Source organism: Microbispora sp. CSR-4 (assembly GCF_008033685.1).
Lineage (GTDB): Bacteria > Actinomycetota > Actinomycetes > Streptosporangiales > Streptosporangiaceae > Microbispora.
In genome coordinates this window covers 1-56,063 of the sequence record NZ_VJVX01000030.1, presented here as the reverse complement: position 1 = coordinate 56,063, position 56,063 = coordinate 1, and the positions used below count along the sequence as shown (strand labels likewise).

Here is a 56,063-nt window from a genome sequence, read left to right as displayed (position 1 = left end):
GATCGACGGCATGGCGGGCGTGGGCAAGACCAGCCTGGCCGTGCACGTGGCCCATCGGCTCGTCTCCGCGTTCCCGGACGGCGGGCTCTATCTCGACCTGCAGGGCTTCACCCCGGGACAGGAGCCGCTGGAGCCGCACGCCGCGCTGGGCCGGCTGCTGGGCGCGCTGGACGTCACGCATCCCCCGGCCGGCACCGCCGAACGTGCGGCGCTGTGGCGGTCGGAGCTGTCGCGCCTGCGGGTCCTCGTCGTGCTCGACAACGCGGTCGACGCCGAGCAGGTGCGTCCGCTGCTTCCTGGCGCGGGGAAGTCCGCGGTGCTGGTCACCAGCCGTCACCGGCTGGTCAGCCTGGACGCGGTGCCGCCGGTGTCCCTGGAGCCGCTGGCCGACGACGACGCGGCGCACCTGTTCGGCCGGGCGGCCGGGCTGTCGCTCACCGAAGAGGAGGCGGTCGGCCAGGTGCTGCGCCAGTGCGGCGGGCTCCCGCTGGCGCTGCGGATGGCGGGCGCGCGGCTTCGCCACCGTCCGGGCTGGACGGTGGCCGTGCTGGCCGAACGGCTGCGCGCCACCCCCAGCCGTTTCGACGCGGCGTTCGGCATGTCGCTGCAGCAGCTCGACACGGCTCAGCGCCGGATGTTCCGGCTGCTGGGCGTGCTGCCGGGCACCGATTTCGACGCCTCGGCCGCGGGCGCGCTCGCCGACATGCCGCCCGACCGTGCCGCCGCCGCGCTGGAGGAACTGGTCGACGCCCACCTGGTGCAGGAGCCCTCGCCGGGGCGATATCGGATGCACGATCTGCTCCGGCAGTACGCGGCAGACCTCGCCGCCGAGGAGGAGCCACGGGCCGAAGCCGCGCTGCGCCGGGTGCTGACGCATTATCTGGCGCAGGCCGTCGCCCACGACCGCACGCTGCCCTCACCGCACCGCAAGGACCCCGCGCCGGGAGACCCGGCGAAGGCGATGGCGTGGTTCGACCTCGAATACGTCAACCTGGTGGCCTGCTTCGACACCGCCGTACGGCTGGGCATGGACGAGGTGGTGGCCGAGCTGCCGCAGGCCATGCGGGTCTGGTTCTTCCGCCACCGCGGCACCGACGACCAGGCGCGCCTGCTCGAAGCCGCCGCGGACGCCGCTGGGCGTCTCGGCCGCGATCGGCAGCGGGCCGCGCTGCTCGCGGACCTCGGTTTCGCCCGGGCCGCCGCCGGACGCCTCGGCGAGGCGCTGTCGGCCTACGAGACGGCCGAGCGGTCGGGGCCGGACGACGACACCGCCGCCGCCCTCGCGCTGCGCATCGGTTTCGTACGGCGGGACCTCGGCGACCTCGAAGCGGCGCAGGCGCACTTCCGGCGGGCACACGAGCTGTTCGAGAAGCTCGGGCACCGGATGGGGCAGTCGCAGGCGCTGGCCTTCGACGGATGGGTGACGCTCCACCTCGGGCGGCGCGACGAAGCCGCCGAACTCGCCCGGGCGTCCCTCGCCCTGGCGGACGGGCCCGCGCGGGTCACCGGGCTCGTCACGCTCGGTCTCGCGCTGGCGCCGGACGACCAGGCGGAGTCGCAGCGCAGGCTGCACGAGGCGTTGACGCTGTCCGAGCAGCACAATCTCCAGCACAACCAGGCGTGGTGCCACAACTATCTCGGTGTCGCGCTGCGGATCGCGGGTTCGCTGGAGAAGGCGCTCGACCACCACCGGCGGGCCTTCGAGCTGCTGGAACCGCTGGCCGAGGTGCAACTGGAGATCGACTTCCTGCACACCTACGCCGAGACCTGCCGCGTGGCGGGCCGCCATGACGAGGCGCTGGCGCTGCTCGACCGCACGATCGAGCTCGCGCGTGAGCTGGGCCGGCCGTACGACGAGAAGCTCGCCCGCGCGGCGCGGGAGGCCGTGCGCGCCGCCCGCTGAGCCGTACCGCCGCTTTTCCTGATCATTTCGGGTTCCCGCCAGCCGCCCGGCCGTTAGGTTGGGGGCTCGCGGGAGGAGATGATCATGCCGGGTCGTGGTGCACCCGTTCCTGCCGGACATGGACCGGGCGTGAGACGCCCACGCCTGCCGGCCTGGCTCGCCGTTCCGGCCTGGCTCGCCGCGGTCGCCCTGGCCGCCGTTCCGACATGGGAGCTGCGGCGGGTGGAGAACGGGCCCTTCGTGATCCAGGGGTGCGTCGGCATGCCGGGCGGCGACGAATGGCCGCTGTCCACGCTGCGCGATGACCTGTCGAGGGTGGTGGAAACCGCCGAGAGCTGGGCGGTTCCCGCTCTGGCCGTGCTCCTGGGGCTCCTGGCGTACGTGCGCGACACGGATCGCGCGATCGTCGGCAGGCGCGTCGCGGGGCTTCTCGTCGTGATCGCCGTCGTCGAGCCCCTCACCCCGATGTACGTCGAGCCCGAGGGCTGCTTGCAGACGGTTCCGATACTCAGCGCCGAGTGGTTCCGCAGGGTGCTCGACAGCTGGGGACCGAACCAGCGGTGCCTCCTGCTGGCCGCGGCGCTGGTGTTCGCCGCGTCGCGTACGGCGGCCCGGGAAGAGCCGGCCGTCGGCGGGACGGCGTGGCGTCGTCCGGTGGCGGCTCTGATCGACTACCTGGTCGTCGTCGCTGCTCTCCGCCTGGTCGTGGAACCGGCCTGGTCGTTGGTCGATCCGAGCGTCTGGTTCACCTGGTTCGACCAGGGCCTGCTGGGACGGCTCGGCGACGTGCTGGAGGGCAGCGTGCGGCCCGAAGAGCTGCTCGACCTGCTCATACTGCTCCTCTATGTCTGGGTGCAGCACGCCGTGTGGGGCCGGACGCTCGGCAAGCGGCTGCTGCGCGTACGCGTCGTCGACGTGCGGACGGGTGGACGGCTGGGCGCGGGCAGGGCGGCCCTGCGCACGCTGGCCTTCCCCTTCCTCGCCTTCGTTCCCGACATCGGGCTGGTGCTCCTGCTCGCCGGCGGGCTGGCGGCGTTCCTCGACGCCGACGCCCGGCTCCTCCACGACCGGCTGCTCAGGGCGGCGGTCGTACGTCATCCGTCTCTCACCACCGGCGGTCCGCATGCCCCTGATCTCGCGTAGCGACTGTGAGCTGCACGTCCACGACGGGACCTTCTTCGTCGTGGACGTGTCGTCGTCCTGGGACCCCTTCGAGCCGTCCGACCACCGCGGCCTCGCGCTCTCGGCGGAGGACGACCTCGTGAGCCTCACGCTCGAAGCGTGGGACGACGAGCCGGGGGACCAGCGCGACGCGTGGGCGGATGTCGTCACCGGCGTGTTCCGCTCGGAGACCGGCGAAGTCTGCGCGACGACGCTGTACTCGGACGTGCAGGACGGCTTCCTGCTGCTCGGCGAGCCGGAACGGCTGTGGAACGTACGGGTGTGCACGCGGGCCGATGACGACGCGGATCCGCGGGAGCGGTTCCTGGTCCGGTTCTGGCCGCGGGAGCCGTCGACATAGATCCAGATCTTCCCTGCGCAGGGTCGGCAGAGAACAAGTCCGGCCAACTGTTGGCACGGCCGCACGTGTCGTGCCGCTCCTCTCGTCCCCGCCGCACGAATCTTCCGTGCGGTGCCGGCGCCGGTCGTACGGCCTGGTGAATCGCCACGACGAGAGGACGTTGATCGATGAGGCGCATCCGCAGGATGTGTTATCCCATCGCCGCCCTGGTGGCGGCGGCTGTCCCGCTGACGCTGTCCGACGCGGTCCTCGCCGGAGCCGCGCCCGTACGCACCGAGGCCGCGGCCACGGTGACGCCGCGGGCGGCGGCGCCGAACCCCGCGTCGTGCCCCGAGCAGGTGGCGTTGGTCAACGGCGGGTTCGAGAGGCCCGTCGTCACCGGGACATGGGCTTCGCTGCCGGACGCCTCGCAGAGCGGTCCCAACGCGGGGCCGGGCTGGCGGACGACCGCCACCGACCACAGGATCGAGATCTGGAGCCCCCGGATGAACGTTCCGGCGGCGGAGGGCGCGCAGTTCGCGGAGCTCAACGCCAACCAGGTCTCGACCCTCTACCAGGACCGCCCGACGACCCCCGGGCAGAAGCTCTACTGGCGGCTGTCCCACCGCGGGCGTCTCGGCACCGACGCCGGGGTGCCGAAGAAGATGTCGTCGAGGAAGTTGCCGATCCCGGCTGCTGGACGGGGCCCGAGGGAGCGCCGATGTCCAGCGCCATCTGGTCCGTCACCGAGGTCAACCCGGCCGTCGACCTGAGCGTGGTCAAGTCCGCGGACCGGACCGAGGTCACCGTGGGCGAGACCGTCACCTATCGGGTCACGGTCGCCAACGCCGGGCCCAACGACGCCACCGGCGTCGCCGTCAAGGACGTCCTGCCCGCCAACCTCGCCTTCCTGTCGTCCACGCCGTCGACCGGCACGTACGCCGGGGGCACGTGGGCGGTGGGAACGCTGGCCAGTGGCGCGACGGCCACGCTGGTCGTCCGCGCGAAGGCCACCGCGGTCGCGGAGACGGTCAACACCGCCACCGTCGGCGGCGAGGAGCTCGACCTCGATCCGGCCAACGACAGCGACTCCGTGAAGGTGTGCGTCCAGCGCGAACCGTTCTGCCCGTTCTGCAACTTTCCAGGGAGCAGGCGGAACGCCGGGTAACGAGCCGCTCGGGACTACCGTTGTGTCGCCGGAGACGCGCCACGACGGAGAGGACCGACATGGCAGGCACTCTTCTGGACGAGCTGTACGAGGCCGAGCGGCGGCTGCAGAAGGCGCAGCTCCTCGGTGACGTGGAGGAGCTCGACCGGCTGCTCGACGAGCGGCTCGTCTTCACGGGACCGCCGGACGGCCGCCTGCACACGGAGGCCAAACAGCTCGATCTCCACAACCACCGCTCGCGTACGCAGGTGATGACGAAGGTGGCCGAGGAGGACCTCACCGTCGTCGTCTCGGGGACGACCGGGGTCACGTGCTTCCTCGGCACGCTCGAAGGCACCTTCGCCGGCGAGCCCTTCGCCGGACGGCTGCGCTACACGCGCACCTGGGTGCACACCGGCGAGTACGGCTGGCGCGTGCTGGCGGCCCACGCCGGCGAGGCGTGACACCGGGTCGCGACGTCGCGAGGCCCCTCCGGACCATCGTCCGGAGGGGCCTTCGCACGTGTGCGGCCGGAAATCCGCGAGCAGCGGATCGGCGGGGGTGCGCGTTCACACTGCATGGATCGTGAATCCCTATGGCCGACGGCGCTCGCTCCGCCCGCACCGCCTCCCCGGGCCGATCTGGCGGGCCTGTATCGCGAGCACCGGGTCGGCCTGGTGCGGCTCGCGGTGCTGCTCGCGCTGGCCCGGCTGCCCCGGCGCCAGCGGGAGGCGCTGGTGCTGCGCTGCTACCTCGACCTGGCGGACGCCGAGATCGCCCTGGTCATGGGGGTGGGGCAGAGCACGGACGGCGTTCGAGAACTTCCGCAGAAGCGAGGCGGACCCCGCGCTGCCGGCGGCGACCAGGGTCGAGGACATGCCGGAGTCCTTCCGCCTGAAACTCGTCCTCGGCGCCGACCCCCAGGCCGTGTTGAGTGCGGCGATCGATCTGCCCGGGGTGTCCAATGCCGTGGACGAAGGGTGTCTGAGGGACGACCCGGACGACTCCAGGCGCTGTGACGTCTTCGACGAATGACGCTGGGCGCACGTGCGGAAGGGGCACGGGCGGGAACCGCTCGTGCCCCTCGTGGCCCGACTGGATGTCAGGGCTTGGCTTCCCGGCTCAGTCAGTCGCATTCCTCGCTGCTGCCGCTGGAGGAGGACTGGTGCATCATGGGCCGGCTGTAGCTGGTGACCTGCCGCGACTCGGTGACGTACTTGGTCTCGGTGACCGGGCGCTGGTAGGTCATCATGCGCGTGTAGCTGACCGGACGGCTCTCGGTGACCCAGTGCGTGGATTTCACCTCGTGGGTCTCCGGCACCATCCGGGTGTAGCTGACCGGACGGCTTTCGGTGACGAAGCGCGTCTGCGTGACCGGGTGCTGGAAGGTCTCCTGGCGGGTCACCGGGCGCGTCTCGGTGACGAACTTCGTCTCGGTGACGGGCCGCTGGAAGGTCTCCTGGTGGGTGACCGCGCGGCGCTCGGTGACGTACTTCACCACGGGACGCTGATAGGTGACGTACCGCGTCACAGGACGTGACTCGGTGACGTACCGCGTCTGGGTGACCGGACGCTGGAAGGTCTCCTGGTGGATGACCGGCCGGGTCTCGGTGACCATGCGCGTGTAGGTCACGGGACGCTGATAGGTGATCTGGCGCGTCTCGGTGACCGGGCGCATCCGGGTGACCGTACGCGTCTCGGTGACCGGGCGCTGGTAGGTGACGTGCCGGGTGAACGTGACCGGACGGCTCTCAGTCACCATCCGCGTCTGCGTGACCGGGCGCTGGTACGTGATCGTCCGCGTGTAGCTGATCGGACGGCTGGACGACTGCTCGCTGAGCGACGACTGGCTCAGTGACGACTCGCGCAGCGACGACTGGCCCAGTGACGACTCGTTCAGCGAGGACCGCGAGCGCTGATGGCCGAGGTCGCTCTCCGACTGGGTGCTGCCGCTCGACTCCTCGCCCGACGAACCTTCCTCTTCCTGGGCGCTCTCCCGCCCGTACCCGCTCTCCTCCTGGTACGCGCGTCCGCTCTCCCGGGCCGCCTCCTCCGACTGCTCGCCGAGGTCGGTGCTCGGCTCGTCGGCCCGCGGCGCGCTCAGCGCGGCGGCGAGGCCGGTGGGGTGGGCGGTGGTGGCGGCCGATGCGATGGCCGGCCAGAGCGTGACTGCGGACAGGACTGCCGGACCCAGCAGTAATGAGAATCGAGTGCCGTGCATAGAGATACTCCTCTCCGATCAGCGATCGGGTCGTATCTCAATCGTTGGCACACGCCTCCGGAGCCCGTCCAGGCGAGTTGACCCCTCCCGGGCCGACCGCTGCGGAATTCCATGTGCGCCCTTGGACGTGGCTGTCGGCTACGACGCGATGACCAGGCCGCGCTTTGCCCGCGCATTTCGCCGGCAATATGCTTCGACTAATTGCCGAGACGTTTACGGAATCGGCATTGTGTGTTTTCCGCGAATTACGCAGCTCAGCGGTGGGCGATGACGGCGTATCGCTCGTCGTGGACGGGCTTTCCCCACAGAACCGGGTCGGTCAGCGGTTCCACCGCCACACTCGACGCGTACGGCCGGAGCACCTCGACGAGTGGTTCGGCGCTCACCCCGCCGAGCCAGGGCAGAGAGTGGGCGCCCGGCACGTACGGCGGGCCGTCTCCGGAGGCCTGCCAGTTGCCCTCGATGAGGATCAGCCGGCCGTGTGGGCGCAGCAGGCCCATCCAGGTCTGCAACGCGTGCTCCGGCGCGGGCAGGGTCCACAGCAGGTGCCGGGCCAGGACGACGTCGAAGGAGGTGCCGGCGTCGGCCGGCGGGTCGCTCGCGTCGCCGGTGAGGACGGGTGCGGTGAAGCCCGCGGCGGCCAGCTTGCCCCGGGCCGTCTCGGCCATCCTGGGGGACAGGTCGACGCCCACCGGCCGATGCCCCTGCTCGGCCAGCAGCAGCGTCAGCGACCCGGTGCCGCAACCCAGGTCGAGGACGTCGGTGGGAGGCCGCGGCATCCAGGACCGCAGCCGTCCCGCCCAGGCCGCGCGGACCCGGAGGTCGCGCAGCCCGTGGTCGGCCTCGTCGTCGAAGGTGTCTGCCTCCGCGTCCCAGTAGGAGGCGATCGACTGCGGATCCAAATCAGGCACGGACGCATCTTGTCACCCTCAGCCGACAAAAGTGGATGCAAAGGGGTAAGGAGGTTGATATCCGCAGGGCTCAGGCGTCCTGCGGCGGTGAACCGTTCACCGCCGAGAAGACTCCGCAGAGACATCGGAAGACCCCGTAGACGCCAGGACCCCGGCAGGAGGATCTCCTGCCGGGGTCCCGCACGTGTGGTGCCGGTGCCGGGTCGCCTCTCGGCGAAAGGCACAACGCGGCTCCAGCCGAACGGTAGTCCGCGAAGGCAAATTAGGTGAGGCCCGGGGACACCTGCACACCGGCCACGCTTCATCCAACCACGTGTCCGGAGTTGTTGTTCCCGGGCCACGCCATCTTTTTCCGACTCCGTCTCCGAAGCCCATGCTCAACCCCGGAGGAAGTGGGTCATCCCTGCACGTAGACGCGGCGGAGCTTCCGGTCCGGAAAAGGGTGTCGCCCGGCCTCGTCGGGCTCCGAGATCCTCCCTCGTGTGGAACGCGTGCTTCTGACCGGGGCGGGCGGCGTGCCGGTCATGCTCCACCACGGCCGGCCCTGGGTGGTGGAGGTCTTCCGCCATCCCGCCCGCACGCCCTCCGGCCTCGGCACGCGCATGCCGGCCGCCGTACGGGAGAGGGCGGCGGCCGACGGCCGGGCCTGGCCGTGTCTGAGGGCGACCCGGCCGGGCGCGTGTACGAACGGCTCTGTTTCACCCCGGTCGGCGGCTCGATGACCGTCGTGGTCCCCGGCTCCTGTCACAGGGACGAGACGAACTCCTTGACCTCACGCTCGTAACGCCCGGGGTCCGCGTTCCAGGAGCCGGTGTGCCCGCCTCCGCTGGTCCGTACGAGCCTGACGATGTCGGAGCGGGCCTCGGCGAACCGCAGCGCCGGACCGGTCGGCACGGTCGCGTCGTCGTCGTCCACGAAGACCAGCGTGGGGATCGTGAACTCGCGGGCGTGCCGCAGGTGGTCGATGTCGTCGAAGGACACGCCGGTGCGTCGTTCGATGACCCATTCGCCCACCGATACGAGGAAGCCGGGCACGCCCATCTGCTCGGCCCCGAGGGCGATCGGCGCCCGCCAGTCGATGACCGGGCTGTCGAGGATCATGGCCTTGATCGGCTCGCCGGGCAGGTTGCGCACGGTCATCGGCACGATGCCCCCGCCCATCGACCAGCCGTACAGGACGATGCCGGTCGCGCCCTGCTTCCTGGCGTACGTGATGGCCGCCGCGACGTCCTGCCATTCGGTGGCGCCAAGGTGGAGCTTGCCGTCCTCGCTCGCCGGGGCGTTCTCGTCGTTGCGGTAGGTGATGCCCAGCACCGGCATCCCCAGGCTGTGGAAGACCGGCAGCACGCGCAGAGCCTCCGCCGGGCCGCCGTTGCGGCCGTGTACGGCGATCACCCAGGTCGTGGAGGTGCCCTCGGTCCGCCAGCCGGGGAAGTCGCCGAGCGGCGAGGGGATCTTCACGTCCGTGTACGGCACGCCGGCGGCGGCCGGGGTCCCGTGGCCCCACAGCCAGCGGTCGAAGTAGGCCCGCACGCCGGGACGCAGCTCGCCGCGCACGACCTCGGCGACCTTCCTGGTCACCGTGCCGGCCCCGCTCGTGACCACCTGGCCCAGCAGCGCGTTGCCGTCCGCCCAGGTCAGGCCGTATGTGCCGGGGGCGGCCGTGTCGGAGCCGCCCTTGATGGTGACCTGGTCGCCGTCGACGGCCGTCACCTCCAGGGGATAGCCGGAGGTGTGGACGGGGTCGATGACCAGGCCGGAGTAGTACCAGCCCGCGCCGCCGACGGCGGCCACGGCGAGCACCACGACGACGGCGAGCGTCCACAGCAGGCGGCGCCGCCACCGTCTCGTCCTGTGCATGCCCGCAATCTACTGGGCCTTTTACGGTTGTTTAAGGGCGCACAGCGCGCTAAGTGCGGATGACACCTTTTGTGCGCATGAGGAACTCGCCGAGGTAGCCGTCGTGCGGCACCCACGGCGGCATCAGATAGGTGGGGGTGTCCCCCAGGTAGACGTTCCTGATCGACGGATCCTCCACCAACCGGTCGACCAGCCCCTCGTCATCCGTGATCGCGGTCAGCACGAGCGTGTTCCTGAGCGGCTCGACGCCGTCCGCCCGGCTCCAGGGCGCGAACCACACGCAGGGGAACGCCAGCTCGATGCCCGTCTGGGGCGCATCTGGCCGGTTCACCCGGAAGACGGCCGGCCGCAGCGCCGCGCTGCCGTCGCCCAGGTCGTCCACCACGCCGTCGCCGCCGAGCACGGGCGTCGCGCCGTTCACGTGGTCGAGCAGGTATTTCTCGATCGCGTGCGCGTCCGCGACCGGCTGGACGGGCAGCACCGCGCCGTCGTCCTCCGGCGGCAGGCTCGGGATCGCCGCGAGCCGTTCCGCGACGGCCTCGGCCACCGGTGCGGGATCGCCCTCCACGAAGACGGCGGTCGCGTTCACGCAGGCCGTCCCGCCGAAGGCGCTGACCGACTCCACGATCGTCCCCAGATGGGACTCCCAGTCGCGTCCGGTGAGCAGGATCTTGGACCGTCCCGGGCCCTGCGGCAGCACCCTGACGTCGTTGCCGTACTTGTTCACGACCTCCTCGCCGCCGTACACCATGGCGAGGTCGGCGTCGCGGATGACGTCGTCGGCCACCGCGTAGTCGGTCGGCAGGAGCACCACCTGGTCGTCGCCGAACCCCGACTCGCGCAGCGCCGTGATCAGGCGGTGCGGGGTGAACGGCTCGCGCCGCGACGGCCGCACCGCGACCCGGTAGCCCAGCGCCAGGGCCTCCAGCCACAGCGTGTGCACGCCCGGGTGGTTGCCCGCGGCGTGTACGGCGAAGACGTCGCCGCGCCGGGTCCAGACCGCGTGGCCGTTGCGGGTGAGCGGGTCGCGCCAGTCGTCCACCGCGCCCTGCGGACGGGCGTACCGGGTGGTGCGGTACGCCTCGGCGGCGCGCCGCCCGATGCCCTCGGTCGCCGAACGGACCACGGTGATCGGCATCCCGGAGACGCGGCTGACGATGTGCTGGTATCTCTCCGCCGGGATGCCGTCCACCACGCCGGTCGCGAAGAGCCGTCCCGCGCGGGCGAGGGCCGCCGCCCGATCGTGGGCAGGCAGGGTGCGCGCCTCGCGCAGGGCCGCCATCGTCCGCTGCACGAACAGCCGCGGCACCAGGCTCAGCTCGGCGACCGGCGTCCCGGTCAGCTCGGTGATCGTCAACCGGCTGCGGCTGTGATAGGCCCCGCCCGCTCCAAGCGCGTCGAGCCGGATCAGCTCGTCCATCAGTACACCCCCTCGATGACCTGCTCGTTCTCGAAGGTGGGGAGCGGGCCGACGTCGGCGACGGAGTCGCCCAGCTGCCCCGGCGGCGCCGCCACGCGGGTGGCCAGGTCGCGTTCGAGGTTGTTGGGCAGCAGGAAGCTCTTGCTGACGTGGTGCATCACCACCTGGCCGCGGTCGCCGTAGCGGACGGACGCGCCGCTCTCCTGATCGATCACGGAAAACGTGATGTAGGGGGAGAAGGCGTCGAAGATGACGATGTCCTGCTCCGGCGGCACGATGCGCTCGCCCAGCCCGCCGAGGATCATCGTGCTGCCGTACGTGCCGTACAGCTTGACGTCCGGGAAGACCTCCGTGCGGAGCAGATAGTGGGTGTCGGGATCCATGTGCGCGCCACCCCAGCCGATCACGTCGATCTTCGCGTTGATCAGGTCGATGAGCGCGTTCCTGCGGGCCAGCCGGGTCAGCAGCGGCGGCGTGGTCACCAGGACCCGCACGTCCTGGGTCTCCAGGATGTGGGCGCACTGGTCGACCAGGTGCTCGGCGTAGCGCTCGGCCTCGTCGGCGCGGCCCTCGGCGATGCATCTCTTGACCCATCGGGGGTCCATGTCGACGGTGAAGGGGACGCCGCCCCGCCGCGCGGCCTGCCAGCGGACCAGCTCGCCGAAGACGTGCGGCCCGGTCGGCACGAGCGCCAGCCAGTGGCCGCTCTCGGGATAACCCTTCACCTGCAGATCCTTCTCGGTGTGGTGCATCAGCCGTTCCATCCAGTCGCGCAGCAGCACCACGCGCTTGGGCGGCCCGGTCGTGCCGCCGCTCTCGTACACGCCGATGACGTCCGCGTCCGGGCCGTACCCCCGGGGGATCAGGTCCTCCACCCGGACGCCGCGCAGCTCGTTGGCCACGTTGGGAAAGCGGCGCAGGTCCTCGAAGGTGCGCACGTCCTCGCGCGGGTCGAAGCCGAGCGTCTTCGCCCGTTCCAGCCAGTACGGCGAGCCGGTCTCGGGGCTGAAGTGCCATCGCATGGCGGCCTCGATGAACTCCGGGCCCTCCGGCACCTGGTCGAGCGGGCAGTCGAGGATCGGATTCGTTGACATATCCGGCCCCTTTGACTCGGAAATCCCCTGAAAAGCCAGGCTATTTCCGGACGATTCGCCACCAGGTCAAGGAACCCCGGCACTGCGGAAAAGACCGGGCGCCGGGCCACCAGGGGTGCGCCTCGCCCGCGTGCCGCCACTCAGCTCGAAGCCGCCGCCGAGGAATTGGGATGCCGATCGTGAACCCGGCAAGTAGCCTGCGCCAGGAGCGAGAAGGGAACGCCGCTGTGGGACACGTCGAGGTCGGGCATCTGACACATGTGCTGCCGGACGGCAGGACGCTCCTGAACGACGTGTCGTTCCGTGTGGGGGAGGGCGTCAAGGCGGCCCTGGTCGGGCCGAACGGCGCGGGCAAGACGACCCTGCTGCGGATGATCGCGGGCGATCTCCAGCCGGTCGAGGGCACGGTGGCCCATTCGGGCGGGCTCGGCGTGATGCGGCAGTTCGTCGGCAACATCCGGGACGGCCGCACGGTGCAGGACCTGCTGCTCAGCGTCGCGCCGCAACGGGTCAGGACGGCGGCCGAACGGCTCGACGCCGCCGAGCTGGCGATGATGGAGCGGGACGACGAGAAGACCCAGATGCGGTACGCCCAGGCGATCACCGACTACACCGACGCCGGGGGCTACGACATCGAGGTGCTCTGGGACGCCTGCGCGATGGCCGCCCTCGGCACGCCGTACGACAGGGTGAAGTATCGCGAGGTCGCCACGCTGTCGGGCGGTGAGCAGAAGAGGCTGGTGCTGGAGGCCCTGCTGCGCGGGCCCGACCAGGTGCTGCTGCTCGACGAGCCCGACAACTACCTCGACGTGCCGGGCAAGGTGTGGCTGGAGACGGCGCTGCGCGAGACGCCCAAGACCGTGCTGCTGGTCTCCCACGACCGGCAGCTGCTCGCCAACGCCGCCGACCGGATCGTCACGGTCGAGTCCGGCAACGTCTGGATCCACGGCGGCGGCTTCGCGACGTACGCCGAGGCGCGGCGGGAGCGCAACGAGCGGCTCGACGAGCTGCGCAGGCGCTGGGACGAGGAGCACGCCAAGCTCAAGCGCCTGGTGGTCATGCTCAAGCAGAAGGCCACATACAACGACGGCATGGCCCCGGCCTACCACGCCGCGCAGACCCGGCTGCGCCGGTTCGAGGAGGCGGGGCCGCCGGAGCTCGCGCCGAAGGACCAGGTCATCAGCATGCGGCTGCGCGGCGGCCGTACGGGCAAACGAGCCGTGATCTGCGAGAGCCTGGAGCTGACCGGGCTGATGAAGCCCTTCGACCTGGAGGTCTGGTACGGCGAGCGGGTCGCCGTGCTGGGCTCGAACGGCTCGGGCAAGTCGCACTTCCTGCGGCTGCTGGCCGGGGAGGACGTGCGCCACACCGGCACGGTCAGGCTCGGCGCGCGGGTCGTCCCCGGGCACTTCGCCCAGACCCACGCCCGGCCCGAGCTGCTCGGCCGTACGCCCTGCGAGATCGTCATGACCGAGCACGCCCGGCTGAAGAACGAGGCGATGAAGGCCCTGGCCCGCTACGAGCTCGCCGGGCGGGTCGCCGAGCAGCGGTTCGAGACGCTGTCGGGCGGTCAGCAGGCCCGCCTGCAGATCCTGCTGCTCGAACTGTCGGGAGCGACGCTGCTGCTGCTCGACGAGCCGACCGACAACCTCGACCTCGCCAGCGCCGAGGCCCTGCAACAGGGCCTGGACGCTTTCGAGGGCACGGTGCTGGCGGTGACGCACGACCGCTGGTTCGCGGCCGATTTCGACCGCTATATGGTCTTCGGCTCCGACGGGCGGGTGTACGAGTCGCCCGAGCCGGTCTGGGACGAGACGCGCGTGGTCCGCCCCCGATAGCCGAGCCGGAGAAGGTCAGGCGCCGGAGAAGATCAGGCGCCGGAGAAGATCAGGCGCCGGAGAAGGTCAGGCGCAGAAGAAGATCAGACAGGGTGCAGCAGGTCCGCCAGCCCGATGCGGGTGAGGAAACGGGCGCGGACGCGGTCGGCGACCTCGCTCACCTCGGCCGACCCGTCGTCCACCGGATCCACGTGCACCCGGAAGGGCCGCGTGCCGTGCGGGGTGTCCACGACCTGGACGACGGCGTCGGCGACCAGTGAGGCGTCGGCGCCGGGCGGCTGCAGCGCGGCCAGCCGCTCGCCCACCTGCTCCATGAGCGCGCCGTACCGCTCGTCGTAGGCCGCGATCACCGCCTGCTCGGCCGGGTGTCCGGCGTTGGCGAAGTGGTTGGTGCCCGAGGTGAACGCGCCGGGGACGACGATCGTGGTCTCGATGCCGAAGCGGGCCAGCTCGGCCGCGTACGACACCGCCAAGGCGTCGGCCGCGGCCTTGGCGGCGAAGTACGGCGCGAGGTAGGGCGGGGTGCCGCCCCTGGTGGAGCTGGAGCCGATCCACAGCAGCAGGCCGTGCCCCCGCTCGCGCATGTGCGGCAGGACCGCCCGGTTGAGCCGCTGGCTGCCCAGCACGTTCGTGTCGTAGACGGCGGCGAGCTCCTCGGGGGTGAACGCCTCGGTGGGGCCGAGCACCATGTGGCCGGCGTTGTGGACGACCACGTCGATGGCGCCCGCCTCGGCCAGGACGGTCGCGACCGCGGCGTCCACCGACTCCTGCGAGAGCACGTCCAGCTCGACCGTACGGAGGTCGACGCCGTGCTCCTTGGCGAATTCGGCCGCCTCGGCGACGCGAGGGGCGTTGCGCCCGGTGGTGGCGCGCATGGCGGCGTACACGGTGTGCCCGGCGCGGGCCAGGGCGCGCGCGGACAGCGCGCCGAAGCCGGAGCTCGCACCGGTGATCAGAATGGTCTTGCTCATCGGTGTTCCTTGGAGTCAGGCGAACACGAGTCAGGCGAACGTGATGACGCGGCGGCCGCCGCCGGACCCGCTGCCCATGGCGTCGAGAGCCTCCGGGGCTCCGTCGAGGCCGATCGGCGTGACCGCGGGCAGGATGCCGTGCCGGGCGGAGAAGGCCAGCGTGTCGCGCAGATCGTGGGGCGATCCGGACGGGGACGCCATGACGTGCAGCCGGTTGAGCACCATCGGCTGGGCGCTGAGGGTGAGCGGCGTGTTGTCGTAGCCGCAGAGCACCAGCGTGCCGTCCGGGGCGAGCCCGGTGAGGACGGCGGAGGCGGCCTCGTTGGAGGGGGCGGCGTTCAGGATGACGTCCGCGCCGCCGCCCCACGCCTTGAGTGCGGCGGCGGGGTCGGTGTCGCGGCTCGCCACGTACGTCTCCGCGCCGAGCTCCTTGGCGGCCGCCTCGCCCTCGGCCGAGCGGCCGATCACGGCGACCCGGGCGCCCATCGCGACGGCGTACCGGACGGCGAGGGCGCCGATGCCGCCGGCGCCGATGACCGCCACCCGGGAGTTCGCCGTGGCACCGGCCCGGCGCAGGCCGTTGAACGCGGTGAGGCCCGCGCACATCAGCGGCGCCGCGGCCACCGGGTCGAGCCCGGCCGGGAGCGGGGTCACATATCCGCTCTTGAACAGGCCGTATTCGGCGTAGCCGCCGTCGTTCGTGATGCCGGTGATGCGCTTGGCCGGGCAGAGGATCTGGTCGCCGGACACGCAGTAGTCACAGTGACCACAGGAGTCGTACAGGAACTGGGCCCCGACCGCGTCGCCCACGGACAGTCCGGTGACGCCGCTGCCGAGCGCCGCGACCGTGCCGGTGATCTCGTGGCCGGGAACGACCGGGAAGCGGGCGAACGGGTAGTGCCGGCGAAGCAGGTTGAGGTCGGTGAAACACAGGCCGCAGGCGGTGACCCTGATCAGGACCTCGCCCGGGCCCGGCTCCGGGATCTCACGTTCGACCAGGGACAACGGGGCGCCGGCCCCGGTGGCGAGTGCTGCACGCATGGTTTCCTCCGTCTGTCGCGGCCGACGCCCCCGCGCCGCCTTGACCAGCGTGCTGTGCCTGCTCCGGGACAGCCAGGGGTGCTCAACCCCAGCCTCGACACGACCCCGGCTTCCCCCGGCCTCGACCCCGGCCTCGACCACTGGCCTCAATCCGAGCCTCGGCCCCAGCCTCAATCCCGGCCTCTGACCAGCCCGAACGCCGGCCCGGGCGTGTCGCGCCAGACGTCGGCGGGGTCGAGCTCGTGCAGCCTCGGCACGACACCGGCGTCGTCGGGGACGAACCAGAGCAGCCGCTGGGCGGCGTCGGCGGTGACGATGCTGTTGCACGTCACCTTGAGGGTCCCGAGCACCGGATTCACCACGCGCTTGTACTCCTCGTGGCGCACCTTGACCTCGTGCGCCCGCCACAGCCCGGCGAACTCCTCGCTGACGTCCAGCAGGTGGCCGACCAGCGCGCGGCTGACGGCGTCCGCCGGGCCACGACGCGCGACCGCGGCGCGCAGATCGGAGACGAGCAGCCGGGAGTGGTAGTCGTGGTCGTCCGCGGGATAGAGGTCGCGGGTGGCCGGGTCGGTGAACCAGTGATAGAGGAAGCTGGCCCTGATCCCGGTCGGCCCCGCCTGCGGGCCGACGAGGACCTGCGCGGCGTGGTTCTGCACTACCACCTCGTGGATGTCGGTGATCACCATGGCGGGGGTGTCGTCGAGCCGCATCATGAGCTGCTGTAGCGCCGCCTGCATCTGCACGGGCTCCGCCCCGAACGGCGCCGGATGGCCCGTCAGGTGGAACAGGTGGGCGGTCTCGTCCGGGGCCAGGCGCAGCGCGCGGGCCAGGGCGCACAGGACCGGCTCGGACGGGGTCTGGCCGCGCCCCTGCTCCAGCTCGGTGTAGTAGTCGGCGGACAGGCTCGCCAGCTCCGCCACCTCGTCCCTGCGCAGGCCGGGCACCCGTCGCCGGCTGCCGCCCGGCAGGCCGACGGCCTCCGGACGAAGCCGGTCTCTGCGCGACCTCAGGAACGACCCCAGCTCCCCGAGATCCACCGTGTCCTCCTCCCTCCGGTATGTCCCCGTCTCCATACTTCCGCCTTCCGGGAAAAGAGGCATGGCCGGGCGAGACAGGCGTGGTCCGCCCGCGATAGACGGCCGGTAAAGATAGCGGCGGGAGTGCGCGTGTCCCGGAGGTGGCGTCCCATTCAGCGGTTATGACGGCTAAGTGACGCGACGTTGCCACATGACCGTCGCACTCGCCCTCGCCGCGCTGGCGATGGCGTCGTGCGCGAGGGAAGACAAGCAGGAGGGCCCCCAGCCACTGGCCCTCAAGGAGCAGGTGTCCTCGATCGTACGCTCGGGGGCCGGATATGCGGTGACCTGGGCGGGGGTGCTGAGCAACCCCAACCGCTGGCACTTCGGGGAGAACGCCGTCGCCGTGATCACGGCCGTGGACGCCGCCGGCAAGGAGGTCGTCCACCTGGAGCAGCCGCTGGACGCCGTGCCGCCCGGCCGCCCGCTGGCCTTCAGCGGTCAGGCCCCGAGCTCCGCCCGGCCGGTCCGCGTGAAGATCGACTATCGCCCCGCCTCGTGGCGGTCCATCCCGCGCGCCCCGTCGGCGTTCCTCAAGTTCCCGATCTCGGACGTCCGCACCGACAAGCTGACGAACGGGTCCTATCTCGTCACCGGCTACGTGGTGAACCCGTTCCGCAAGCCCGCCGCCGCCCTCGCCGTCACGGCCCTGCTGCGTGACGCGGCGGGCAAGCTCGTCGGCGGGGCCACGTCCTACGTGGACGACGTGCGGCCGGGGGGCAAGCGCAGGTTCGTCATCACCGTGGATGGCGTGCGCGGAACGGCCGGCGCGACCGACGTGCAGGCCACGACCTGGGGCTCGACCGCCAAGACATACGAGGACCTGGCGCAGGCGGGAGCCGTCTCGCTGCACACGATCCCGCCGACGACGGAGCCGTTCGACAAGGACCGTGGATATCCGCCGCCCAACGACCGGCGCCAGTGAGCGGCCCACTGACGATCTTGACAGGACGGGCGGGTTACCGTAGCGGGATGGCCACCCCGAGGATCGTGCTGTTCGGAGCCACCGGCTTCACCGGCAGGCTCACCGCCGAGGCGCTCGCCGCGCGCGGGGCCAGGCCGCTGCTGGCCGGCCGGGACCAGACGCGGCTCGCCGCCCTCGCCGACGCGCTGGGTGGGGGACTGCCCATCGCGATCGCCGACGTGGGCCGCCCCGAGTCCGTACGCAGGATCGTCAGCCCGGGTGACGTGCTGATCTCGACCGTCGGCCCGTTCGTCCGGTGGGGGGAGGCCGCGGTCGCCGCCGCGACCGAGGCGGGCGCGGTCTACCTCGACACCGCCGGAGAGCCCACGTTCGTCAAGCGGATCTTCCAGCGGTACGGCCCCGCCGCGGCGGCCCGGGGCGCGGCCCTGGTCACCGCCTTCGGGTACGACTACGTGCCCGGCAACCTCGCCGCGTCCCTGGCCCTGCGCAAGGCCGGATCGGGAGCCGTCCGCGTGGACGTCGGCTACTTCGTGGAGGGCAGCGGCACGGCGCGGCGTGCCAGCGCCGGCACGCGCGCCTCCGCGCTGGGAATGGTCCTCGAACCGATGTACGGCTTCCGCGAGGGCCGGATCGTCCCCGAGTATGGCCGCACCCGCAAGTTCCTGGTGGACGGCCGCGTGCGGCACGGCCTGGCCATCGGGGCCTCCGAGCACTTCACGCTGCCGCCCGCCCATCCCGGCCTGCGCGAGGTGAACGTCTATCTCGGCTGGCTGGGTGGGCTCACCAGGGTCGCGGGCGTGCTGGCCAAGGCCACGCCCGTCATCGCCGCGCTGCCGGGGGTCCGGCGGGCGACCGACGCGCTGGCCGATCGGGTGCTCCGTACGGGCGGGAGCGCGGCGCCTGCGGCGGTGGGCGTGTCGTCGCACATCGTGGCCGAGGCGTACGACGCGGCAGGCCGCCGCCTGGCCGCCGTCCATCTGGCGGGCGGCGATCCGTACGAGTTCACGGCCGGTGTGCTGGCGTGGGCGGCGACGACGGCGCTGGCCGAGGGGGTGCACGGCACCGGCGCCCTGGGCCCGGTGGACGCCTTCGGCCTCGACGCGCTCACCCGCGGCTGCGCCGAGGCGGGCATGGTTGTGCGGGAGTGACAGACGCCCGTACGGCGTCTTGTGCCATGGGCCGGATTTTTCGCGATTAGTCGTGAAATAAAACGGCGAACTCCGGCAAATTAACGGGATAGCGGAGTGTAAAAGCTGACGATGTAGGAGCGCCACTTCGCAAGAATGGGTGGAGCGGGGAGTTACTGAGCATTTACTCTCAGTTATATGAATGATGGCGTCCTGGTCGAGGCGTTGCAGGCCCGGGATCCGGGAGCGCTGGCCGCCCTTTATGACACATATGCGGGCAATCTCTACCGATATTGCCGCACCTTGCTGGCCGGGCCCGACGCCGCCCAGGTCGCGTTGCGCGACACGCTGATCGCCGCGGAGGCCCTTGTCGGCTCGCTGGCCGACCCGGACAGGTTCCGTCCCTGGCTGTACGCCCTGGCCCGCGGCGAGTGCATGCGCCGCCGTACGCCGGACGCGGAGGAGGACGGCCCCGACACCGGGCCGATCCCCATCGTGACCGTGCCCTTCCCCGGCGTCACCGCCGAGGGGGCCGAGGCCGACCTGCGCCTGGTCGCGAGCAGCGCCGTGGGCGCGCTGTCGGTCGAAGACCGGGAGGTGCTCGAACTCGTGACCCGGCACGGTCTGGCGGGCCGGGACCTGGCCGCCGTGCTCGGCGCCGGCGAGCGGTACGCCGAGGGGCTCCTCGACGCGGCCACCGAACGCCTGCGCGAGACGGTGACCGTCGAGCTGCTGGCCCGGCGTGCCACCCACGACTGCGCGCGGGCCTCCGCCATCCTCGCGGGGTTCACGGGAGAGCTCACCCCGCAGACGCGGGCCCAGCTCCTGCGGCATCTGGCGCGGTGCGAGACCTGCGCGCGCCAGCGCGTCCGGCAGATCTCCCCGGCCAAGGTGTTCGGCCTGCTCCCGCAGATCGCCCTGCCCGAGACCCTGCGGGTGCGGGTGCTCAGCAGCTTCATCGACCCCGAGCTCGTCCCCTATCGGCGGTACGTCGCCAAGCGCGTCGGCAGGCTCAACGCCGCGGGCTTCCCGAGAGCCGGCCGTCGCGAGGGCAGGCTGGCGCAGGCGGTGGCGGGGGCCGTGGCCGCACTGGCGGCGGTGGCGACGATCGCGCTCGTGTTCGCCCAGTTCGCCGGTGACCTGCGCGAGCAGGCCGCCGACACGATCGGCCCGCTCCGGCTTCCCCCGATGGAGGCGTCGGCCGGCCCGTCCGGTGCCGCCTCTCCCGAGGGGTCGCCGGGCGAGGCCGACGAGACCGGCGGGACCGGGGCCGACGGGACCGGGGCAGACGGGGCCGACGGGGGCTCGCCTGTGCCTTCGGTCTCCCCGGGTCTGGCCGAGCCGGTCGCGCCCGTACCTCCCGCGCGGCCGGTCGCCCTGCCGCGCCCGGCGCCGCTGCCCGCCCCTGTGCCGCCCTCGGCCAACCGGCCGCACCGGCCCGCGCCGCACGGGCAGCCGTCCGCGCATCCCGCGACGTCGTCCTCGCAGGGCTCGGGCGTCTCGCCGTCCGGCCCGACGCCCGAGCCCACCATCACGCCCGTCACCCCCGTCACCCGCGGCACTCCGGGCACCGGCCCGACCCCTGGCGGCTCGGGTTGGCCCGGTTCCGGTTGGCCGGGCTCTGGTGGGCACGGCCCCGGCGGACCCCGCCCGGGGTGGCCGCCCAGGGGCGGACCACCTCCCGCGCACTGGCCCGGACACCGCCCGCCCTGGCATGACCACCAGCATCATCCCCGTACGCCCATAAATTGGCCGCCGACGTCCGTGCCCTCCCGCAAGCTCTCCGCTCACCACCGCGGGCCCTCCTCCGTACCGCCGTGGCGGATCGGACACGGCGGCCGGCCAGTGGCGCACGCGGCCGGAGCCGGTGCGCAGGGCTTCCCGGCCGGAAGGCCACGGAACCCCGCGAGCGTGAAGGCACCGGCCGCCGCAGGTGGCGCGAAGACGCCAGGCGGCGGAAAAGCACCGGGTGGCGCGAAGACGCCGGGCGGCGGTAAGGCACAAGCCGCCGGAGGCGGCACAAAGACGCCGAGCGGCGGGAAGACGCCGCGCGTCAGGCAGGACGGCTCGCCGCGGTCCAAGCCCCGTGGCCCCGTCCGGGGCGGCTCGCACCGCGACGGTCCGGCTCCCGCTCGCCCCGGCCGGGACGGCGGCTCCCCGCCGGCTCTGCCCGGAGGCGCCCGGGACGGCGGCTCCGAACGCGCGACGGAGCGGCGTGACGCCTCCAGCATCCCAGGGACGGGAGGGCCCGGAGGACCCCGAAAGGCTTTCCCCGCCTAAACGGGACGATCTACCGCATAGGTTGATTACTGGGCGTAACTTAAATGTGTACGGAGAGTAGTCGCCGGGAAGTGAGGGGAGTGGAGCAGGGAAGGGGAAGGAATTGCCACTCCTCAGAGCATCGGGGCTGGTCGCCGGGCTCGGGTCAAGTCTCGTCCTGACCTTCGGAGCACCGGCGGGAGCCGATCCGAAACCGTCGGCGAAGGACGTCGCCAAGGCGCGGCAGCAGGTGCAGGAGCGCGCGAAGGAACTGGGCAAGGCAGAGGCCGATCTCGCCGCCGCGCAGGCCCGCCGTGAGGCGCTGAACACCGAGGCCGAGCGGCTCGTGGAGGCGTACAACGGGCAGCTCGTCCAGCTTGAGCAGGCGCAGGCCACATACGAGCAGTCGGCGCGGCGGGTCCGCCAGGCGGCCGACCAGGTCGCGCGGCTGCGCGGAGAGGTGGCGGCGAGGGTGGCCGAGGGGTACGGCACGCTGCGGCTGTCACCATCCGCCGCGGCCATGCTCGGCGGCATCGGCGACGTGAACGGCTTCCTGCGAAGAGCCAGCGTGCTGACGCAGCTCGGCGACGAGCAGGCCGCTTCGCTGCAACGGCTGAAAGACGCGCAACAGGTCTTCGAGATCCTCCGAGAACAGGCGGCCCGTGCCTACTCCGAGCAGTCGCAGAGCGCCGAAGAGGTGCGACAGGCGAGGGACGCGGCACAGCGGGCCGTCGAAGAACAGCTCGAACAGACCAAGAAGATCGAGCAGGAGAAAGCGGAGATCTCCAAGCGCCTGGAAGCCGCGCGCGACCGCGTCGACGAGCTGAAAGAGGCGAGGGCCAAGGCCCGGCACGTGGCGCGGCGGACGGCGCTCCCCGCACGCAGAAGTCTGAAACCGCCGGCCTGGGCCGGGCGGCTCGGGTCGGGACCCGGCGAGATGGCCGCCCAATGGGCGCTCAAACAGATCGGCAAGCCGTATGTGTGGGCCGCCGCAGGCCCGTCCGGGTTCGACTGCTCGGGGCTGACGATGCGGGCCTGGCAGCGGGCCGGGGTCTCACTCGATCACTGGACCGGCACGCAGTGGACGTCGGGACGGCACGTCCCGCTCAAGGATCTGCGCACCGGAGACCTCATCTTCTACGGCCGGTTGAGCAAGAATCCCGGCGACATCCATCATGTGGGCATCTACATCGGGCGCGGCATGATGGTCCACGCCCCCCAGACGGGGGACGTGGTGCGCATCTCGCCCATCTGGCGCCACGATCTGGTCGGCGCCACCAGGCCCGGCTGACCTAGTGCTCCTCGTCGTGGTGCTCGGTCTCCTGGAAGCGCTGGATGCTGGCGACGATCTCGGCCTCGGCCTCGGTGCGGCCCACCCAGTTGGCGCCCTCGACCGACTTGCCGGGCTCCAGGTCCTTGTAGACCTCGAAGAAGTGCTGGATCTCCAGCCGGTCGAACTCCGCGACGTGGTGGATGTCACGGATGTGCTCCATCCGGGGATCGGTCGCGGGAACGCACAGGACCTTGTCGTCGCCGCCCTTCTCATCGGTCATCCGGAACATTCCGACAGCGCGGCAGCGGATCAGGCAACCCGGGAAAGTCGGCTCCTGGAGCAGGACCAGCGCGTCGAGCGGGTCTCCGTCCTCACCGAGGGTGTTCTCGATGAACCCGTAGTCGGCGGGGTACTGGGTAGACGTGAAAAGCAGGCGGTCCAGACGTATGCGGCCGGTCTTGTGGTCAACCTCGTACTTGTTCCGTTGTCCCTTGGGGATCTCAACGACAACGTCGAACTCCACTCGTTCCTCCGCATGAGTCCCCGGTCTCCCGGGCTGGCGTTAATGTCTCGTAGGCGTGGTCAAGGTCGGCGCGAAATGAGGGCGTTGTGGTGCGACGTGAGCGGTGGATGGTGGTGGCCACCCTCGCCCTGCTGCAGATCTTCGTCGTCCTCGCGGGCACTTATTGGATCACCCATGACGCCGACAGGACCCCGGCTCCGGTCGCGTCCCCGAAGCCGACCCCGATCCCCCTGGTGACCGCGGGTCCGGTTCTGGCCGCGGCGGGGGACGGGGCTCTCCCCGCCAAGGGTACTTTGACCACCCGGCTCACCGCTGCGATGGGTGACCCCGCCCTCGGCGGCAGCGTGGCCGGGATCGTGCTCGACGTCGCGACGGGAACGCCGATCTTCGACGGCCGCTCGGGCACCGCCATCACCCCGGCCTCGACCACCAAGCTCGTCACCGGGCTGACGGTGCTGGCCACGGTGGGACCGGACGCCCGCCTGGCCACCCGGGTCGTACGGGGGGCCTCCGCGGGGTCGATCGTCCTGGTCGGCGGCGGCGACCCGACCCTCGCCGGTCCGCGTACGAGCGCCGCCGAGCAGGAGAAGACCTACCCGCGCCCGGCGTCGCTCGCCCGGCTGGCGTCGAGCACGGCCAAGGCCCTCAAGGCGGCCAAGGTCACCTCGGTTGACCTGTCGTACGACGCGTCCCTGTTCAACGGGCCGCGGACGGCGCCGGGCTGGAAGCCGACGTACATCCCGGAGGGCAGCGTCGCCCCGGTGTCCGCGCTCATGATGGACGAGGGCCGGGCCGCCAACGGCGCCCGCTATCCGGACCCGGCCCAGGCCACCGCCGACGCGTTCGCCACGCTGCTCAGGAAGAACGGCATCAAGGTGGGCAAGGATGTCGACTCCGCGAAGGCGGCGCCCACCGCGCAGGAGCTGGCCCGGGTGGAGTCCGGCCCGATCTACGCGCTCGTCGAGCGGATGCTCACCCACAGCGACAACGACCTCGCCGAGGCGCTCGCCCGTCAGGCCGCCATCAAGGAGGGCCTCCCGCACACCTTCCAGGGCGTGCCCACGGCGGTCGGGCGCGTGCTCACCCGCCTCGGCGTGGGCGGCGGTGTGGAGGTCCACGACGGCAGCGGGCTGTCCACCAGGAACAGGATCACGCCGACGGCCCTCGCCCACATCCTGTCCGTGGCGGCGTCCCCCGCCCATCCGGAGCTGCATTCGCTGATCAGCGGCCTGCCGGTCGCGCATTTCACCGGAACTCTCCACGATCGATATTCGAAGTCCGATACGAAGGCCGGCGCCGGATTGGTGCGCGCGAAGACGGGCACTTTGAACGGGGTGAACACCCTGGCGGGCATCGCGTACACATCAGAGGGCCGGTTGCTGACCTTCGCGTTCATGGCCGACCAAGTGGCCAACCCCCCGGAGGCGATCACCGCCCTCGACAAAATGGCCACGATCGTCTCCCAGAGCTAGCAACTGTGTTGGATTGCACTCGCTCCGCTCGCGCGGTTCGGGGCGCTTCCAGGCCGTGGGGTCGTGCCGGAGGCGCGCAGTGGGCGCTTCCCTCGGTGCGTGCTCGCTCGTTCCTCACTGCGCGCGCTCCTCAGTCCAGAACACGGCCGCGCCCCTCACGCGCCTGCATGCGCGGTGAGAAGTCGGAGAACGTACGGTGGTGGGTATGCAGGTGATCGACTGGGATCTGGCCGTCGCGACCGGGGTCCGCCTTGTGCGGCCCGGCCCTCAGGTGAGCCGCGAGGAGGCCAGGCAGGCGGTCCTCGAACTGCGGAGGCTGTCGCGGGACGCCGAGGGGCACGTGCGGGAGTTCACCCGCATCGACTCGGCGACGCCCGAGGCGGCGACCGTGGTCGACCGTCCCGGGTGGATCCGTGCGAACGTGGACGGTTTCCGGGTGGTGCTGGAGCCGCTGACGCAGAAGATGTCGAACATGCCGGCGGTCGTCGGCGCGGTCGGCTCGCGCATCACCGGGCTGGAGGTCGGCGCGGTGCTGGCCTTCCTCGCCTCCCGGGTGCTCGGGCAGTATGAGCTGTTCCTCCCGCCCGACCCCTCGGGCAACGCCCCGACCGGCCGCCTGACGCTGGTGGCGCCCAACATCGTGCACGCCGAGCGCGAGCTGGGCGTCGATCCCCGTGACTTCCGCCTGTGGGTGTGCCTCCATGAGGAGACCCACCGGGTGCAGTTCACCGGCGTCCCCTGGCTGCGGGAGTACGTCCGCGGTCAGATGACCGAGTTCCTCCTCGCGTCCGAGATGGACCTGACGACCCTGCTGGAGCGCCTGCGCGCCGCCTCCGACGCGGTCGCCGACGCCTTCCGGGGTGGTGAGGGCAACCTGATCGAGGCCATCCAGACGCCCGAGCAGAAGGCCGTGCTCGACCGTGTGACCGCCGTGATGACGCTGGTGGAGGGGCACGGCGACTACGTCATGGACGCGGTGGGCCCGTCCGTCGTGCCGTCGGTCGCCGAGATCCGCGCCAAGTTCCAGCGCCGCCGCGAGGGCGGCTCGCGCTTCGACCAGCTCGTACGCCGTCTGCTCGGCATCGAGCTGAAGATGAAGCAGTATGCCGAGGGCTCCCACTTCGTCCGCACCGTCGTGGACGAGGCCGGCATGGAGTCGTTCAACAAGGTCTGGACCTCGCCGGAGACCCTGCCCGACCGCGAGGAGATCACCGACCCGCACGCCTGGATGTCCCGCGTCCTGACCACCGCCTGAGGCGGATCAACCCGGCGCGCGCCCGGGGCGGCCCGGCCCGGCCCGGCCTGACCATCGCCTGATCGCGCCTGCCCGGCCCCACCTGACCACCGCCTGGGGCCGGATTCACCCGGCGCGCGCCCGGGGCGGACCCACCCGGCTCCGCCTGACCATCGCCTGATCGCGCCCGCTCATCCGTTCCCGCCGGACGGGCGTTTCCCCATGCCCGCCCGGGGCGGCCAGAATGGCCGCATGGGCCCGCATCCCGCCGTCGCCGACGTCCGCCGCGCCGTACGGCTGTCGCTCGCGGATCTCGCCGCCTCCCGGGAGTCGCGGAAGTCGCGGGAGCCGTCCGGTGCGCTCGTCCTGGTGGCCTGCAGCGGCGGCGCCGACTCGCTGGCGCTGGCGGCGGCCGCCGGCTTCGCGGCCCCGCGCCTCGGCCTGCGCGCCGGGCTGCTCACCGTCGACCACGGCCTGCAGGAGGGCTCGGCCGGCCGGGCCCGTGACGTCGTACGGCTCGCGCCCACGCTCGGCCTCGGCCCGGCCGAGGTGCTGACCGTCACGGTCGGCACGGCAGGAGGCCCGGAGGCCGCGGCGCGCGACGCCCGCTATGCCGCGCTGTCCGAGGCGGCCGACCGGCTGGGCGCCGCCGCGGTCCTGCTCGGCCACACGCGCGACGACCAGGCGGAGACCGTGCTGCTGCGGCTGGCCCGCGGCAGCGGCACGCGGTCGCTGTCCGGCATGGCGGAGGTCTCGGGGATCTACCGGCGGCCCCTGCTGGGGCTCGGCCGGGCGCGCACCAGGCAGGCGTGCGACGCGCTCGGCCTGCGCCCGTGGGACGACCCTCACAACGACGATCCGGCGTACACCAGGGTGCGGGTGCGGCACGACGCCCTCCCGGCGCTGGAGGCGGCGCTGGGGCCGGGGATCGCCGAGGCGCTGGCCCGTACGGCCCGGCTGTGCAGGGACGACGCCGACGCCCTGGACGCGTGGGCGGACGCCGTCCACACGAAGTCGCGGGGCCCGGCGGGGGAGCTGGACGTCTCCGTGCTGGCGGACGTGCCGGGGGCGGTGCGGCGGCGGGTCATCCAGCGGGCGGCCGTGGAGGCCGGTGCGAACGCCGCCGCGCTCGCGGCCGTGCACATCGAGGCGGTCGAGCGGCTGGTGACCGGCTGGCACGGGCAGAAGGGGGTGGACCTACCCGGGGGGGTGGGGGTGGTCAGGCGCTATGGCACCCTTGTGTTCGCCGTGGACAAACTCTCGCTCGCGTAAGGAAAACCCCAGGTGGACGCAGCAGACATGGGCAGGGATCTCTCCAAAGTCCTCATCTCGGAGCAGGAGCTGCAGGAGAAGATCAGGGAACTGGCGGGGCAGATCGACGCCGACTACGCCGGCAATGAACTGTTGATCGTCGGCGTGCTCAAGGGCGCGGTCATGGTCATGGCCGATCTCGCCCGCGCGCTGCACGTGCCCGTGCAGATGGACTGGATGGCCGTTTCCTCGTACGGCGCGGGGACCGTGTCGTCCGGTGTTGTGCGGGTGCTGAAGGACCTCGACACCGACATCGCCGGCCGGCACGTGCTCGTGGTCGAGGACATCATCGATTCCGGCTTGACTCTCTCGTGGTTGATGAACAACCTGAAGTCGCGTAACCCGGCGTCCGTGGAGATCTGCACGCTGCTGCGCAAGCCGGACGCGGTGAAGGTCGAGTTGGACGTCCGTTACGTCGGTTTTGACATCCCCAACGAGTTCGTCATCGGGTATGGGCTCGATTACGCCGAGCGGTATCGCAACCTGCCGTTCATCGGGACTCTTGCGCCTCATGTGTACGGAGGGGAGTAAGCCCTTAGCGAAGTGACCCTCGAATCAGGCGTTATTGGGCGCCAGGTCGGGGAACACGGGCTTGGCTGACGTACGTTGGAAAGGCAAAGCCGGAGCCGCTCGGGCAGTTACCCGACGCGGCTGCCGGGTGTACCTTCGGATATCCGTGGGAGGGGCCGGTCGGCCGCCCCGCGGTAGCCAGAAGGAGCGGTAAGGGATGCCGCGACCCCGGGGTTTCCCGGGGCAGGCCTTGGTCAGGAAGGGACGGGCCCGCCGGGGTTCCGCAACGGATGGATCTCAAGCGATTTACACGTGGCCCACTGCTGTGGATCCTGGGCATCGTATTGCTTCTCCTGCTCGTCACCACGATGTTCGGGGGCGGCGGCAACTACACCACCGCCGACACTTCGACGGTCGTCCAGCAGATCCAGCAGGGCAATGTCAAGAGCGCGACCGTGGTCGACAAGGACCAGCGCGTCGAGCTGACGCTCAACCGGCCCATCGAGGTCGGGAACAAGTCGACCGACCGCATCCAGGCGCTGTGGGTCGAGGGTCAGGGCGTCCAGCTCACGCAGGCGCTCGAGCAGGCCAAGCCCCCCCAGGGCTGGACCGTCGACGTGGCGAAGGAGAACTTCCTCGTCAGCCTGCTCGTCAGCTTCCTGCCGATCATCATCATCGTCCTGATCTTCCTGTTCATCATGAACCAGATGCAGGGCGGCGGCTCCCGGGTGATGAACTTCGGGAAGTCGCGAGCGAAGCTGATCACCAAGGACACCCCGAAGACGACCTTCGCCGACGTCGCGGGGGCCGACGAGGCCATCGAGGAGCTCCAGGAGATCAAGGAGTTCCTCCAGGCCCCGGCCAAGTTCCAGGCGATCGGCGCCAAGATCCCCAAGGGCGTGCTGCTGTACGGCCCGCCCGGCACGGGCAAGACCCTGCTCGCCCGCGCCGTCGCGGGTGAGGCGGGCGTGCCGTTCTACTCGATCTCCGGTTCCGACTTCGTCGAGATGTTCGTCGGCGTCGGCGCCTCCCGCGTCCGCGACCTGTTCGAGCAGGCCAAGGCGAACGCCCCGGCGATCATCTTCATCGACGAGATCGACGCCGTCGGCCGGCACCGCGGCGCGGGTCTCGGCGGCGGCCACGACGAGCGCGAGCAGACCCTCAACCAGCTCCTCGTCGAGATGGACGGCTTCGACGTCAAGGGCGGCGTGATCCTCATCGCCGCGACCAACCGCCCCGACATCCTCGACCCCGCGCTGCTGCGCCCCGGCCGCTTCGACCGGCAGGTCGTCATCGACCGGCCCGACCTGGAGGGCCGCAAGGGCATCCTGCGCGTCCACGGCCGCGGCAAGCCGTTCGCGCAGGACGTCGACCTCGACGTGATCGCCCGCAGGACGCCCGGCTTCACCGGCGCCGACCTCGCGAACGTGATCAACGAGGCGGCCCTGCTGACCGCCCGGCAGGACCAGAAGCTCATCACGATGAACACGCTCGAAGAGTCGATCGACCGCGTGATGGCCGGTCCCGAGCGCAAGTCCCGGGTCATGTCGGACCAGGAGAAGAAGATCATCGCCTACCACGAGGGCGGCCACGCCCTGGTGGCCCACGCGCTGCCCAACTCCGACCCGGTCCACAAGATCACGATCCTGTCCCGAGGCCGCGCGCTCGGTTACACGATGACGCTGCCGATGGAGGACAAGTTCCTCGCGACCCGGTCCGAGATGATGGACCAGCTCGCCATGCTGCTCGGCGGCCGCACCGCGGAGGAGCTCGTCTTCCACGAGCCCACCACCGGCGCGTCCAACGACATCGAGAAGGCGACCTCGATCGCCCGCCGCATGGTCACCGAATACGGCATGAGCGAGCGGCTCGGCGCCCGCAAGTTCGGCAGCGGCAACGGTGAGGTCTTCCTCGGCCGTGAGATGGGCCACGAGCGCGACTACTCCGAGCAGATCGCCTCGGCGATCGACGAGGAGGTCCGCCGCCTCATCGAGAGCGCGCACGACCAGGCGTGGGAGATCCTGGTCCAATACCGCGACGTGCTCGACAACCTCGTGCTCGAACTGATGGAGAAGGAGACGCTCTCCCGCGAGCAGGTCCTCGAGATCTTCTCGCCGGTCGTGCAGAAGGAGAAGCGTCCCTCGTACGCCGGCTACGGCAAGCGTCTGCCGTCCGACCGTCCTCCGGTCATCACGCCCAAGGAGCGCGCGAACGGCAACGGCTCGGCGCTGCCCGCGGGCGGGAGCAGCTCCACTCCGTGGGTCAACGACCAGTCGACGCAGCGGGACGAGGCCTGATCCATGGCCGAACCCATGGCGGGGCCGCCCTCCGGCTTCGACCACGACCGGATCGAGAAGGCGGTCCGGGAGATCCTGTTCGCGATCGGGGAGGACCCCGATCGCGACGGGCTCCGGGACACCCCGGCCCGCGTGGCCCGCGCGTTCGCCGAGCAGTTCGCCGGCCTGGGCCAGCGGCCCGAAGACGCGCTGACCACGATGTTCGACGCGGACCACGACGAGATGGTGCTCGTCAAGGACATCGAGGTGATGTCCACCTGCGAGCACCATCTGCTCCCGTTCCACGGCGTGGCCCACATCGGCTACACCCCCAACGAGAAGGGGCGCATCACCGGCCTGTCCAAGCTGGCCAGGCTGGTGGACGTCTACGCCCGCAGGCCGCAGGTGCAGGAGCGGATGACCTCCCAGATCGCCGACGGCCTGATGCAGGTGCTCGAGCCGCGCGGTGTGATCGTCGTCATCGAGGCCGAGCACATGTGCATGACCATGCGCGGCGTGCGCAAGCCCGGCGCCAAGACGATCACGTCGGCCGTCCGGGGTGACTTCCGTTCCAGCGAGGCGACCAGGGCCGAGGCCATGTCGCTGATCCTGCGCGGCTGAGCGCGGACGACGGCCGATTGGGACACCGCTCCTGCCCGGCAGGCAACGAGTCCCGGGGCACTAGTCTTGACCCCATGACCGCAGCAAGTGTGCCCGGTATGCCCGACTCTGGGCGCTGTCTGGTCATGGGCGTGGTCAATGTCACCCCCGACTCGTTCTCGGACGGCGGGCAGTGGTTCGACCCCGACGTGGCGATCAGGCACGGCCTCGACCTGGTGGCCGAGGGCGCCGACATCGTCGACGTGGGCGGGGAGTCCACCCGCCCGGGCGCGGCGCGGGTGTCCCTCGAAGAGGAGCTGCGCCGCGTCGAGCCGGTGATCCGCGCGCTCACCGAGGAGGGCGTGACGGTCAGCGTCGACACCATGCGCGCGGAGGTGGCCGAGGCGGCCGTCGCGGCGGGGGCGAAGCTCGTCAACGACGTGAGCGGCGGGCTGGCCGACCCGGTGATGCCCCGGGTGGTGGCCGCGACCGGCGTGCCGTACGTCGTGATGCACTGGCGTGGGCACAGCCGCGACATGGACAGCCGGGCCATCTACGGCGACGTCGTGACTGAGGTGGCGGAGGAGCTGCGCAAGCGGGTCGACTCCGTGCTGGCCGAGGGCGTGCGGGAGGAGCAGATCGTGCTCGACCCCGGCCTCGGGTTCTCCAAGAACGCCGAGCACAACTGGGTGCTGCTGGCCGGCATCGGCGAGCTGAACGGCCTCGGCCGCCCGTTGCTGATCGGGGCGTCGAGGAAGCGCTTCCTCGGCCGCCTGCTGGCGGGGCCGGACGGCGAGCCCCGGCCGTTCGACGGCAGCGACGACGCCACACTCGCCGTCACCGCGCTCGCGGCGCAGGCCGGCGCGTGGTGCGTCCGGGTGCACCGGGTGCGGCCGAACGCCGACGCGGTGCGGGTGGCCGCCGCGTGGGGGGCAGCAGCCGTACGACATGCCGACGAGGGCCGGTGACGAGATGCCGACAGGGACGCCGATGAAGGACATCGAGGAGCTCAACGAGGCGTTCTACAACGCCATCGAGAGCGGCGACCTCGACAGGATGTCGGAGATCTGGATCGAGGACGTCCCGGGGCGACCTGCCATGTGCGTCCACCCCGGCTGGCCCATGCTGACCGGGCGGTCGGAGGTGCTGCGCTCCTGGGCGCTCATCATGGCGAACACGCCGTACATCCAGTTCGTGCTGACCGACGTGCAGACGGCCGTGATCGGGGACGTCGCCGTGATCACCTGCGCGGAGAACATCCTCACGGCCGCCGACACCGACGAGCCGGGCTTCGCGGCGGGCCGGGTCGTCGCCTCCAGCACCTATGTGCGCACCGGGACCGGCTGGCGGCTGTGGCTCTACCACGGCTCACCGGTGCTGCAGAGCGACGACGACGAGGAGGACCAGGAGCAGTGACGGCGCGGGCGGCGACCGGTCGGGACACCGTGCGGCTGGTGGGCCTGCGGGCCCGCGGCAGGCACGGCTGCCTGCCCGCGGAGCGCGAGCTGGGCCAGGAGTTCGTGATCGACGTGGCCCTGTCGTTCGACACCGCTCCGGCGGCGGCGGCCGACGACCTCACGCTCACCGTGGACTACGGGGCGCTGGCGACGGAGCTCGTCCGCATCGTGGAGGGCGAGCCGGTCAACCTCATCGAAACCCTCGCAGAGCGGCTGGCGGCGGCCTGCCTGGCCCACGAACTGGTCGAGGAGGTAGAGGTCAGCGTGCACAAACCGGCGGCGCCCATCCCGCTGCCGTTCGGCGACGTGGTGGTGACGATCAGAAGGGGCCGCGCATGAGGGTCGTGATCGCGCTCGGCAGCAACCTCGGCCGCCGTATGGAAAACCTCCAGGGAGCCGTCGACTCGCTGTTCGACGCCCCCGGGCTCACGTGCGTGGCGGTGTCGCCGGTCTACGAGACCGATCCGGTCGGCGGCCCCGAGCAGGGTCCCTACCTCAACGCGGTCGTCGTCGCCGAGAGCCTGCTCGACCCCCGTACGCTGCTCGACCGCGCGCACAGCGTGGAGAACGCGTTCGGCCGCGAGCGCAGGGAGCGGTGGGGCCCGCGCACGCTCGACGTGGACCTCATCACGGTCGGCGACCTCACGTCGGACGACCCCGAGCTCACGCTCCCGCACCCTCGGGCGCACGAGCGGGCGTTCGTGCTGGTTCCGTGGGCACAGGCCGATCCGGCGGCGGTGCTGCCCGGACGCGGGCCGGTGGCGAACCTGCTGGCCGGCACGGACCAGAGCGGGGTGCGGCCGCGGCCCGACCTCGTGCTCGAACCCCCGGCCTGAGACGAGGAGACCCCGATTGAAGCCCACCAACCCCGGCGTGCTCGTCGGTCTCGTGCTCGTGTTCGGTCTGCTCACCTGGGGACTGCTGCTGCGGTTCTACTCCACGGTGCCGACCCTGCCGTGGACCGCGATCCCCACCACGCTGCTGCTGGCCATCGGTGAGGCGTACACGGGGTGGCTGACCCGGGCTCGGATCCTGCGCCGCCCGAACACCAAGCCCGTCGAGCCGCTGGCCGTCGCCCGCCTGGCGGCGCTGGCCAAGGCCACGGCGTACGCCGGAGCGGCGTTCGGCGGCATCTTCGCCGGGTTCGTGGTGCACGTGCTCGAACTGCTCGACCTCGATCAGCCTCGCCAGGACGCGCTCGTCGGCGGTGGGTCGTTCGTGGCCTGCGTGATCCTGATCTGCGCGGCGCTGTTCCTCGAACACTGTTGCCGGGTGCCCGGCGAGCCCTCCGGGGAAGCGTAACCGGCTACTTGTCGATGTCGCCCACCACGAAGAACATCGAGCCGAGGATGGCGATCATGTCGGATACCAGGTTGCCCGGCAGCATCTCCCGCAGCACCTGGATGTTGTTGTAGGAGGCGCTGCGCAGCTTGAGCCGCCAGGGCGTCTTCTCGCCGCGCGACACGAGGTAGTAGCCGTTCAGGCCGAGCGGGTTCTCCGTCCAGGCGTACGTGTGGCCCTCGGGCGCCTTCAGCACCTTCGGCAGCCGCTGGTTGATCGGCCCCGGCGGCAGGTGCCGCAGCCGCTCCACGCAGGCGTCGGCGAGGTCGAGGGAGACCTTGACCTGTTCGAGCAGCACCTGGAACCGGGCCTGGCAGTCCCCGGCCGACCGGGTCACGACCTTCACCGGCAGCTCGCCGTACGCGAGGTAGGGCTCGTCGCGCCGCAGGTCGAAGTCGACGCCCGAGGCCCGCGCGATGGGGCCGCTCACGCCGTACTGCATGATCGTCTCGCGGTCGAGCACGCCGACGCCGCGGGTGCGGGCCAGGAAGATCTCGTTGCCGGCGATCAGTTCCTCGATGTCGGGCAGCCGCCGCCGCACGGCCGCGACGGCGGCGGTGACGCGGTCGAGCCAGCCCAGGGGCAGCTCCTCCTTCAGCCCGCCCACCCGGTTGAACATGTAGTGCATGCGGCCGCCGGAGATCTCCTCCATGACGTGCTGCAGGGTCTCCCGCTCGCGGAAGGCGTAGAAGACCGGCGTTATCGCGCCGAGCTCCAGGGGATAGCTGCCGAGGAACATCAGGTGGCTGAGCACGCGGTTGAGCTCGGCCAGCAGCGTCCTGGCCCACACCGCCCTGGGCGGGGGCTGCATGCCCAGCATGCGCTCGACCGCGAGCACGACGCCCAGCTCGTTGGCGAACGCCGACAGCCAGTCGTGCCGGTTGGCCAGCACGATGATCTGCCGGTAGTCGCGCACCTCGAACAGCTTCTCCGCGCCGCGGTGCATGTAGCCGACGATCGGCTCGGCGGCCGTGATGCGCTCGCCGTCGAGGACGAGCCGCAGCCGCAGCACGCCGTGGGTGGACGGGTGCTGCGGGCCGATGTTGAGGATCATGTCCTCGGTGGCCAGCTCCCTCGCCTGCACGGCGTCGGCGCCCGCGCCGATCCCCACGATCTGTTCCCGGCGCACGCCCTCCTGCTCGGTCGTCATACCGTCCATGCTTTCACGCTCGCCCCGCACGAGCGAAAGCCTCCGCCGGCTCGGTAACCCCCGTCAGGCTGCGGCGATCTCGCGAAGGGCTTCGATGAGGCGGTCGACGTGTTCGGTGGTGGTGCCGATGCCGATCGAGGCGCGTACGGCGCTGACCGTGCCGTCGGCGCAGCCGCCGTCCTGCCCGCCGCCGAGGAGGTGGCGGACGAACGGGTGGGCGCAGAACTTGCCGTCCCTGACGCCGATGCCCCAGTCGCCGGACAGCGCCTCGGCGACCTCCCGGGCCGTACGGCCCTCGACGACGAACGACACGATGCCGACGCGCGGGTGATCCTGACCCCACAGCGACAGCTCGCGGACGCCGGGGATCGTGGCGAGCCCGGCGCGCAGGCGGGCGAGCAGCCGCTCCTCCTCGCGCACCAGCGCAGCCCAGCCGGTCGCGGTCAGCGCGTCGCAGGCGGCGGCGAGCGCGATCGCGCCGAGCACGTTGGGGGTGCCCGCCTCGTGCCGCGTCTCGGGGTCGTCGCTCCACTCGGTGGTCTCGCCCACCGACCGTACGGCTCCGCCGCCGCGCAGGTACGGGTCGGCGTCGGCGAGCCAGTCGGGGCGGCCCACGAGCACCCCGGCGCCGAACGGGGCGTAGAGCTTGTGCCCGGAGAAGGCCACGTAGTCGAGGTCGAGCGCGGCGAGGTTGAGCCCGCGGTGGGGGACGAACTGGGCGGCGTCCACAGCGATCCGCGCGCCGTGCCGGTGGGCGATGTGGGCCAGCCCGGCGATCGGCCACAGCTCGCCGGTGACGTTGGAGGCGGCGGTCACGACGAGCAGGGCCGGGCCCTCGATCGCGGCCAGCGCCTCGTCGGCCGCCCGGAGCGCCTCGCCGGGGAAGGCGGGCGGCGCGAGCCGTACGGCGTCGGGCCAGGGCAGCAGCGACGCGTGGTGCTCGGTCTCGAACACGACGACGGTTGTGTCCTGCGGGAGGCTGCGGGCCAGCAGGTTCATGGCGTCGGTCGTGTTGCGCACGAAAATCAGCGCGTCGCCGGGGCGGGCGCCGACGAAGGCCCGCACGGTGTGCCTGGCCTGCTCATACCTGGCGGTCGTGAGCTGCGAGGCGTAGCCCGCACCCCGGTGGACGCTGGAGTAGGCCGGCAGCGCCGCCGCGACGGCGGCGTTCACCGGCTCGAGACAGGGCGCGCTCGCCGCGTAATCGAGGTTCGCGTACGGCACGAGCCTGCCACCCTTGACGGGCACCTCCAGATCGGCGCCGACGACGGCCGGCAGGAGGACGGGGGCGAGCTCGGGCTCGTCGGAGATGCGGGTGACGGCCTGCTGGACGAACGTGAGTGCGGACAACGCCAAGCCTCCTCGGGTCGGGGACCCCGGCCATGGCGTCGGAAGGCGGAGCCCGCGCTTGCCCGGCACACCTCGTGCCGAGCCCGGTCCTCACCCGGGGCACCCCGCCGCGAGCGCGAGGGTTGCCGGCCAGCAAGCCGGGGCTTGACGCTGGCACTCATGACCTGGACGGCACTATAACCCGGCACCTCCCTCCGGGCGCAAGTGCGGATGACCCGGGCGGAGTCAGTCGTCGCCGACCGTGACCCCCAGGACGTGGGCGAACATCGGCGCGAGCTGCATCAACTGGACGCCGCTGATGGTCGCGCCGCGCAGCGCGTCGTAGCCGTCGGAGATCCCCAGCGACACCGCCCCGCGCAGGTCGACCCGGGACATGCGGGCCTTGTCGAACCGCACCCGTTCGAGCGTGGAGCCGGGGAAGGCGACGCCGGTCAGCGTGGCGCCCGCGAAGTCCACGTCGCGCAGCGTGCACTCGACGAACGAGACCTCCCGCAGGTCGGCCGCGCGGAAGTTGACCGAGTCGAGCTTGCAGCGGTGGAAGAACACCTGGTGCAGCTCGGCGCCGGGCAGCGCCGTGCCGGCCGGGGCGCTCATGACGATCTCCGCGTCCGCCCAGACCGACTCGGTGAGGTCGCCGCCCACCCAGCGCACGCCGTTCAGCCACACGTCGGAGAACCGGGCGCGCCGGTATCGGCCGCCGATGAACGTCACCGAGGTGAACGCCGACTCGATGAACCGGGCGCCTCCGGCGTCGGCGTCCTCGAACTCCTGCCCGTCGAACAGGACCGTGTCGTAGTCGCCGCCGTGATCGAGCCGGCCGTCGAACGGCTCCAGGTGACCGGCGTACGGCAGGTCGCCGAGTTCGCGGGGTTCCCTGCGATGCGGTGCGCGGCGCTTGGGCATCGCCCCAACGTACGCCATGAGGGACCCGTACGCCCGCACTCCCGAGCGAGGCCTTTCATCCGTATTGTTGTCCATTGTGAAGTTTGATCCTTGGAACGCCGAGTTCATCGCGCACCCCTATGACGCCTACCGCGACCTGCGCGACAACGAGCCGGTCAGCTTCTTCGAGCCGACAGGGCAGTGGCTGATCGCCCGCCACGCGGATGTGAACGCGCTGCTGCGCGACCGGCGCCTCGGCCGGTCCTACCTGCACGTGGCGACGCATGAGGCGTTCGGCCGCGAGCCCGAGCCGGAGTTCCAGGAACCGTTCTGGCGGGTGATCCGGGCCGGGATGCTCGACGTCGAGCCGCCGGTCCACACGCGGCTGCGCCGCCTGGTGTCCAAGGCGTTCACGCCCCGCATGGTCGAGTCGCTGCGCCCCCGCGTACGGAAGATCGCGACCGAGCTGACCGAGGCACTGGTCGAACGCGGCGGCGGCGACCTGCTGGCCGAGGTGGCCGAGCCGCTGCCGGTCACCGTGATCGCCGAGATGCTGGGCGTGCCCGAGTCGGACCGGCACCTGCTGCGTCCCTGGTCGGCCGACATCTGCGGCATGTACGAGCTGAACCCCTCGCTGGAGGCCCAGCACACGGCCGTACGCGCGGCCACGGAGTTCGCCGACTACCTGCGCGGGCTGGCCAGGGCGCGCAGGGAGCGGCCGGGCGACGACATGATCTCGGCGCTGGCCCAGGTGGTGGACGACGGAGACCGGCTGACCGAGGACGAGCTGATCGGCACCTGCGTGCTGCTGCTCAACGCCGGTCACGAGGCCACGGTCAACGCCACCGGCAGCGGGTGGTGGGCGCTGTTCCGCAACCCGGGCGAGCTGGAGCGGCTGCGCGCCGACCCCGGCCTGATGCCGACGGCGGTCGAGGAACTGCTGCGCTACGACACCCCGGCGCAGATGTTCGAGCGGTGGGTGCTGGAGGACATCGAGGTCGGCGGGGTGACGATCCCCCGGGGAGTGGAGATCGCGCTGCTGTTCGGCTCGGCCAACCGCGACCCCGAGGTCTTCGCCGACCCCGACCGTCTCGACATCGGCCGCACCGACAACCCGCACATCTCGTTCGGCGCCGGCATCCACTTCTGCCTCGGCGCGCCGCTCGCGCGGGTCGAGATGGCCGAGTCGTTCGGTGCCCTGCTGCGGCTCGCGCCCAAGCTGGAGCTCGCCGAGGAGCCCGCCTGGAAGCCCAGCTACATCATGCGCGGCCTGGAGTCGCTCAAGGTGACCGTCTGAGCGAGCCACCCGAAGCCGCCGAGCCCCGCCGGGTCGATCAGCTCGGCCTCCTGTGAGGCCCGGCCGAGCGCGCGTACATATCCGGCGGGATCGGCGGACGCCTGCGCGAGCGGCGGCCGGGCGCCGGTGACCCCGAGGTCGCGCAGCGCCTCCCGCTGCGTGGTGAGCGTGGTCTCCCGCGCCCCCGCCCGCTCGCCTGCCGCCGCGCAGGCGTCCAGCGCGACATGGGCCGTGATGTCGCACGACCCGTCGGGCGTGGCCGGCACCACCGCGCCGTCGCGATATCCCGTGATCGTGCCGAGCGGGGGCCGGTGGCCGTACAGGTGGGCGTAGTCGATCGCGACCGCCGTGCCGCGCGCCAGCCGCGTGATCAGCGAGGCCCACGCCTCGTCGCGCGTACGGCCGATCTCGGCGCGTTCCCCCGGTGAGCGCAGCGGCCACCAGCGTTCCAGCCAGGCCAGATCCTCGGGGCAGGGCGCGGGCCCGAGCCGTTCGTCGCCGGTGGCGGTGTCCACGAGCACCAGGCGAGGGCCGTCCGGCGTCATCTCGGCGACGTCGAGCGGCACGTTGTCGAGCCACTCGTTGGCGATCACCAGGCCCGCGATCCCGTACGGCGCCTCCGGCTCCCAGGCGACGCGGGGATCGAGATCGCCGGGCCGGGGGGACAGGTCCACGGCGGTGACCCGCAGCCGCTCCGCAAGGTCCGGCGGCGCGGCGGCGAGCACGCGGGCGGCCAGCAGGCCGTTGCCGCTGCCCATGTCGACGAGATCGACCGGGTCGGGGCGGCCGAGGTCGGCGTCGGCCCGCCGGAGCAGGCGCAGCACGGCCTCCGCGAAGACCGGTGAGGCATGCACCGACGTGCGGAAGTGCCGATCGGGACGCTCCCGTATATAGAAGCCCTCTGCGCCGTAGAGCGCCCGCCGCATGGCCTCCCGCCAGGTGACCTCCACACCGGTGTACGTTACCGACACGCCGGGGCCGTGACGAAAAGTAGTCACTTTCGTACTTATGGCTCAACATAGGCCCGTGAGAAACGGGACAAAATCCGACCGTTGGGCCACGCCCGGGCCGGCGGGAGCGCCGCCGCTACGCTGAACCGAGGGGAGGCGTCATGGACACAAGTGACCGCCCGGCGCGGCTCGCCGTGGGAGTGCTCGGCGCGGGACGGGTCGGCTCCGTGCTCGGAGCCGCGCTCATGCTCGCGGGCCATCGCGTGGTGGCGGCCAGCGGCGTATCCGACGCGTCGGCGCGGCGCGCCGCCGACCGCCTCGGCCTGAACCTCAGCAGGCCGGACGAGGTGATCGCGCGGTCCGAGCTCGTGCTGCTGACCGTGCCCGACGACGTGCTGCCCGGCCTCGTCTCCGGCCTCGCCGCAACCGGCGCCGACCTGCGCGGCAAGCTGCTCGTGCACGCCAGCGGCGCGTACGGCCTGGGCGTGCTCGACCCCGCTGCCCAGGAGGGGGCGCTGCCGCTCGCGCTCCACCCCGTGATGACGTTCACCGGCAGGAGCGACGACCTGACCCGGCTCAACGGCTGCTCGTTCGGCGTCACCGCGCCCGACATGCTGCGGCCGGTGGCCGAGGCGCTGGTGATCGAGATGGGCGGCGAGCCCGTGTGGATCGCCGACCGCGACCGCCCGCTCTATCACGCCGCCCTGGCCGGCGCCGCGAACCACATGGTGACGCTGGTCGCCGAGTCGCAGGAACTGCTCGCGAAGATCGGCGTGGACCATCCGGGCCGGATGCTCGGCCCCCTGCTCAGCGCGGCACTCGACAACGTGCTGCGTCTCGGCATCAGCGGGCTCACCGGGCCCGTGGTCCGCGGCGACGCGGGCACCGTGCGCAAGCACGTAGACGCGCTCATCCTGGCCGCCCCCGAGGCCGCGGACGCGTACGTCGCCCTGGCGAGGCTCACCGCCGACCGGGCGCTCGCGGCGGGCCTGCTCAAACCGGAGGCGGCCGAACGCCTGCTGGACGCCCTGGGAGGGAACATATGGACCTGACCGTCGCCGCCGACCGCGCCGCCCTCGACAAGGCGAGGGACGAGCTCGGCCCCGGAAGGATCGCCCTGGTCCCCACGATGGGGGCGCTCCACGAGGGCCACCGGTCGCTGCTTCGGCTGGCGCGCGAGCACGCCGACCACGTGGTCGTGAGCGTGTTCGTCAATCCCCTGCAGTTCGGTCCCAACGAGGACTTCTCCCGCTATCCCCGTACGTTCGACGCCGACCTCCAGGTGTGCGAGGAGGAGGGCGTGGCCGTGGTCTTCGCGCCCTCGGCCGAGGACATGTACCTGCCGGACCGCCAGGTGCAGGTCTCGGCCGGCGGCATGGGCGGCGTGGTCGAGGGAGCGTTCCGGCCCGGCCACTTCGACGGCGTCCTGACCGTGGTGCTCAAGCTGTTCAACCTGGTGCGGCCGGACGTCGCGGTCTTCGGGCAGAAGGACGCCCAGCAGCTCGCGCTGATCCGGCGGATGGTGGCCGACCTCGACGTGCCGGTGTCGATCGTCGGCGCCCCGACCGTGCGGGAGCCGGACGGCCTCGCCCTGTCGAGCCGCAACAGGTATCTGTCCGAGGCCGACCGCCGCACCGCGCTCGCGCTGTCGCGGGCGCTGCGGGCCGGGGCGGCGCGGGCCGGGACCGCCGGGCCGGCCGGGATCCTCGACGCCGCCCGGGCCGTGCTGGAGGAGGCGGCCCGCTTCGACCCGCCGCTGCTGCTCGACTATCTGATCCTGGCCGACCCCGCGACGTTCGCCCCGGTGGCCGAGGACCATCGCGGCGAGGCGATCCTGGCGGTGGCGGCCAAGGTCGGCACCACCCGTCTCATCGACAACATGGTGCTGACCCTGTAGGGCTACCGGGTAGGGGTATCATGCGAGGCCGCGGCGCCCCCCTCTGCTGCGCGGGCTCGGCCGCACCCGGCCCGTGGCGCGCTCCGGGCGGCGTCTCCGGCCGGTGCCCTCGGCCGTCCCCGGGCCGGCGGCGTGGTCTCGGCCTTCCCCGCTGCGTGAGACTCAGACGTTCCGCGCCTGCAGCGTGAACCAGAAGGTGGGGAACGGGTTCGTCCCGGGCGTGACGTCGACCAGCTCCCAGCCCTTGAACCTGGCACGCAGCTCGTCGGCCGTGACGCCGGAGAGCGCGTCGTCGAGCGTGTCCGGGCCATACCCGAACATCAGCAGCCGTGCGCCGGGGGCGGCGCGGCGGGTGAGCCCGGCGGCGTAGGCGTCGCGGCGGTGCGGCGGGATGCCGCAGAAGCAGCTCAGGTCGAAGAACAGGTCGAAGGGGCCGGGCGCGTCCAGCTCGTCGAGCCGGGTGACGTCTCCCTGCAGCAGCCGTACGGCCACTCCCGCCGCGTCGGCCCGCTTCCCGGCCTCCTCGATCGCGCGGTCGATCAGGTCGACGGCCACGACCTCCCAGCCGTGCCGGGCCAGGTAGATGGCGTTGGTTCCGGTGCCGCAGCCGAGCTCCAGGGCGCGGCCGGGCGGCAGCGCGCCGTTCCCCGCCCGGCCGTTCCTTGTCTCACTGTCGCCGGCCCCGTGCGCACCGCCGTTCCCCGCGCCGACGTTGCCGGACAGGTGCGCCCGGCCGCTCCCCGCCCCGTTCCCCTCGCCGTCCCTCGCGCCGTGCCCATCGCTGTGCCCATCGCCGTGCCCATCGCTGTGCCCCTCGATCAGGGTGACCAGCTCGGGCGGCGTCACGCCGGTGTCCCAGGGCGGCTTGCCGTCCCGGTAGTAGCTCTCCAGCCTTCGGCGTACGGCCTCCTCCAGGTCTCGTCCGGTGCCTGCGTCGGTGATGTTCGGCTTCTCCATGCCCCGGCTCCATGTTTTTAGAGGTGAACTCTAGTGATTAACTCTAGAGATATACTCGCGCCATGGAAACCGTCAAGCGGCCGGACAAGCGGGCCGAGCGTTCACGCCGCACCCGCGAGAAGGTCATCCAGGCGGCGCGGGAGCTGTTCGTCGCGCAGGGTTACGGGGCGACGAGCCTGCAGGAGGTCGCCGACCGGGCGGGCGTGGCCGTCCAGACGGTCTACTTCGTCTTCGGCAACAAGCGTGCGCTGTTCAAGGAGGTCGTCGACACGTCCATCGCCGGCGACACCGAGCCGGTGGCCGTCATGGATCGTGAGTGGTTCCGCGCCGCGTGCGCCGAGCCCACCGCGGCCGGCCAGGTGCGCGCGCACGTACGCGGCACGAGCGAGATCCTCGGCCGGGTCGCCCCGCTCATGCCGATGATCGAGTCCGCCCGCGCCGCCGACCCGCAGATCGCCGCGCAGTGGCCGGACGGCTCCGACCCGCGCTACATCGTGCAGCGGGCCGCGGCCGAGGCGCTTTCCGGCAAACCCGGCGTGCGTCCCGGCGTTTCCGCCGAGACGGCGGCGGACCTGCTGTTCTGCCTGCTAAGCCCGGACCTGTACCTGCTCTTCGTGCGGGACCGCGGCTGGTCGCAGGACCAATGGGAGGAATGGGCCTGCGCAACTCTGACCGCCCAGCTCTGCGCCGACCCTGTGACGAACGCCGCACCCGCGACGGACACCGCACCCGCGACGGAATACCGGCCCCGCGACGAACATCAGCCCCGCGACGGACACCGCCCTCGTTCCTGACACCAGCCCCGCGACGGACGCCAACGCTGCACCGCGCCACCCCCCGGCACGGGCGCCACCCCCGGCACGGGCGCCACCCCCGGCACAGGCGTCGCGCCCGGCACAGGCGCCGGTCCTGCGGCACGTCTCTTGTAGGAGGGGCCGGGGCGGCACCATCGACCCGGGGGCGTTATCGTCATTATGACGAAAGGGGACCCCCTCATGGTCGCGCTCGCACGCAGACTCACCGCCCCCGCACCCGGCTGGACCGTCGAAGCCGACGCGGTCGTGATCGGGTCGGGGATCGCCGGCCTCACCGTGGCGCTGCGCCACGTCGAACTCGACCCACGGGCGCGGGTGCTCGTGGTCACCAAGGATGTGCTGTCGGCCGGATCGACCCGGTGGGCGCAGGGCGGCATCGCCGCCGTCCTCGACCCCGAGGACACCCCCGACGAGCACCTGAGGGACACGCTCGTCGCCGGGGTCGGCCTGTGCGACGAGGAGGCCGTGCGCGTCCTGGTCACCGAGGGCCCCGACGCGCTGAAGCGGCTGATGAGCCACGGCGCGGAGTTCGACCGCGACGTCGACGGCGAGCTCCAGCTCACCCGCGAGGGCGGCCACCACCGCAACCGCATCGTCCACGCGGGCGGCGACGCGACCGGCGCGGAGGTGCAGCGGGCCCTGGCCGAGGCGGTGCTGGCCGAGCCCCGCATCGAGGTCATCGAGCACGCCCTCGCCCTCGACCTCCTCCTCGACGCCGAGGGCCGCGCCTGCGGGGTCACGCTCCACGTCATGGGCGAGGGCGCTCGCGACGGCGTCGGCGCCGTACGGGCCGGGGCCGTGGTGCTGGCCAGCGGCGGCATGGGCCAGGTCTACGCGGCCACCACCAACCCCGTCGTGTCCACCGGGGACGGCGTGGCGCTCGCGCTGCGGGCCGGCGCGGTGGTCAGGGACATCGAGTTCGTGCAGTTCCACCCCACGGTCCTGTGGCTGGGCGAGGGCTCGACCGGCCAGCAGCCGCTGGTCTCCGAGGCCGTGCGCGGCGAGGGCGCCGTGCTCATCGACGCGAACGGCGAGCGCTTCATGCGGGGCGTGCACGAGCTGGCCGACCTCGCCCCCCGCGACGTGGTCGCCAAGGCGATCATGCGCCAGATGGCGCGGACCGGCGCCGACCACGTCTACCTCGACGCCACCCACTTCGGCGAGGAGAAGTGGCGCTCCAGGTTCCCCACGATCTTCGCCGTCTGCCGCGAGCACGGCATCGACCCCGTCACCGAGCCCATCCCCGTCGCCCCCGCCGCCCACTACGCGAGCGGCGGCGTGCGCACCGACCTGTACGGCAGGACCAGCGTGCCCGGCCTGTACGCCTGCGGAGAGGTCGCCTGCACGGGCGTGCACGGTGCCAACCGGCTGGCCTCCAACTCCCTCCTGGAAGGGCTTGTCTACGGCGAGCGCATCGCCGCCGACCTGGTCGCGGAACGGCCCGCCCCGGGCGAGCCCGCGCCGGACGACCGTCCCGAGGGCCTGGTCGACCCCCGTACGCGGACGAGGGTGCAGAGCCACATGAGCCGGGGCGCCGGGGTGCTGCGCAGCGACCGCAGCCTGGCGGAGGTCGCCCGCGCGCTCTCCGACGCCCGCTGGACGCCGGTCGCGGTCGAGCCCTGCACCGAGTCGTGGGAGGCGACCAACCTCCTCACGGTGGCGTCCGCGCTGGTCGCCGCAGCGGCCGTACGAGAGGAGACCCGCGGTTCGCACTGGCGGGAGGACCACCCCGACCGCGACGACGCCCACTGGCGGGCGCACATCGACATCGCCCTGACGGCGGAGGGACTGACCTTGACGTACACGCCTCACGAGGAACTGCGGACCGAGCTGGAGAAGGCCGGACTCGACCCGGACGCGGTGCTCGGCCTCGTCCGGACCGCGCTGGAGGAGGACCTGGCCGGGGGACAGGACGTGACCTCGGTCGCCACCATCCCGGCCGGCCAGCGGTCCGTCGCCGACGTCGTGGCCCGCAAGGAGGGCGTGGTCGCCGGGCTGGCCGTGGCCGAGACCGTCTTCCGGCAGGCCGCCGGGCCGGTCGAGGTCGAGCGGCACGCCTCCGACGGCGACCGCGTGCGCCCCGGTGACGTGGTGATGACCGTGCGGGGCACGACCAGGGACCTGCTCACGATGGAGCGCACCGCGCTCAACTTCCTCACCCACCTGTCCGGGATCGCCACCGAGACCCGCCGCTGGGTGGACGCCGTCGAGGGCACCGGCGCCCGCATCCGCGACACCCGCAAGACCCTGGCGGGGCTGCGCGCCCTGCAGAAGTACGCCGTACGGGCCGGGGGCGGGGTCAACCACCGGATGGGCCTGCACGACGCCGCGCTGATCAAGGACAACCACGTCGTCGCCGCCGGAGGCGTCGCCGAGGCGTTCCGCGCCGTACGGCAGGCCTTCCCCGGCGTGCTGATCGAGGTCGAGGTGGACCGCATCGACCAGATCGAGCCGGTTCTGGACGAAGGGGCCGACGAGATCCTGCTCGACAACTTCACCGTGGACCAGCTCGCCGAGGCCGTACGGCTCGTGGCCGGCCGGGCGCGGCTGGAGTCGAGCGGCGGGCTGACCCTCGACGTGGCCCGCGCGGTCGCCGAGACCGGGGTCGACTACCTGGCCGTGGGCGCGCTCACACACTCGGCCCCGGCACTCGACCTTGGTCTAGATCTTCGTGATGCATAATCAGGGAATGCTGCTCACCATCGACGTCAGCAACACCCATACGGTGCTTGGCCTGTTCGAGGGTGAAGAGGTGATCGAACACTGGCGCATCGCCACCGACCCCCGCCGTACGGCGGACGAGATCGCGGTGGTGCTCCAGGGTCTCCTCGGGCAGTCGCCGCTTCTCAAGGACGCCGACATCAGCGGCATCGCGATCTGCTCCACGGTGCCGTCGGTGCTCAACGAGATGCGGGAGATGTCGCGGCGCTACTACGGCGACGTCACGGCGGTGGTCGTCGAGCCGGGCGTCCGCACCGGCGTCCCGGTCCGGATGGACAACCCCAAGGAGGTCGGCAGCGACCGCATCGTGAACGCGCTCGCCGCCACCACCCTGTACGGCGGGCCGTGTGTGATCGTGGACTTCGGCACGGCCACCTCGTTCGACGCCGTCTCGGCCCGGGGCGAGTACGTCGGGGCGGTGACCGCGCCCGGCCTGGAGATCTCGGTGGACGCGCTGGCCACGGCCGGGGCCCAGCTCCACAAGGTGGAGCTGGTGCGCCCACGGTCGGTGATCGCCAAGAACACCGTGGAGGCCCTCCAGTCGGGCATCATCTACGGCTTCGCGGGCCTGGTCGACGGCATCGTGGACCGGATGACGGCCGAGCTGGCCTCCGACCCCGACGACGTGACCGTGGTCGCCACGGGCACCGGTGCCCCGCTCGTCATCGGCGAGGCCCGTACGATCGACGTGCACGAGCCCTGGCTCACGCTGATCGGCCTGCGGCTGGTCTACGCCCGTAACGCGTCCTGACGACTCCCTCGCGTACGGGACCATAGAAGGCAGGATCCCGTTCAGAGAGGACTGACGTGATGGACGCCGACTGGGTGGCGCGTTTCGCCGATGAGGTCATCGCCGAGGCTGAACGGCGCGCACCGGGCAAACCCGTCGTCTGCGCGTCCGGCCTCAGCCCGTCCGGCCCGATCCACCTGGGCAACCTGCGCGAGGTCATGACCCCGCACCTGGTGGCCGACGAGATCAGGCGGCGCGGCTACGAGTGCGTGCACATCATCTCGTGGGACGACTTCGACCGCTTCCGCAAGGTTCCGGTGGGCATCGACCCCGCCTGGAACGAGCACATCGGCAAGCCGCTGACCACCGTCCCGGCCCCGCCCGGCAGCGAATACCCGAACTGGGCCGAGCACTTCAAGGCCCCGATGATCGCCGCGCTGGCCGAGCTGGGCGTGGAGTTCCACGGCATCAGCCAGACGCAGATGTACACCTCCGGGGCATACCGGGAGCAGGTGCTGCTCGCCATGCGCGAGCGGCGGCGGATCGACGCGATCCTCGACCAGTACCGCACCAAGAAGGCCAAGGCCAAGCAGGTCACGGACGCCGACGAGGCCGCCGCGCTCGAAGGCTCGGGGGCAGCGAGCGAGGACGACGGCTCCGGGGCCGGGGGCTACTACCCCTACAAGCCCTACTGCTCGGTCTGCGACCGCGACCTGACCACGGTCACGTCGTACGACGACGAGACCACGGCGATGTCGTACACCTGCGTGTGCGGCCACAGCGAGACGGTCCTGCTGTCCGAGCACACCCGCGGCAAGCTGGTGTGGAAGGTCGACTGGCCGATGCGCTGGGCGTACGAGGGCGTGATCTTCGAGCCGTCGGGCGTGGACCACAGCTCGCCGGGCTCGTCGTTCGTGGTCGGCGGCCAGATCGTCCGCGAGGTGTTCGACGCGCCGCAGCCGATCGGCCCGATGTACGCCTTCGTCGGCATCAGCGGCATGGCCAAGATGAGCAGCTCCAAGGGCGGCGTGCCGACCCCGGCCGACGCCCTGTCGATCATGGAGCCCGCGTTGCTGCGCTGGCTGTACGCCCGCCGCCGTCCCAACCAGTCGTTCAAGGTCTCCTTCGATCAGGAGATCCAGCGCATGTACGACGAGTGGGACACGCTGACGAAGAAGGTGCAGGAGGGCACGGCGCTGCCGGCCGACCAGGCGGCCTACCGCCGGGCGTCGAGCACGGCCTCCCGGGTCCTGCCCGAGACGCCGCGGCGGCTGCCTTACCGGACGCTCGCCTCGGTCGTGGACATCACGACCGGAGACGAGGAGCAGACGCTGCGTATCCTGCGCGCGTTCGACCCGGAGATCGGCGGGCTCGACGAGCTGCGGCCGCGGCTCGATCGCGCCCAGCACTGGGTGAACACCTACGTGCCCGCCGAGGAGCGCACACAGGTGCGCGAGACGCCCGACAAGGAGCTGCTCGACACGCTCGGCGAGCAGGACCGCGAGTCGCTGCGCCTGCTGGTGGAGGGACTCGACGCGCACTGGTCGCTCGACGGGCTGACCACGCTCGTCTACGGCGTGCCGAAGGTGCAGGCCGGGCTCGACATGGACGCCAAGGTGGCCACGCCCGAGCTGAAGGCGGCCCAGCGGGCCTTCTTCGCCCTGCTCTACCGGCTGCTCGTCGGCCGCGACACCGGCCCGCGGCTGCCCACGCTGCTGCTGGCCGTCGGCCGCGACCGGGTGCGCGAGCTCCTCGGCCGCGCCTGATCGCCGCCTTCGACAAAAGGGCCGGACGGCGTCGCCGTCCGGCCCGCGGCATGCCCGGCCGGGCATGCCGGAAGGGGAAACCAGCGCGCCGGGGAACCCAGAGCATCGGGAAACGCAGCGCGCCGGGGAACCCAGAGCATCGGGAAACGCAGCGCGCCGGGGAACCCAGAGCATCGGGAAACGCAGCGCGCCGGGAACCCAGGGCGCCGGAAAACGCAGGGGATCGGGAGACTCAGGGCAGCAGGACCAGCCGGCCGCGCAGGCCGCCCTTCCGCAGGCGTTCGTACGCCTCGGCCGCCCGCTCCAGCGGGTAGGTGCCGGCGACCCGCAGGCTCAGCCGTCCCGCCTCGGCCAGCTTCGCGACGTCCCGCAGCTGGGCCGCGTCGGCGCGGATGAACACCGTGGAGACCCGGATGCCGCGCAGCGGCACGGGGGCCAGCCCGGCGTTGACGGCGACGAACGCGCCCCCGTTGCGCACGGCGTCGAGCGCGGGCAGGCCGACGAGCGCCGCGTCCACCAGGCCGTGCACGCCGCCGGGAACGGCGGCCCTGACCGCGGCCGCCAGGTCGGCGCCCCTCGGCACGAACCACTCCGCGCCGAAGCCCCGCACCACCGTCTCGTCGCCGGGCGCGGCGACCGCCGCGACCCGGAGCCCCCGCGCCACGGCCAGCTCCACGAGATAGCCGCCGACGCCGCCCGCCGCCCCCGTGACGAGCAGGGTCTCGCCCTCGGCGAGCCCGGCGAGGTCGAGTGCCTGGACGGCGGTGAGCGCGTTCAGCGGCAACGTGGACGCCTCGGGCGCGGCCACCCCCACGGGCGCGGGAGCCACCGCCGTCTCGTCCAGCACCACCAGGTCCGCCTGGGCCTTGAGCGGGTCGGTCAGCCGGTCCGACAGCCCGATGACCCGCTCGCCCGGCCGCAGACCCGTCACCCCCGGCCCGGCCCGGTCGACCACGCCCGCGACGTCCCAGCCGAGCGCGTACGTCTCCTGGTGCGGCATGAGCCCGTTGTCGGCGAGGACGCCCGCGGCCGTGGCCAGGTCGACAGGGTTGACGGCCGCCGCCTCGACCCTGATCCGCACCTGCCCCTGCCCCGGATCCGGCTCCCGCACGTCGACGATCCGTACGGCTCCATCCCGTGCCATCAGTGCTCTCATGAGCGTCTTTCTCCTTTCGCGATGGCACGGAGCGTAGGAAGATCTACTCTCTTTCGGTAAGAAGGCACCTGGAAGTGCGTAAGGGAGGAGAAGGGAAGACATGGCGACTCAGACGGCGGCCGAGCGGCGCGAGGAGGCGCGTCAGCGCTACAACGCCTACGTCGCGACCTGCCCGTCCAGGAAGCTGCTCGACACGCTCAGCGACAAGTGGGTGAGCCTGGCGCTCACCGCGCTCGCCGGCGGCCCGCGCCGCTACAGCGAGTTGGCGAGGACGATCGCCGGAGTCAGCCAGAAGATGCTCACGCAGACGTTGCGGACGATGGAACGCGACGGCCTGGTGTCACGCACGGTCACTCCGTCGGTGCCGGTGAGGGTCGACTATCGGCTCACGCCGCTGGGCGAGGACCTCATGCCGCTGCTCGAAGCGATCAAGCGCTGGGCCGAGATCCACATGGAGGATGTCGAAGCGGCCAGGCAGGCGTACGACCGCCGCTCCGGCCACCGACCTTGACGACCTTCAGGCGAGGCGTTTACCTTCCCTGAAGGGTGGGCCGACGACATCGTCGTGGGGGAGGGCGGACGATGGGTGTTCCCGAGGTCGTCTACCGAGGTGACAATCCTGCCTCGGACCTTGAGCGTGCCGGTCTCACCGAAGAGGATCTGCTTCTCCTCGCGGAGCTGGCCAAGGGAGTGACAGCAGACCGGGTGGGCCGCAGTCTCGACGTCAGCGGCCGAACCGTGCGGCGCCGGTTGCGGTGCATCTGCGACCGCATCGGTGTGGCGACGGCGATCGAGGCGGTCGCCTGGGCGGCACGCCGCCGCCTCATCTGAGTGTTTCATCTAAGCGCGTTATCCGACTGCGTTGTCCGGCCGCGTTCGCTGCGAAAGGGACCGGCGCCCCTCCAACGGAGGAGGGGCTCTCCGAAAAGGCCCCCGGAAAGGCTCCCCGGGAAGGCTCCCCGGAAAGGCCCCCGGGAAGGCTCCGTGGAAGAGCGCCCGCAGACAGAGGCCCTCGCAGACCGAGGCGCTCCGTAGACGAAGGGCTCCGTAGACCGAGGCCCCTGTGACAGAGGCTCCGTGGTCAGAGGCCCCGTGGTCAGAGGCCCCGTGGCCAGAGACTCAGTCGGCGACGCGCACCGCGCCCGCGAACGGCCGGCCGTCGATCTTCGCGATGTGGACGACGTCTCCTGTGCGCGGCGCGTGGATCATGTAGCCGTTGCCGATGTAGATGCCCACGTGGTGCAGGTCGGAGTAGAAGAACACCAGGTCGCCGGGGCGGAGCTGGTCACGCGGGATGTGCGTGCCGGCCGTCCACTGGTCGCCCGTGTAGTGCGGCAGGCTGATCCCGACGGACTGGTAGGCCGCCATGACCAGGCCGGAGCAGTCGAAGGAGCCGGGCCCATCGGCGCCCCACACGTACGGCTTGAGCTGCTGCGCGAGGGCCCAGCGCGCCGCCTGGGCGGCCTTGCCGTCACCGATGATGGGGAAGTCCGTCCTCGTGCGCGTCTCTCTGCCGATCGTCTGGGAGACCTGCCGGTAGAGGCTGCTCTCGGTCTTCTTGATCAGACTGGTGATCTTGTCGCGCCGGGCGTCGAGGCCGCTGAGGAGCTTCTTGACCTCGGCCTGCCGGGCGGAGGCGCTCTGCCTGGCCCGCGCGGCGGCGTCCATGGCCTTGGTGACCTCCGCGACCTCCTGGCTCTGCTGCAGCTCCAGCGCGTACGTCGTGGAGGCCTGGTCGAGGTAGCGCCGGGGGTCGATGTCGCTGTCGATGAGCGCGAGCGCGTTGCCGAGCCCGTTGGTCATGTAGGAGTGCTGCGCGAGGGCGCTCGCCTTCTGCCGGCGGACCTCCAGCTCGGCCTCGCTCTTGGCAAGGTTCTTCTTGGCGAGGTCGGCGGACCGCTCGGCCGCCTTCAGACGCACCCGCTCGCCGTTGTACTGCTCGGTGAGCGTCTCGATTTCGTCGTAGAGGTCCTCGACCTGCTTGGTGAGCTGCTTGAGGCTCGGCTTCGGGTCGGCGGTGGCGCTGACGACCGGGGCGCCGAACGTGATCGCGCTGATCGCGAGTCCGACGAACGCCAAACGGCGGAGGGGACCCGGACCGGCCGTGCCGGATCCGGATCGCCGGCCGCGGGCGTGCCTGCCCGCCGGCCTCTTGCCACGCATGCGCAACCGAGCTCCTCTCCCATGTGCGCCCCGCGGCGGGCCCGTCGTCGAGACGGGGCCGTACGGCGGGGCGCTGCTGAGCGCCTACCGGGTTAGCTGACGGGTTCGGGCCGGAGTAGCCCTACCTGGCGGATTCACCCCTTGTCGATCTGAGACCGAACCGATCCTGGATCCTGCAGTTGGGTCCCCGGCTCCCCTTCGCACTCGGTGCTTCGAAGATTCGGCGCCCGGTCGCCGCGAGCGCTCACGATGACCGGCATCGTCGCTGGACGATAGTGCACCGCGAGTTCTTGCTCAACCAGAACTCCGAAACCCGTCTAGGTTTGACAACCAAAGGATCACGGTCGGATCACGGGATCGGTTGTGAAACGTCCGTGTTCACAAGGGTTTGGAGCGATCCGAGAGTTTGGATGTGCTGCTCGGGCTGGTGAAAAAACTGGGACAAAAGTGGACAGTGGCCTTGGGGTGTGACCGTGCGTCCGTCCGCGTCCGGGCGGCTACACACGGTCAGAACTCATGTGGGGTCTGGCGTTTGGGGATGACCGTTATCCGGGGGACGCTCCGCGCATGGGATCAGGCCGCGCTGCGGCTAGGCTGACCGGTCATGGAGCAGGTCGCCGCGCAGACGCCCAGTGAGTCGGGTGCCACGGCCGTGACGGTGCGCCGGGCCAGGACGCCGGACGTCCGGGCGATCCGGCGTCTCGTCGACGCGTACTCCGGCAACGGGCCCCGCCTGCTCAAGAAGAGCACGGTCACGCTGTATGAGGACGTCCAGGAGTTCTGGGTGGCCGAGACGGCCGGGCAGGTCGTCGGCTGCGGCGCGCTGCACGTGCTGTGGGAGGACCTCGCCGAGATCAGGACCGTCGCGGTGGACCCCGCGGCGCGCGGCGGGGGCATCGGCCACCGGATCGTCGCCGCGCTCATCGAGACCGCCAGGGACCTCGGCGTGCGGAGGGTCTTCTGCCTCACGTTCGCGGTGGACTTCTTCGCCAGGCACGGTTTCCGGCCCATCCAGGGCACCCCGGTCTCCCCTGAGGTCTACGCGGAGCTCCTGGCGTCGTACGACGAGGGTGTCGCCGAGTTTCTCGACCTGGAGCACGTGAAGCCGAACACGCTGGGGAACACCCGGATGTTGCTGCACCTCGACCGTCATTGATCACCATTGATGGGCATTGATCATCGATCTTGACGGTGGTTGTCGACTGTTGCAAAGGTGACTGTTGATACGCCTGTCGCTACTTTTGGCAATATCAGCGTGTGCTACAGACGTGCGGCGCATGCGTCTTCGAAACGAGGTGACACGGTGAGCACCGGACAGCCGCCGTACCCCCAGGACGAGTCGGACGGAACGCCACCGCCGTCATCGAACCCCGGGTACAACACGGACAGACAACCCCAGGAATACGACCCCGACGTCACGGTGGTCAGCTATCGCGGGCAGCACACGGGTCCGCAGCAGCCGCCCGCCTACGACCCCGCTCAGGGCGGCTACGGCCAGCAGCAGGGCTACGGCGCCCAGCAGCAGCCGTACGGCCAGCAGGGCTATGGTCAGCAGGCCCCGCAGGCCCAGCAGCAGTACGGCCAGCAGACCGGTCCCCAGGACTACGGCCAGCAGCAGGGCTATGGGCAGCAGCAGGGTTATGGTCAGACCGGGCCGCAGCAGGGTCACCCCCAGCAGGGCTATGGTCAGACCGGCCCGCAGCAGCCGTACGGCCAGCAGCAGGGCTACGGCGCTCAGCAGCAGCCCGGTTACGGTCAGCAGGGTTACGGCCAGCCGCAGGCCCAGCAGCCATATGGTCAGGACCAGTACGGCCAGCAGCAGGGCTATGGGCAGCAGCAGGGTTATGGCCAGACCGGGCCGCAGCAGGGTCACCCCCAGCAGGGCTATGGTCAGACCGGCCCGCAGCAGCCGTACGGCCAGCAGCAGGGCTACGGCGCTCAGCAGCAGCCCGGTTACGGCCAGCAGGGCTACGGCCAGCCGCAGGCCCAGCAGCCGTACGGCCAGGACCAGTACGGGCAGCAGCAGTTCGCCCAGCCGAGCCCCCAGGCGGGCTATGGGCAGCAGCCCGGTTATGGCCAGCAGCCGTACGGCCAGCCCGCCTATGGTCAGCCCGGCTACGGCCAGCCGTACGCGCCCGCCGGCCCGATCCCGCCCGGCGCCCCGGCTCCGCTCGCGGAGTGGTGGCAGCGTCTCGTCGCCCGCATCATCGATGGCGTGATCGTCGGTATTCCGCTCGGGATCATCACGGTCGTGGTCGCGGCCATCGTCGTCACCAACGCGAGCGTCGACATTAGGAGCGGGGTTTACAACCCCGGAAGCGGTTACTTCCTGGCGTCGCTGCTCACGGCGATCCTGGGCGGCCTCGTCATGGTCGTCTACGAATTCCTCATGCTGCGGGCACAGGGCCAGACGCTCGGCAAGAAACTCATGGGCATCAAGGTCGTCCGGGTCGGAGGCACTCTCGACGCGGGTGGGCTTCCGCAGGACGCGGCGCTCAAGCGGGCCGGCGTGCTCTACGCTTTCGAGTTCCTGCAGTGGATTCCCGTTATCACCTACATCGCCAACCTCGGCACTCTTCTGAACGTGCTGTGGCTGTTGTGGGACAAGCCGCTGCATCAGGCGCTCCATGACAAGGTCGCCAACACCGTAGTGGTCAAGGTCAAGTAAGACGACGGACGGGGTCGATGGAACGGACCATCGGCCCCGTTTTTCTATGGGTCGCTATGGCTCCGATCGCACCACGCCCGCGTGGCTGTGACGGAAAATCCTTGCGGCCTCTACGGGGCATGTCATGCTTGGGTTACCGTCCCGAGAGGTGCCCAATGACCGCGAGACCGCCCCCGGCGCCAATCCTTAAGACTCGCCCCCGCCGTCTCCGGGGTCATATCCCCCACGGGCGGCTTAAGGAACCGTCAGGGGCGCTTATGGGGCCGTATGGAGCCGCACAGGCCCTTATGGCTCTCCCCGATGCCCGCCCGCTCCGGCCGCCCGGAGGCGGCGTCCGCGGAATGCGGGGATCGTTTGGCCGTGGGAAACTCCGGCGCCACGACCGTCCGGGCCGTCCGCGTGATTGTGCCCCCCGCTCCTTTTTTCGATCTTCGGACCTCCCTCTTGTCGATCTTGACGGAACCGGTGGTCCACTCTTTTTACGAGGCTTCCGGGCTGTGACGATCTGCTTGCGCGTATATCACGCAAGGCGTGCACGCCGTACGAGAAGGGTGCCGGGCTCCTTGTGAAGATCCGGCCGCCGTGACGCGGCTCCTCGTTTCAGCCGAGCTCTTCAACGGCCGTACGTCCCCGGTCCGGCCCTTTTCCGCGGGGTGTGTTTGCCGCTTGACGCGTGTTCCCCCACGCCTGTCCGTACGGATCGTCAGGTTCCTCACCTGCGGCTACGGCATGTTGTGGGAGGCGTGACCCCGTCGCCGGCCGTGGCCGGGGAAGCGCGCAAGCGGCTGAAACGACCGGACGGCCCGGGATCGGTGACCGGCGGGGGCGGCATTCTGGGTACGATTTCGAGTGCATCCGGTAAGGCCGCTGGAGAGACGAGGATTACCTCGGCCCTCCAGGGGCACCCCGGAAGGCGCGCCTGGTCCCTCCCGGCGCTATGGTCGTATCAGGGCGCCCGGCCCGGGCAAGAGGCCGGCAGCCTTGCCACGTCCTCGGAATTTCCTCGGGTGCACCTAATGACACCCCCGGCACGAGCGAGGCAGAATGACAGAGGTATTGTCCGCCTTGATACCTTCCGCGGTCGTCGCCGGCGCGGTCGTCTACGGCATCGTAAAGTTGGTACGTTCCGACGCGGCGGGCCTCCGCACGGCACGGGAGCCACGCGAGAAGTCACCGGACTCAGAGGTTCCTGAGAATCCGCAATCATGAATTGTCAGCCAGGGGAAACCGGGTATATGTTTGGCTGACGAATCAAACTATGGGCTGCGAAAGGATTGCCGGATGGCCAAGGACACGCAGGTGATTCTCATCGACGATCTCGATGGCGGCGAGGCCAATGAGACGGTCACCTTCGCGATTGACGGCACGTCATATGAGATTGACCTGAGCGACGGCAACGCGAAGAGGCTTCGCGAGGCTCTGTCGCCTTTCGTCAGCAGCGCGAGGCGCGCCGACAGCGGGCAGGCCCGTGGGCGCCGTCGTGGTGCGGGCGGCGGGGGCCAGCGAGCGATGACGCGCGAGAAGAGCGCGGAGATCCGTGCCTGGGCGAAGGCCCACGGACACCCTGTGAGCGAGCGCGGTCGCATTGCCGCCTCGATCGTCCAGGCGTACGAGGAAGCGCACTAGACAGTGTCCGGCAGATGCCGCCCCGCGGGCGGCAGGGCTTGATTTGCCGGGCACGACCTCTGGGTCGCGTCGCTCGGAACGGCTGTCTACTGGGGTCGTCCAGACGGCACCTGGCTGCGTCGCCGCCCTACCCACGGAGATTCTTCACGGCCTTCGAATCTCCGCAAGGGCGCGGAGCCGGTGTCAATAGCTCCGCTATTGGCTCCTCCTCCACCTTGCGACGCATCCGCCTGGACGATCCTGGCGAGGGCAAGATCTGCGGGGACAGTCCCTAACTTGAACCTTGATCGCGCGGTTATGGCAAGTCGTCGGAGGATCTGACGATCGCATAACCGCGCGATTGTGTTTGTGCTCCCTTAAAACCTCGTTCGCTTGCGGCGTATCGGGAACATGTCACCCCCGGCAGGGGGTTGGATAGAGCATGAACGCCCTGCGCTTGGGGAACCCTTCTGCCAAGGAGCGGGTCGCTGGGTCGGGGCTACCATGCGGAACGACGGGCCGGATCTCCCGTGCTCGCCTGACCGCTCTGTGAGGAGCGACGAGATGTTCGAGAGGTTCACCGACCGTGCGCGGCGGGTTGTCGTCCTGGCCCAGGAAGAGGCTCGGATGCTCAACCACAACTACATCGGCACTGAGCACAT

General features: G+C 71.3%; 53 protein-coding genes, 1 pseudogene and 2 riboswitches (1 of these 56 running past the window's edge). Of the genes and pseudogenes, 38 read left to right on the top strand and 16 right to left on the bottom strand.

Translation table 11 applies throughout. The annotated features are described in order from the left end of the window. The 8 genes and pseudogenes from FLV34_RS22185 to FLV34_RS42600 form a co-directional block, all read left to right on the top strand. Positions 1–1,903, top strand: the 3' portion of a protein-coding gene (locus FLV34_RS22185) for a tetratricopeptide repeat protein (RefSeq protein ID WP_369074158.1). The gene continues 344 nt to the left of window position 1, outside the view; 1,903 of the gene's 2,247 nt are visible here — the last part of the coding sequence; its start codon lies off the left edge, out of view; its stop codon occupies positions 1,901–1,903. Positions 1,904–2,032: 129 nt separating this feature from the next. Further along, entirely contained in the window at positions 2,033–3,046 is a 1,014-nt protein-coding gene (locus FLV34_RS22180; protein WP_187280693.1) for an RDD family protein, read from the top strand. Continuing rightward, positions 3,027–3,425, top strand: a complete 399-nt coding sequence (locus FLV34_RS22175; RefSeq protein ID WP_142651441.1) for a hypothetical protein — start codon at positions 3,027–3,029, stop codon at positions 3,423–3,425. The genes FLV34_RS22180 and FLV34_RS22175 overlap by 20 nt, the downstream gene beginning before the upstream one ends. Before the next feature lie 167 nt (positions 3,426–3,592). Then, on the top strand, positions 3,593–4,177 hold the full coding sequence (locus FLV34_RS41715; protein WP_222709581.1) for a hypothetical protein: 585 nt from the start codon (positions 3,593–3,595) through the stop codon (positions 4,175–4,177). Beyond that, entirely contained in the window at positions 4,126–4,572 is a 447-nt protein-coding gene (locus FLV34_RS41710) for a DUF11 domain-containing protein (protein ID WP_205831051.1), read from the top strand. Before FLV34_RS41715 ends, FLV34_RS41710 begins: the two co-directional genes overlap by 52 nt. Before the next feature lie 59 nt (positions 4,573–4,631). Continuing rightward, positions 4,632–5,015: a nuclear transport factor 2 family protein gene (locus tag FLV34_RS22165; protein ID WP_142651440.1), complete on the top strand. Its 384-nt coding sequence runs from the start codon at positions 4,632–4,634 to the stop codon at positions 5,013–5,015. A gap of 114 nt (positions 5,016–5,129) precedes the next feature. Next, positions 5,130–5,300, top strand: a pseudogene (locus FLV34_RS42605) (hypothetical protein); the annotation flags it as partial. A 127-nt stretch (positions 5,301–5,427) separates the two neighbouring features. Next, entirely contained in the window at positions 5,428–5,586 is a 159-nt protein-coding gene (locus FLV34_RS42600) for a hypothetical protein (RefSeq protein WP_240972082.1), read from the top strand. Between the two features lie 91 nt (positions 5,587–5,677). Here the strand turns inward: FLV34_RS42600 and FLV34_RS22155 are convergent, their stop codons facing one another. Both FLV34_RS22155 and FLV34_RS22150 read right to left on the bottom strand, forming a co-directional pair. After that, on the bottom strand, positions 5,678–6,772 hold the full coding sequence (locus FLV34_RS22155; protein ID WP_147943952.1) for a hypothetical protein: 1,095 nt from the start codon (positions 6,770–6,772) through the stop codon (positions 5,678–5,680). A 254-nt stretch (positions 6,773–7,026) separates the two neighbouring features. Next, positions 7,027–7,683, bottom strand: a complete 657-nt coding sequence (locus FLV34_RS22150) for a class I SAM-dependent methyltransferase (protein ID WP_221890017.1) — start codon at positions 7,681–7,683, stop codon at positions 7,027–7,029. A gap of 482 nt (positions 7,684–8,165) precedes the next feature. Between FLV34_RS22150 and FLV34_RS22145 the strand changes: the two genes are divergently transcribed. Beyond that, entirely contained in the window at positions 8,166–8,405 is a 240-nt protein-coding gene (locus FLV34_RS22145; protein ID WP_142651437.1) for a hypothetical protein, read from the top strand. A gap of 22 nt (positions 8,406–8,427) precedes the next feature. Here FLV34_RS22145 and FLV34_RS22140 read toward each other — a convergent pair whose 3' ends face one another. From FLV34_RS22140 to FLV34_RS22130, 3 genes are read right to left on the bottom strand one after another with little or no spacing between them, the layout of a single operon-like run. After that, the gene (locus FLV34_RS22140) at positions 8,428–9,543 is read right to left on the bottom strand and encodes a S9 family peptidase (protein ID WP_147943951.1); all 1,116 of its coding nucleotides are present in this window, start codon (positions 9,541–9,543) and stop codon (positions 8,428–8,430) included. A 49-nt stretch (positions 9,544–9,592) separates the two neighbouring features. After that, the gene (locus tag FLV34_RS22135) at positions 9,593–10,963 is read right to left on the bottom strand and encodes an aldehyde dehydrogenase family protein (protein ID WP_147943950.1); all 1,371 of its coding nucleotides are present in this window, start codon (positions 10,961–10,963) and stop codon (positions 9,593–9,595) included. Continuing rightward, positions 10,963–12,057 (bottom strand): phenazine antibiotic biosynthesis protein, encoded by a 1,095-nt coding sequence (locus FLV34_RS22130; protein WP_147943949.1) that lies wholly within the window; start codon positions 12,055–12,057, stop codon positions 10,963–10,965. Before FLV34_RS22130 ends, FLV34_RS22135 begins: the two co-directional genes overlap by 1 nt. 227 nt (positions 12,058–12,284) lie before the next feature. On the opposite strand from FLV34_RS22130, the gene FLV34_RS22125 reads away from it, so the two are divergent. After that, positions 12,285–13,895, top strand: a complete 1,611-nt coding sequence (locus tag FLV34_RS22125; protein ID WP_147943948.1) for an ABC-F family ATP-binding cassette domain-containing protein — start codon at positions 12,285–12,287, stop codon at positions 13,893–13,895. 83 nt (positions 13,896–13,978) lie between these two features. Here the strand turns inward: FLV34_RS22125 and FLV34_RS22120 are convergent, their stop codons facing one another. The 3 genes from FLV34_RS22120 to FLV34_RS22110 all read right to left on the bottom strand — a co-directional run bounded on the left by FLV34_RS22120 (position 13,979) and on the right by FLV34_RS22110 (position 16,983). Then, positions 13,979–14,866, bottom strand: coding sequence for an SDR family NAD(P)-dependent oxidoreductase (locus FLV34_RS22120; protein ID WP_142651432.1), 888 nt, complete (start codon positions 14,864–14,866; stop codon positions 13,979–13,981). A 30-nt stretch (positions 14,867–14,896) separates the two neighbouring features. Next, positions 14,897–15,907 carry an alcohol dehydrogenase catalytic domain-containing protein gene (locus FLV34_RS22115; RefSeq protein WP_147943947.1) on the bottom strand — a complete coding sequence of 337 codons (1,011 nt, stop codon included), beginning with the start codon at positions 15,905–15,907 and terminating at the stop codon, positions 14,897–14,899. 170 nt (positions 15,908–16,077) lie between these two features. Next, positions 16,078–16,983, bottom strand: coding sequence for a helix-turn-helix transcriptional regulator (locus tag FLV34_RS22110; RefSeq protein WP_168066496.1), 906 nt, complete (start codon positions 16,981–16,983; stop codon positions 16,078–16,080). Between the two features lie 154 nt (positions 16,984–17,137). On the opposite strand from FLV34_RS22110, the gene FLV34_RS22105 reads away from it, so the two are divergent. The 4 genes from FLV34_RS22105 (at position 17,138) to FLV34_RS22090 (ending at position 22,588) form a co-directional block, all read left to right on the top strand. Further along, positions 17,138–17,911 carry an FxLYD domain-containing protein gene (locus tag FLV34_RS22105; protein ID WP_147943946.1) on the top strand — a complete coding sequence of 258 codons (774 nt, stop codon included), beginning with the start codon at positions 17,138–17,140 and terminating at the stop codon, positions 17,909–17,911. A gap of 47 nt (positions 17,912–17,958) precedes the next feature. Continuing rightward, positions 17,959–19,059, top strand: a complete 1,101-nt coding sequence (locus FLV34_RS22100; RefSeq protein WP_142651428.1) for a saccharopine dehydrogenase NADP-binding domain-containing protein — start codon at positions 17,959–17,961, stop codon at positions 19,057–19,059. A gap of 177 nt (positions 19,060–19,236) precedes the next feature. Next, positions 19,237–21,318: a hypothetical protein gene (locus FLV34_RS22095; protein WP_147943945.1), complete on the top strand. Its 2,082-nt coding sequence runs from the start codon at positions 19,237–19,239 to the stop codon at positions 21,316–21,318. A gap of 103 nt (positions 21,319–21,421) precedes the next feature. After that, the gene (locus FLV34_RS22090; RefSeq protein ID WP_142651426.1) at positions 21,422–22,588 is read left to right on the top strand and encodes a C40 family peptidase; all 1,167 of its coding nucleotides are present in this window, start codon (positions 21,422–21,424) and stop codon (positions 22,586–22,588) included. Position 22,589: 1 nt separating this feature from the next. On the opposite strand, the gene FLV34_RS22085 is transcribed toward FLV34_RS22090, so the two are convergent. Continuing rightward, complete coding sequence (locus FLV34_RS22085; RefSeq protein ID WP_142651425.1) at positions 22,590–23,093, bottom strand: inorganic diphosphatase; 504 nt, start codon at positions 23,091–23,093, stop codon at positions 22,590–22,592. An 86-nt stretch (positions 23,094–23,179) separates the two neighbouring features. Between FLV34_RS22085 and dacB the strand changes: the two genes are divergently transcribed. From dacB to FLV34_RS22030, 11 genes are all read left to right on the top strand, one after another. Then, positions 23,180–24,565 (top strand): D-alanyl-D-alanine carboxypeptidase/D-alanyl-D-alanine-endopeptidase, encoded by a 1,386-nt coding sequence (gene dacB, locus FLV34_RS22080; RefSeq protein ID WP_260617505.1) that lies wholly within the window; start codon positions 23,180–23,182, stop codon positions 24,563–24,565. A 205-nt stretch (positions 24,566–24,770) separates the two neighbouring features. Next, positions 24,771–25,820, top strand: coding sequence for a zinc-dependent metalloprotease (locus FLV34_RS22075; RefSeq protein WP_185949083.1), 1,050 nt, complete (start codon positions 24,771–24,773; stop codon positions 25,818–25,820). A 231-nt stretch (positions 25,821–26,051) separates the two neighbouring features. Then, positions 26,052–27,071 (top strand): tRNA lysidine(34) synthetase TilS, encoded by a 1,020-nt coding sequence (gene tilS / locus FLV34_RS22070; RefSeq protein WP_142651424.1) that lies wholly within the window; start codon positions 26,052–26,054, stop codon positions 27,069–27,071. Positions 27,072–27,083: 12 nt separating this feature from the next. Continuing rightward, positions 27,084–27,641 carry a hypoxanthine phosphoribosyltransferase gene (hpt, locus tag FLV34_RS22065; RefSeq protein ID WP_221890016.1) on the top strand — a complete coding sequence of 186 codons (558 nt, stop codon included), beginning with the start codon at positions 27,084–27,086 and terminating at the stop codon, positions 27,639–27,641. A gap of 269 nt (positions 27,642–27,910) precedes the next feature. Beyond that, positions 27,911–29,917: an ATP-dependent zinc metalloprotease FtsH gene (ftsH, locus tag FLV34_RS22060; RefSeq protein WP_142651423.1), complete on the top strand. Its 2,007-nt coding sequence runs from the start codon at positions 27,911–27,913 to the stop codon at positions 29,915–29,917. A gap of 3 nt (positions 29,918–29,920) precedes the next feature. Further along, positions 29,921–30,517, top strand: a complete 597-nt coding sequence (folE, locus tag FLV34_RS22055; RefSeq protein ID WP_142651422.1) for a GTP cyclohydrolase I FolE — start codon at positions 29,921–29,923, stop codon at positions 30,515–30,517. A gap of 74 nt (positions 30,518–30,591) precedes the next feature. Continuing rightward, on the top strand, positions 30,592–31,464 hold the full coding sequence (folP, locus tag FLV34_RS22050; RefSeq protein ID WP_147943944.1) for a dihydropteroate synthase: 873 nt from the start codon (positions 30,592–30,594) through the stop codon (positions 31,462–31,464). Next, complete coding sequence (locus FLV34_RS22045; RefSeq protein WP_240972074.1) at positions 31,445–31,912, top strand: nuclear transport factor 2 family protein; 468 nt, start codon at positions 31,445–31,447, stop codon at positions 31,910–31,912. Before folP ends, FLV34_RS22045 begins: the two co-directional genes overlap by 20 nt. After that, complete coding sequence (gene folB, locus FLV34_RS22040) at positions 31,909–32,292, top strand: dihydroneopterin aldolase (RefSeq protein ID WP_142651420.1); 384 nt, start codon at positions 31,909–31,911, stop codon at positions 32,290–32,292. Before FLV34_RS22045 ends, folB begins: the two co-directional genes overlap by 4 nt. Beyond that, positions 32,289–32,789, top strand: coding sequence for a 2-amino-4-hydroxy-6-hydroxymethyldihydropteridine diphosphokinase (folK, locus tag FLV34_RS22035; RefSeq protein WP_142651419.1), 501 nt, complete (start codon positions 32,289–32,291; stop codon positions 32,787–32,789). The genes folB and folK overlap by 4 nt, the downstream gene beginning before the upstream one ends. Positions 32,790–32,805: 16 nt before the next feature. Further along, the gene (locus tag FLV34_RS22030; protein ID WP_142651418.1) at positions 32,806–33,255 is read left to right on the top strand and encodes a DUF3180 domain-containing protein; all 450 of its coding nucleotides are present in this window, start codon (positions 32,806–32,808) and stop codon (positions 33,253–33,255) included. 4 nt (positions 33,256–33,259) lie between these two features. Here FLV34_RS22030 and FLV34_RS22025 read toward each other — a convergent pair whose 3' ends face one another. From FLV34_RS22025 to FLV34_RS22015, 3 genes are all read right to left on the bottom strand, one after another. Beyond that, positions 33,260–34,444 (bottom strand): NADH-quinone oxidoreductase subunit D, encoded by a 1,185-nt coding sequence (locus tag FLV34_RS22025; protein WP_142651417.1) that lies wholly within the window; start codon positions 34,442–34,444, stop codon positions 33,260–33,262. 63 nt (positions 34,445–34,507) lie between these two features. Continuing rightward, positions 34,508–35,755 (bottom strand): aminotransferase class V-fold PLP-dependent enzyme, encoded by a 1,248-nt coding sequence (locus FLV34_RS22020; RefSeq protein ID WP_147943971.1) that lies wholly within the window; start codon positions 35,753–35,755, stop codon positions 34,508–34,510. 88 nt (positions 35,756–35,843) lie between these two features. After that, positions 35,844–35,959: riboswitch (SAM riboswitch) on the bottom strand. Between the two features lie 60 nt (positions 35,960–36,019). Next, positions 36,020–36,697 (bottom strand): pentapeptide repeat-containing protein, encoded by a 678-nt coding sequence (locus FLV34_RS22015; protein WP_142651416.1) that lies wholly within the window; start codon positions 36,695–36,697, stop codon positions 36,020–36,022. A gap of 76 nt (positions 36,698–36,773) precedes the next feature. Between FLV34_RS22015 and FLV34_RS22010 the strand changes: the two genes are divergently transcribed. Continuing rightward, a complete protein-coding gene (locus FLV34_RS22010) occupies positions 36,774–37,973 on the top strand; it encodes a cytochrome P450 (RefSeq protein ID WP_221890015.1) in 1,200 nt (399 codons plus the stop codon). Here the strand turns inward: FLV34_RS22010 and FLV34_RS22005 are convergent. Beyond that, complete coding sequence (locus FLV34_RS22005) at positions 37,931–38,944, bottom strand: SAM-dependent methyltransferase (RefSeq protein ID WP_312845786.1); 1,014 nt, start codon at positions 38,942–38,944, stop codon at positions 37,931–37,933. The genes FLV34_RS22010 and FLV34_RS22005 overlap by 43 nt on opposite strands. 140 nt (positions 38,945–39,084) lie before the next feature. Between FLV34_RS22005 and FLV34_RS22000 the strand changes: the two genes are divergently transcribed. Both FLV34_RS22000 and panC read left to right on the top strand, forming a co-directional pair. Then, positions 39,085–39,975 carry a Rossmann-like and DUF2520 domain-containing protein gene (locus FLV34_RS22000; protein ID WP_147943943.1) on the top strand — a complete coding sequence of 297 codons (891 nt, stop codon included), beginning with the start codon at positions 39,085–39,087 and terminating at the stop codon, positions 39,973–39,975. Beyond that, the gene (gene panC / locus FLV34_RS21995) at positions 39,966–40,820 is read left to right on the top strand and encodes a pantoate--beta-alanine ligase (RefSeq protein WP_142651414.1); all 855 of its coding nucleotides are present in this window, start codon (positions 39,966–39,968) and stop codon (positions 40,818–40,820) included. Before FLV34_RS22000 ends, panC begins: the two co-directional genes overlap by 10 nt. Before the next feature lie 162 nt (positions 40,821–40,982). On the opposite strand, the gene FLV34_RS21990 is transcribed toward panC, so the two are convergent. Then, positions 40,983–41,777 carry a class I SAM-dependent methyltransferase gene (locus FLV34_RS21990; protein WP_261985860.1) on the bottom strand — a complete coding sequence of 265 codons (795 nt, stop codon included), beginning with the start codon at positions 41,775–41,777 and terminating at the stop codon, positions 40,983–40,985. Positions 41,778–41,839: 62 nt separating this feature from the next. Between FLV34_RS21990 and FLV34_RS21980 the strand changes: the two genes are divergently transcribed. The 4 genes from FLV34_RS21980 (at position 41,840) to lysS (ending at position 47,809) form a co-directional block, all read left to right on the top strand. Next, positions 41,840–42,571: a TetR/AcrR family transcriptional regulator gene (locus FLV34_RS21980; RefSeq protein WP_147943942.1), complete on the top strand. Its 732-nt coding sequence runs from the start codon at positions 41,840–41,842 to the stop codon at positions 42,569–42,571. 180 nt (positions 42,572–42,751) lie between these two features. Further along, complete coding sequence (locus FLV34_RS21975; protein ID WP_261985859.1) at positions 42,752–45,274, top strand: L-aspartate oxidase; 2,523 nt, start codon at positions 42,752–42,754, stop codon at positions 45,272–45,274. A 7-nt stretch (positions 45,275–45,281) separates the two neighbouring features. Beyond that, the gene (locus FLV34_RS21970; protein ID WP_079319601.1) at positions 45,282–46,064 is read left to right on the top strand and encodes a type III pantothenate kinase; all 783 of its coding nucleotides are present in this window, start codon (positions 45,282–45,284) and stop codon (positions 46,062–46,064) included. Positions 46,065–46,123: 59 nt separating this feature from the next. Continuing rightward, on the top strand, positions 46,124–47,809 hold the full coding sequence (gene lysS, locus FLV34_RS21965) for a lysine--tRNA ligase (protein ID WP_147943941.1): 1,686 nt from the start codon (positions 46,124–46,126) through the stop codon (positions 47,807–47,809). A gap of 232 nt (positions 47,810–48,041) precedes the next feature. On the opposite strand, the gene FLV34_RS21960 is transcribed toward lysS, so the two are convergent. Continuing rightward, the gene (locus FLV34_RS21960; protein WP_142651411.1) at positions 48,042–48,965 is read right to left on the bottom strand and encodes an NADP-dependent oxidoreductase; all 924 of its coding nucleotides are present in this window, start codon (positions 48,963–48,965) and stop codon (positions 48,042–48,044) included. Positions 48,966–49,065: 100 nt separating this feature from the next. Between FLV34_RS21960 and FLV34_RS21955 the strand changes: the two genes are divergently transcribed. Together FLV34_RS21955 and FLV34_RS21950 are read left to right on the top strand one after the other, a co-directional pair. Continuing rightward, positions 49,066–49,476 (top strand): helix-turn-helix domain-containing protein, encoded by a 411-nt coding sequence (locus tag FLV34_RS21955; protein WP_142651410.1) that lies wholly within the window; start codon positions 49,066–49,068, stop codon positions 49,474–49,476. Between the two features lie 71 nt (positions 49,477–49,547). Next, positions 49,548–49,796 carry a LuxR C-terminal-related transcriptional regulator gene (locus FLV34_RS21950; RefSeq protein ID WP_142622380.1) on the top strand — a complete coding sequence of 83 codons (249 nt, stop codon included), beginning with the start codon at positions 49,548–49,550 and terminating at the stop codon, positions 49,794–49,796. A gap of 288 nt (positions 49,797–50,084) precedes the next feature. On the opposite strand, the gene FLV34_RS21940 is transcribed toward FLV34_RS21950, so the two are convergent. Continuing rightward, positions 50,085–51,044 carry an NlpC/P60 family protein gene (locus tag FLV34_RS21940; protein ID WP_240972072.1) on the bottom strand — a complete coding sequence of 320 codons (960 nt, stop codon included), beginning with the start codon at positions 51,042–51,044 and terminating at the stop codon, positions 50,085–50,087. 150 nt (positions 51,045–51,194) lie between these two features. Further along, positions 51,195–51,348, bottom strand: a riboswitch (cyclic di-AMP (ydaO/yuaA leader). Between the two features lie 384 nt (positions 51,349–51,732). On the opposite strand from FLV34_RS21940, the gene FLV34_RS21935 reads away from it, so the two are divergent. The 4 genes from FLV34_RS21935 to FLV34_RS43410 all read left to right on the top strand — a co-directional run. Then, on the top strand, positions 51,733–52,284 hold the full coding sequence (locus FLV34_RS21935) for an amino-acid N-acetyltransferase (protein WP_142651408.1): 552 nt from the start codon (positions 51,733–51,735) through the stop codon (positions 52,282–52,284). A 147-nt stretch (positions 52,285–52,431) separates the two neighbouring features. Next, positions 52,432–53,796, top strand: coding sequence for an RDD family protein (locus tag FLV34_RS21930; protein WP_142651407.1), 1,365 nt, complete (start codon positions 52,432–52,434; stop codon positions 53,794–53,796). A gap of 1,281 nt (positions 53,797–55,077) precedes the next feature. Next, positions 55,078–55,422 (top strand): Lsr2 family protein, encoded by a 345-nt coding sequence (locus FLV34_RS21925; protein ID WP_147943940.1) that lies wholly within the window; start codon positions 55,078–55,080, stop codon positions 55,420–55,422. A 390-nt stretch (positions 55,423–55,812) separates the two neighbouring features. Further along, on the top strand, positions 55,813–56,063 hold a 251-nt coding region (locus FLV34_RS43410; protein ID WP_222709584.1), incomplete at its 3' end, for a Clp protease N-terminal domain-containing protein.

Bases quoted from the DNA above. Each gene is read 5' to 3' on its own strand.
- FLV34_RS22175 (WP_142651441.1), top strand. From the start codon at position 3,027: ATGCCCCTGATCTCGCGTAGCGACTGTGAGCTGCACGTCCACGACGGG.
- FLV34_RS41715 (WP_222709581.1), top strand. From the start codon at position 3,593: ATGAGGCGCATCCGCAGGATGTGTTATCCCATCGCCGCCCTGGTGGCG.
- FLV34_RS41710 (WP_205831051.1), top strand. From the start codon at position 4,126: ATGTCCAGCGCCATCTGGTCCGTCACCGAGGTCAACCCGGCCGTCGAC.
- FLV34_RS22165 (WP_142651440.1), top strand. From the start codon at position 4,632: ATGGCAGGCACTCTTCTGGACGAGCTGTACGAGGCCGAGCGGCGGCTG.
- FLV34_RS42600 (WP_240972082.1), top strand. From the start codon at position 5,428: ATGCCGGAGTCCTTCCGCCTGAAACTCGTCCTCGGCGCCGACCCCCAG.
- FLV34_RS22155 (WP_147943952.1), bottom strand. From the start codon at position 6,772: ATGCACGGCACTCGATTCTCATTACTGCTGGGTCCGGCAGTCCTGTCC.
- FLV34_RS22140 (WP_147943951.1), bottom strand. From the start codon at position 9,543: ATGCACAGGACGAGACGGTGGCGGCGCCGCCTGCTGTGGACGCTCGCC.
- FLV34_RS22135 (WP_147943950.1), bottom strand. From the start codon at position 10,963: ATGGACGAGCTGATCCGGCTCGACGCGCTTGGAGCGGGCGGGGCCTAT.
- FLV34_RS22130 (WP_147943949.1), bottom strand. From the start codon at position 12,057: ATGTCAACGAATCCGATCCTCGACTGCCCGCTCGACCAGGTGCCGGAG.
- FLV34_RS22120 (WP_142651432.1), bottom strand. From the start codon at position 14,866: ATGAGCAAGACCATTCTGATCACCGGTGCGAGCTCCGGCTTCGGCGCG.
- FLV34_RS22115 (WP_147943947.1), bottom strand. From the start codon at position 15,907: ATGCGTGCAGCACTCGCCACCGGGGCCGGCGCCCCGTTGTCCCTGGTC.
- FLV34_RS22110 (WP_168066496.1), bottom strand. From the start codon at position 16,983: ATGGAGACGGGGACATACCGGAGGGAGGAGGACACGGTGGATCTCGGG.
- FLV34_RS22105 (WP_147943946.1), top strand. From the start codon at position 17,138: ATGACCGTCGCACTCGCCCTCGCCGCGCTGGCGATGGCGTCGTGCGCG.
- FLV34_RS22100 (WP_142651428.1), top strand. From the start codon at position 17,959: ATGGCCACCCCGAGGATCGTGCTGTTCGGAGCCACCGGCTTCACCGGC.
- FLV34_RS22095 (WP_147943945.1), top strand. From the start codon at position 19,237: ATGAATGATGGCGTCCTGGTCGAGGCGTTGCAGGCCCGGGATCCGGGA.
- FLV34_RS22075 (WP_185949083.1), top strand. From the start codon at position 24,771: ATGCAGGTGATCGACTGGGATCTGGCCGTCGCGACCGGGGTCCGCCTT.
- tilS (WP_142651424.1), top strand. From the start codon at position 26,052: ATGGGCCCGCATCCCGCCGTCGCCGACGTCCGCCGCGCCGTACGGCTG.
- ftsH (WP_142651423.1), top strand. From the start codon at position 27,911: ATGGATCTCAAGCGATTTACACGTGGCCCACTGCTGTGGATCCTGGGC.
- folE (WP_142651422.1), top strand. From the start codon at position 29,921: ATGGCCGAACCCATGGCGGGGCCGCCCTCCGGCTTCGACCACGACCGG.
- folP (WP_147943944.1), top strand. From the start codon at position 30,592: ATGACCGCAGCAAGTGTGCCCGGTATGCCCGACTCTGGGCGCTGTCTG.
- FLV34_RS22045 (WP_240972074.1), top strand. From the start codon at position 31,445: ATGCCGACGAGGGCCGGTGACGAGATGCCGACAGGGACGCCGATGAAG.
- folK (WP_142651419.1), top strand. From the start codon at position 32,289: ATGAGGGTCGTGATCGCGCTCGGCAGCAACCTCGGCCGCCGTATGGAA.
- FLV34_RS22025 (WP_142651417.1), bottom strand. From the start codon at position 34,444: ATGACGACCGAGCAGGAGGGCGTGCGCCGGGAACAGATCGTGGGGATC.
- FLV34_RS22015 (WP_142651416.1), bottom strand. From the start codon at position 36,697: ATGCCCAAGCGCCGCGCACCGCATCGCAGGGAACCCCGCGAACTCGGC.
- FLV34_RS22000 (WP_147943943.1), top strand. From the start codon at position 39,085: ATGGACACAAGTGACCGCCCGGCGCGGCTCGCCGTGGGAGTGCTCGGC.
- panC (WP_142651414.1), top strand. From the start codon at position 39,966: ATGGACCTGACCGTCGCCGCCGACCGCGCCGCCCTCGACAAGGCGAGG.
- FLV34_RS21990 (WP_261985860.1), bottom strand. From the start codon at position 41,777: ATGGAGAAGCCGAACATCACCGACGCAGGCACCGGACGAGACCTGGAG.
- FLV34_RS21980 (WP_147943942.1), top strand. From the start codon at position 41,840: ATGGAAACCGTCAAGCGGCCGGACAAGCGGGCCGAGCGTTCACGCCGC.
- FLV34_RS21975 (WP_261985859.1), top strand. From the start codon at position 42,752: ATGACGAAAGGGGACCCCCTCATGGTCGCGCTCGCACGCAGACTCACC.
- FLV34_RS21970 (WP_079319601.1), top strand. From the start codon at position 45,282: ATGCTGCTCACCATCGACGTCAGCAACACCCATACGGTGCTTGGCCTG.
- lysS (WP_147943941.1), top strand. From the start codon at position 46,124: ATGGACGCCGACTGGGTGGCGCGTTTCGCCGATGAGGTCATCGCCGAG.
- FLV34_RS21960 (WP_142651411.1), bottom strand. From the start codon at position 48,965: ATGAGAGCACTGATGGCACGGGATGGAGCCGTACGGATCGTCGACGTG.
- FLV34_RS21955 (WP_142651410.1), top strand. From the start codon at position 49,066: ATGGCGACTCAGACGGCGGCCGAGCGGCGCGAGGAGGCGCGTCAGCGC.
- FLV34_RS21950 (WP_142622380.1), top strand. From the start codon at position 49,548: ATGGGTGTTCCCGAGGTCGTCTACCGAGGTGACAATCCTGCCTCGGAC.
- FLV34_RS21935 (WP_142651408.1), top strand. From the start codon at position 51,733: ATGGAGCAGGTCGCCGCGCAGACGCCCAGTGAGTCGGGTGCCACGGCC.
- FLV34_RS21925 (WP_147943940.1), top strand. From the start codon at position 55,078: ATGGCCAAGGACACGCAGGTGATTCTCATCGACGATCTCGATGGCGGC.